37 protein-coding genes (1 of these 37 only partly in view) are annotated in these 57,671 nt (G+C 70.5%); 17 read left to right on the top strand and 20 right to left on the bottom strand.

Annotated features, from left to right (window positions below):
* Positions 1 to 35 carry the 3' portion of an aldo/keto reductase gene (locus tag ACFQGL_RS24305; protein WP_377514706.1) on the top strand. The gene continues 1,144 nt to the left of window position 1, outside the view, so only the last 35 of its 1,179 coding nucleotides appear in the window; its start codon lies beyond the left edge, outside the window; the stop codon is at positions 33 to 35.
* The gene (locus tag ACFQGL_RS24310; protein ID WP_377514707.1) at positions 32 to 763 is read left to right on the top strand and encodes a flavodoxin; all 732 of its coding nucleotides are present in this window, start codon (positions 32 to 34) and stop codon (positions 761 to 763) included. Before ACFQGL_RS24305 ends, ACFQGL_RS24310 begins: the two co-directional genes overlap by 4 nt.
* Before the next feature lie 49 nt (positions 764 to 812).
* Here ACFQGL_RS24310 and ACFQGL_RS24315 read toward each other — a convergent pair whose 3' ends face one another.
* Complete coding sequence (locus ACFQGL_RS24315) at positions 813 to 1,691, bottom strand: helix-turn-helix transcriptional regulator (protein WP_377514708.1); 879 nt, start codon at positions 1,689 to 1,691, stop codon at positions 813 to 815.
* A 137-nt stretch (positions 1,692 to 1,828) separates the two neighbouring features.
* Here ACFQGL_RS24315 and ACFQGL_RS24320 point away from each other — a divergent pair, with 137 nt between their 5' ends.
* From ACFQGL_RS24320 to ACFQGL_RS24330, 3 genes are all read left to right on the top strand, one after another.
* Positions 1,829 to 2,866 (top strand): zinc-binding dehydrogenase, encoded by a 1,038-nt coding sequence (locus ACFQGL_RS24320; RefSeq protein WP_377514709.1) that lies wholly within the window; start codon positions 1,829 to 1,831, stop codon positions 2,864 to 2,866.
* A 198-nt stretch (positions 2,867 to 3,064) separates the two neighbouring features.
* Entirely contained in the window at positions 3,065 to 3,952 is an 888-nt protein-coding gene (locus ACFQGL_RS24325; protein ID WP_377514710.1) for an aldo/keto reductase, read from the top strand.
* Positions 3,953 to 4,030: 78 nt separating this feature from the next.
* On the top strand, positions 4,031 to 5,014 hold the full coding sequence (locus ACFQGL_RS24330; RefSeq protein ID WP_377514711.1) for an aldo/keto reductase: 984 nt from the start codon (positions 4,031 to 4,033) through the stop codon (positions 5,012 to 5,014).
* A gap of 248 nt (positions 5,015 to 5,262) precedes the next feature.
* Here ACFQGL_RS24330 and ACFQGL_RS24335 read toward each other — a convergent pair whose 3' ends face one another.
* Together ACFQGL_RS24335 and ACFQGL_RS24340 are read right to left on the bottom strand one after the other, a co-directional pair.
* Positions 5,263 to 6,264: a DUF389 domain-containing protein gene (locus ACFQGL_RS24335; RefSeq protein WP_377514712.1), complete on the bottom strand. Its 1,002-nt coding sequence runs from the start codon at positions 6,262 to 6,264 to the stop codon at positions 5,263 to 5,265.
* An 82-nt stretch (positions 6,265 to 6,346) separates the two neighbouring features.
* Positions 6,347 to 8,545 (bottom strand): P-loop NTPase fold protein, encoded by a 2,199-nt coding sequence (locus ACFQGL_RS24340; protein WP_377514713.1) that lies wholly within the window; start codon positions 8,543 to 8,545, stop codon positions 6,347 to 6,349.
* Positions 8,546 to 8,956: 411 nt separating this feature from the next.
* On the opposite strand from ACFQGL_RS24340, the gene ACFQGL_RS24345 reads away from it, so the two are divergent.
* Entirely contained in the window at positions 8,957 to 9,586 is a 630-nt protein-coding gene (locus tag ACFQGL_RS24345; protein WP_377514714.1) for a VOC family protein, read from the top strand.
* Between the two features lie 127 nt (positions 9,587 to 9,713).
* A complete protein-coding gene (locus ACFQGL_RS24350; RefSeq protein WP_377514715.1) occupies positions 9,714 to 9,941 on the top strand; it encodes a hypothetical protein in 228 nt (75 codons plus the stop codon).
* Between the two features lie 63 nt (positions 9,942 to 10,004).
* Here the strand turns inward: ACFQGL_RS24350 and ACFQGL_RS24355 are convergent, their stop codons facing one another.
* From ACFQGL_RS24355 to ACFQGL_RS24390, 8 genes are read right to left on the bottom strand one after another with little or no spacing between them, the layout of a single operon-like run.
* Complete coding sequence (locus ACFQGL_RS24355) at positions 10,005 to 11,645, bottom strand: DUF4127 family protein (RefSeq protein ID WP_377514716.1); 1,641 nt, start codon at positions 11,643 to 11,645, stop codon at positions 10,005 to 10,007.
* Positions 11,642 to 12,355: an N-acetylmannosamine-6-phosphate 2-epimerase gene (locus ACFQGL_RS24360; protein WP_377514718.1), complete on the bottom strand. Its 714-nt coding sequence runs from the start codon at positions 12,353 to 12,355 to the stop codon at positions 11,642 to 11,644. The genes ACFQGL_RS24355 and ACFQGL_RS24360 overlap by 4 nt, the downstream gene beginning before the upstream one ends.
* Positions 12,352 to 13,266, bottom strand: coding sequence for an ROK family protein (locus tag ACFQGL_RS24365; protein WP_377514719.1), 915 nt, complete (start codon positions 13,264 to 13,266; stop codon positions 12,352 to 12,354). Before ACFQGL_RS24365 ends, ACFQGL_RS24360 begins: the two co-directional genes overlap by 4 nt.
* Positions 13,263 to 14,105: a carbohydrate ABC transporter permease gene (locus tag ACFQGL_RS24370; RefSeq protein WP_377514720.1), complete on the bottom strand. Its 843-nt coding sequence runs from the start codon at positions 14,103 to 14,105 to the stop codon at positions 13,263 to 13,265. The genes ACFQGL_RS24365 and ACFQGL_RS24370 overlap by 4 nt, the downstream gene beginning before the upstream one ends.
* Positions 14,095 to 15,042 (bottom strand): carbohydrate ABC transporter permease, encoded by a 948-nt coding sequence (locus ACFQGL_RS24375; RefSeq protein ID WP_377514721.1) that lies wholly within the window; start codon positions 15,040 to 15,042, stop codon positions 14,095 to 14,097. Before ACFQGL_RS24375 ends, ACFQGL_RS24370 begins: the two co-directional genes overlap by 11 nt.
* Positions 15,043 to 15,053: 11 nt before the next feature.
* Positions 15,054 to 16,337, bottom strand: coding sequence for an ABC transporter substrate-binding protein (locus ACFQGL_RS24380; protein WP_377514722.1), 1,284 nt, complete (start codon positions 16,335 to 16,337; stop codon positions 15,054 to 15,056).
* Between the two features lie 25 nt (positions 16,338 to 16,362).
* Positions 16,363 to 17,958 (bottom strand): FAD-dependent oxidoreductase, encoded by a 1,596-nt coding sequence (locus ACFQGL_RS24385; protein ID WP_377514723.1) that lies wholly within the window; start codon positions 17,956 to 17,958, stop codon positions 16,363 to 16,365.
* A gap of 40 nt (positions 17,959 to 17,998) precedes the next feature.
* Positions 17,999 to 19,045: a LacI family DNA-binding transcriptional regulator gene (locus tag ACFQGL_RS24390; RefSeq protein ID WP_377514724.1), complete on the bottom strand. Its 1,047-nt coding sequence runs from the start codon at positions 19,043 to 19,045 to the stop codon at positions 17,999 to 18,001.
* A 349-nt stretch (positions 19,046 to 19,394) separates the two neighbouring features.
* Here ACFQGL_RS24390 and ACFQGL_RS24395 point away from each other — a divergent pair, with 349 nt between their 5' ends.
* Positions 19,395 to 20,192, top strand: a complete 798-nt coding sequence (locus ACFQGL_RS24395) for a glycoside hydrolase family protein (RefSeq protein WP_377514725.1) — start codon at positions 19,395 to 19,397, stop codon at positions 20,190 to 20,192.
* Complete coding sequence (locus ACFQGL_RS24400) at positions 20,189 to 20,752, top strand: hypothetical protein (RefSeq protein WP_377514726.1); 564 nt, start codon at positions 20,189 to 20,191, stop codon at positions 20,750 to 20,752. The genes ACFQGL_RS24395 and ACFQGL_RS24400 overlap by 4 nt, the downstream gene beginning before the upstream one ends.
* Positions 20,753 to 20,803: 51 nt before the next feature.
* Here the strand turns inward: ACFQGL_RS24400 and ACFQGL_RS24405 are convergent, their stop codons facing one another.
* The 5 genes from ACFQGL_RS24405 to ACFQGL_RS24425 form a co-directional block, all read right to left on the bottom strand.
* Complete coding sequence (locus ACFQGL_RS24405) at positions 20,804 to 24,097, bottom strand: Tc toxin subunit A-related protein (protein WP_377514727.1); 3,294 nt, start codon at positions 24,095 to 24,097, stop codon at positions 20,804 to 20,806.
* Positions 24,098 to 24,106: 9 nt separating this feature from the next.
* On the bottom strand, positions 24,107 to 31,129 hold the full coding sequence (locus ACFQGL_RS24410; protein WP_377514728.1) for a neuraminidase-like domain-containing protein: 7,023 nt from the start codon (positions 31,127 to 31,129) through the stop codon (positions 24,107 to 24,109).
* Between the two features lie 11 nt (positions 31,130 to 31,140).
* Positions 31,141 to 38,670, bottom strand: coding sequence for a SpvB/TcaC N-terminal domain-containing protein (locus ACFQGL_RS24415; protein ID WP_377514729.1), 7,530 nt, complete (start codon positions 38,668 to 38,670; stop codon positions 31,141 to 31,143).
* 129 nt (positions 38,671 to 38,799) lie between these two features.
* Positions 38,800 to 40,140, bottom strand: a complete 1,341-nt coding sequence (locus tag ACFQGL_RS24420; protein ID WP_377514730.1) for a M1 family metallopeptidase — start codon at positions 40,138 to 40,140, stop codon at positions 38,800 to 38,802.
* Positions 40,137 to 44,051 carry a Pls/PosA family non-ribosomal peptide synthetase gene (locus ACFQGL_RS24425; RefSeq protein WP_377514731.1) on the bottom strand — a complete coding sequence of 1,305 codons (3,915 nt, stop codon included), beginning with the start codon at positions 44,049 to 44,051 and terminating at the stop codon, positions 40,137 to 40,139. Before ACFQGL_RS24425 ends, ACFQGL_RS24420 begins: the two co-directional genes overlap by 4 nt.
* Before the next feature lie 261 nt (positions 44,052 to 44,312).
* On the opposite strand from ACFQGL_RS24425, the gene ACFQGL_RS24430 reads away from it, so the two are divergent.
* The gene (locus ACFQGL_RS24430) at positions 44,313 to 46,349 is read left to right on the top strand and encodes a hypothetical protein (protein ID WP_377514732.1); all 2,037 of its coding nucleotides are present in this window, start codon (positions 44,313 to 44,315) and stop codon (positions 46,347 to 46,349) included.
* 72 nt (positions 46,350 to 46,421) lie between these two features.
* On the opposite strand, the gene ACFQGL_RS24435 is transcribed toward ACFQGL_RS24430, so the two are convergent.
* A complete protein-coding gene (locus tag ACFQGL_RS24435; RefSeq protein WP_377514733.1) occupies positions 46,422 to 46,838 on the bottom strand; it encodes a hypothetical protein in 417 nt (138 codons plus the stop codon).
* 179 nt (positions 46,839 to 47,017) lie between these two features.
* On the opposite strand from ACFQGL_RS24435, the gene ACFQGL_RS24440 reads away from it, so the two are divergent.
* The 5 genes from ACFQGL_RS24440 to ACFQGL_RS24460 all read left to right on the top strand — a co-directional run bounded on the left by ACFQGL_RS24440 (position 47,018) and on the right by ACFQGL_RS24460 (position 51,979).
* On the top strand, positions 47,018 to 47,986 hold the full coding sequence (locus ACFQGL_RS24440; RefSeq protein WP_377514734.1) for an NBR1-Ig-like domain-containing protein: 969 nt from the start codon (positions 47,018 to 47,020) through the stop codon (positions 47,984 to 47,986).
* Positions 47,987 to 48,209: 223 nt separating this feature from the next.
* Entirely contained in the window at positions 48,210 to 49,073 is an 864-nt protein-coding gene (locus ACFQGL_RS24445; RefSeq protein WP_377514735.1) for a peptidoglycan-binding domain-containing protein, read from the top strand.
* A 53-nt stretch (positions 49,074 to 49,126) separates the two neighbouring features.
* Complete coding sequence (locus ACFQGL_RS24450) at positions 49,127 to 49,900, top strand: peptidase inhibitor family I36 protein (RefSeq protein ID WP_377514736.1); 774 nt, start codon at positions 49,127 to 49,129, stop codon at positions 49,898 to 49,900.
* A gap of 44 nt (positions 49,901 to 49,944) precedes the next feature.
* The gene (locus ACFQGL_RS24455; protein WP_377514737.1) at positions 49,945 to 50,871 is read left to right on the top strand and encodes a peptidase inhibitor family I36 protein; all 927 of its coding nucleotides are present in this window, start codon (positions 49,945 to 49,947) and stop codon (positions 50,869 to 50,871) included.
* Positions 50,872 to 51,034: 163 nt separating this feature from the next.
* Positions 51,035 to 51,979, top strand: a complete 945-nt coding sequence (locus tag ACFQGL_RS24460) for a hypothetical protein (protein ID WP_377514738.1) — start codon at positions 51,035 to 51,037, stop codon at positions 51,977 to 51,979.
* A gap of 54 nt (positions 51,980 to 52,033) precedes the next feature.
* On the opposite strand, the gene ACFQGL_RS24465 is transcribed toward ACFQGL_RS24460, so the two are convergent.
* Entirely contained in the window at positions 52,034 to 53,353 is a 1,320-nt protein-coding gene (locus tag ACFQGL_RS24465) for a right-handed parallel beta-helix repeat-containing protein (protein ID WP_377514739.1), read from the bottom strand.
* A 244-nt stretch (positions 53,354 to 53,597) separates the two neighbouring features.
* On the opposite strand from ACFQGL_RS24465, the gene ACFQGL_RS24470 reads away from it, so the two are divergent.
* Positions 53,598 to 53,951, top strand: a complete 354-nt coding sequence (locus ACFQGL_RS24470; protein WP_377514740.1) for a cupin domain-containing protein — start codon at positions 53,598 to 53,600, stop codon at positions 53,949 to 53,951.
* Here the strand turns inward: ACFQGL_RS24470 and ACFQGL_RS24475 are convergent.
* Positions 53,945 to 54,214: a TetR family transcriptional regulator C-terminal domain-containing protein gene (locus ACFQGL_RS24475; protein ID WP_377514751.1), complete on the bottom strand. Its 270-nt coding sequence runs from the start codon at positions 54,212 to 54,214 to the stop codon at positions 53,945 to 53,947. The genes ACFQGL_RS24470 and ACFQGL_RS24475 overlap by 7 nt on opposite strands.
* Before the next feature lie 77 nt (positions 54,215 to 54,291).
* On the opposite strand from ACFQGL_RS24475, the gene ACFQGL_RS24480 reads away from it, so the two are divergent.
* Positions 54,292 to 54,402: an SDR family oxidoreductase gene (locus ACFQGL_RS24480; RefSeq protein ID WP_377514741.1), complete on the top strand. Its 111-nt coding sequence runs from the start codon at positions 54,292 to 54,294 to the stop codon at positions 54,400 to 54,402.
* A gap of 44 nt (positions 54,403 to 54,446) precedes the next feature.
* On the opposite strand, the gene ACFQGL_RS24485 is transcribed toward ACFQGL_RS24480, so the two are convergent.
* The gene (locus tag ACFQGL_RS24485; protein ID WP_377514742.1) at positions 54,447 to 57,518 is read right to left on the bottom strand and encodes a hypothetical protein; all 3,072 of its coding nucleotides are present in this window, start codon (positions 57,516 to 57,518) and stop codon (positions 54,447 to 54,449) included.
* Positions 57,519 to 57,671: the final 153 nt, after the last annotated feature.

Below are 57,671 nucleotides of genomic sequence, written 5' to 3' on the forward strand. Positions count from 1 at the left end.
TCGCGGGAACGGGCGTCGAGGCTCCCCGGCCGTGACCCAACTCCGCAACCCGCCCGATCGTGACACTGAGAGCAGTGCTGGAGCGACGAACAGGCACCCGCGCCGCGCGATTCTCCGTGCGGCGCTGCTCGGTGTCGCCGGGACGGCGGCCAGCTCGGCACTGAACGCCTGCACCGATTCCCCCACCGCTTCTCCCGATGCGCCGCCGACGTCACCCGGGGCGGGCAGCGAGTCCCGCGGCACCGTGCTGCTGGCGTACTACTCACGCGCTGGTGAGAACTACTTCAACGGCGGCCGCAAGCGTCTGACGGTCGGCAACACCGAGGTCGTGACTGGCCTGATCGGCCGGCTCATCGGCTGCGACGTGCACCGTATCGAGGCCAGCGACCCGTACCCCGACGACTACGACCCGACGGTCGCCCGCAACGTGCGCGAGCAGGAGGCGAACGCGCGGCCGGCCATCGCGAACCCGCTGAACTCGATCGAACGCTACGACACGGTGCTGCTGGGCAGCCCGATCTGGAACGTCCGGGCACCCATGATCATGACGACGTTCGTCGAGGGTCTCGACTTCGCCGGCAAGACCGTCCACCCGCTCACCACGTACGCGGTGAGCGGCCTGGGCACCACCGAGCGCGACTATGCCGCGTCCTGTAAGGGCGCGAAGCTGGGGGAGGGCCTTGCCGTACGTGGCGAGGAGGTCGCCGATGCCGAGCCCGCCGTCGAGGCCTGGCTGCGCCGCATCGGCCTGCTCGCCCGCTGAGGAGTTGACCTGTCCGCCGAGCGAAGCCGGAGACCGCCCGGGGAGCGTCTCAGTCGCCCGCCCGAGCCGTGACGCCCTTCTGCGTCGCGGCCCACGCGGCAAGCAGTTCCAGGCCGTCACCGGAGGGGGTCCTCGGCTCCGCGGAGTAGGTCACGACCGTCAGGGCCTCGTCGCCGGACAGCTCGAAGGCTTCGTAGGACAGTTCCAGCTCGCCGATGGCGGGGTGGCGGAACCGCTTGGTTCCGTGCCGGTGCACGTAGACGTCCTGGGCGGCCCACCAGCCACGGAAGGGCTCGCTGCGCATGGACAGCTCACCGATCAGGTTCATCAGCTGCTGGTCGTCCGGGTTCTGGGCGGCGGCGATGCGCAGCGCGGCGACGCCGGATCGGGCCACCTGCGCCCAGTCCGGGTAGAACGCCTGAGCGTGTGGGTTCAGGAAGGTGAACCGCATCGAGTTCACCGGCAGGGCCACGTCCGTGCCGAACATGGGCGAGTAGAGGGCCATGCCCATCTCGTTCCCGGCCAGGATGTCGAAGCGGTGGTTGCGAAGGAACGCCGGCACCCCGGTCATCGAGCCGAGCACGCGGCGGATCGCCGGCCGGATCTCGGGCGCCTTGTCGTGGCGGGTACGGGTGCGCACAGCCCGGGGGCCGGCGGCGCGGGCGAGGTGGTGCAGGTGCGCGGTCTCGGTGTCGTCGAGTTGCAGGGCGCGGGCGATCGCGTCCAGGACGCTGTCGGAGGCGCCAGCGAGGTTGCCGCGCTCCAGCCGGGTGTAGTACTCGACGCTGACCCCGGCCAGGGCGGCGACCTCACCACGACGCAGCCCGGCCACGCGGCGACTGCCGTACGCGGGGATCCCGGCCTGCTCCGGGCTCACCTTGGCCCGGCGTGAGCTGAGGAACGCGCGTACCTCGCTGCGGTTGTCCATATCCCCAGGTTAGGCACCTCCTGCGGCAGGAGGGGGTCCCTGCCGGTACCCCTCTACGCGGTGTCTCCCTGCCCGCTGCACCTGGGCGTTTCCTGGACGCGGATACCCGCCGACGTCGTTCTGAAAGGATCACCACCATGCGTGCCACTCTCTACGGCGGCCCCGGCGACATCACCGTCGGAGAGCGCCCCGACCCGCGGATCGAGAACCCGACGGACGCGGTCGTACGCGTCACGCTGGGCTGCGTCTGCGGCTCCGACCTCTGGTACTACCGAGGGGTCAATCCGCACGCGCTGGGCCCGATCGGCCACGAGTTCATCGGCGTCGTCGAGCAGGTCGGCGCCGACGTCACCACCGTGTGGCCCGGCGATCTGGTCGTGGCGCCGTTCACCTTCTGCGACGGCACCTGCGCGAACTGTGTCGCCGGCTGGACCGGCAACTGCGTCAACGGTGGCTCGTTCGGCAACCACGGCATCGACGGTGGGCAGGGCGAGTTCGTACGCGTCCCGTACGCCGACGCGACGCTGGTCACCGTGCCCGGCGGCGGCCACTCCGACGCGATCATGAAATCGCTGCTCGCCCTGTCCGACGTCATGTGCACCGGGCACCACGCCGCGTCCAGCGCTGGCGTCAAGCCCGGCGACACCGTGGCGGTCGTCGGCGACGGAGCAGTCGGCCTGTGCGCGATCATCGCCGCCAAGCGCCTCGGTGCCGAGCGGATCCTCGCGCTGAGCCGCAACCCGATCCGGCAGACCCTCGCCCGCGAGTTCGGGGCCACCGACATCATCGCCGAGCGTGGCGACGAGGCCACCAAGCTGGTGCTGGACCTGACCGGCGGAACCGGCGTCGATGCCGCCCTGGAGTGCGTCGGCACGGGCCAGTCCATGGCCACCGCGTTCGGCATCGCCCGCGTGGGTTCGGTCGTCGGCGCGGTCGGTGTGCCGCACGACTCGGTTGTGCCGATACAGACGGTCATCTTCCGCAACGTCGGCCTGCGCGGCGGGGTCGCGCCGGCCCGCCGCTACATCCCCGAGCTGCTCGGCGACGTCCTCGCCGAGCGCATCAACCCCGGCCTGGTCTTCGACTACGAGACCAGCCTGGACGACATCGACGACGCCTACACCGCCATGCTGGACCGCCGTGCCACCAAGGCGCTCGTCCGCATCAGCGCGTGACGCTCGACCTGCGCAGGGGGTTCTGTCGGTACCCCTCTCGGCAAGACCTCCCGAAAAGCGGCAAACCGATGTTTGCTGGTTCCAGGCCGGGTACGTCTGTGGAAGAGGGCGCGCCCGCCATCGTGGGCCCCGTCGTGGGGGAGCAGGCCCGCAGGGTCACCCTGCGCCTGCTGCCCCGGAATTGAAAGGACCGCCGCAATGCCCACCATCCCGCACCTGACACTGAACAACGGCGTCGAGATGCCCGCCATCGGCTTCGGCGTCTACCAGACGCCGCCGGACGAGACCCGCTCGGCCGTCGACGCCGCGCTGTCAGCCGGCTACCGGCACATCGACACCGCGGCCGCCTACGGCAACGAGAAGCAGGTCGGCGAGGCGATCGCCACGTCCGGCGTCGACCGCTCCGAGGTGTTCGTCGAAACCAAGATCTGGATCAGTGACTACGGGTACGACCAGACGCTGCACGGCTTCGAGAAGAGCGCGGCCAAGCTCGGCGTGGACCAGATCGACCTGCTGATCCTGCACCAACCCCTGCCCTCGGAGTTCGACAGGACCCTGGGTGCCTACCGTGCCCTGGAGACGCTGCTGAACGACGGCAGGGTCCGCGCCATCGGCGTCAGCAACTTCATGGTCGACCATCTCACCGCGCTGCTGGACACGGCGACTGTCGTGCCGGCGGTGAACCAGATCGAGGTGCACCCGTACTTCGCCCAACGCGAGGTGCAGGCGTTCGGCGCGCAGCACGGCATCCTGTCGCAGGCGTGGTCCCCCATCGGCGGCGTCACCTTCTACCGCGACGGTGAGCACACCAGCACCCTGCAGGACCCGGTGATCGGCGAGATCGCCGAGGCGTACGGTAAGAGCCCGGCGCAGGTGATGCTGCGCTGGCACGTCCAGCAGGGCCGCTCGGCCATCCCGAAGTCCACCAAGCCGGCACGCATCGCGGAGAACATCGACGTCTTCGATTTCGCGCTCACCGGCGAGCAGCTCGCCGCGATCGACGACCTGGACACCGGCAGGCGCGGCGGCCCCGAGCCCGCCGACATCACCCTGGCGGCCTTCGGCAAGCCGATCCCCGAAGCCTGATCGAGCCCACCCGCTGACCCGCGGCGGCTGCCATCGGCCAGCGGGATTTCCGATCCGACGACGACACGGAGGACAACAATGCGTACCGCCAAGCTGGGCGATCTGGAGGTCGCCAGGATCGGCCTGGGTGCGATGGGAATGTCGCACGGCTACAGCGGCGCCGGCAGCGACGACGCCGAATCGGTCCGCACCATCCACCGGGCCATCGAGCTGGGTGTCACGCTGATCGACACCGCGGAGATCTACGGCCCGTACGCCAATGAGGAACTTGTCGGCCGGGCGTTGCGGGACCGTCGCGATCAGGTGGTGCTGGCGACCAAGTTCGGCCTCGTCTCTCACGACGGCCGGGTGTCCGGAGGCCTGGACAGCAGCCCGGAGAACATCCGCACCGCGGTCGAGGGCTCGCTCAAGCGCCTCGGGACCGACCACATCGACCTGTACTACCAGCATCGTGTCGACCCGGGGACCCCGATCGAGGACACCATGGGGGCGCTCGCGGAGCTGGTGAACGAGGGCAAGATCCGGTACGTCGGGCTGTCCGAGGCCTGGATCGACACCATCCGGCGGGCCCACGCCGTGCACCCGGTCGCCGCCCTGCAGTCGGAGTACTCCCTGTGGACGCGTGACCAGGAGCAGATCCTGCCCCTGCTGCGGGAGCTGGGTATCGGCCTGGTGGCCTACTCGCCGCTCGGCCGTGGCTTCCTCACCGGCGCCCTGCGCACGCCGGCCGATGTCGAGCGCCTCGACGACAGCGACTTTCGCAAGAACCACCCGCGGTTCACCGGCGAGAACTTCCACCGCAACCTGCGCATCGCCGACCAGGTGCAGGCGGTGGCCGAGCAGGTGGGCGCCACCTCGGCCCAGGTCGCTCTGGCGTGGCTGCTGGCCAATGGCGACGACATCGTCCCCATTCCCGGCACCAAGCGCGTGAGCCGGGTGCAGGAGAACGTCGCGGCGGACGCCGTCACGCTCACCCCCGAGCAGATGACCACCCTCACCGCGTTGCCGGTGGCCGAGGGCGGTCACCACACCGACGAGCAGATGCGGGTGATCGAGCGCTGAGCACCGGGCGGGCCGGTCCCTTCGCGAACGGATCGGCCCCCCGGCAGGCGGCAAGGTCCAGATCCCACACGAGCGTGTCGCCGTCGACCCGGTCGGCCGGCGGCCCCAACTCCGGCGGCAGATCCCGGCGGGCACCGCTGGGTACCTCCGGATCCGGGTTCGCGCTCGGCGAGGGGGCCGCCGGGATTTGGCGTCGGCACACCAGTAACACCGCGAGGGGTGCCGTCACCACTACGAGCCGTGGCTGTTCACCGTCGTCCGGCGGTCGGAGCCGGTCTCGGGCTGGCGGCCGAGGACTGGCGCAGCCGGCGTAACCGGGAACGATGGGACCTGGTGACCCGCGACCACCACAGGCGCTGCACCAGCAACGTCAGCACCCCGGCGACCACGATCGCGGCAAGGTTGATCAGCAACTGCAGCGCCGAGCCGGCCGCCTCGTCCGGGACGTTGTACGCCATCGCGACGGCGACGTTCGCCGCGGCCGGAACCGTGGTGACCGAGATCAGCACGCCGACCAACGAGCCGGACTTGTTCGATGTCACCGAGAGCATGCCCGCCACCCCGGCCAGGAAGCCCACCACCCAGGACAGCGCGTCGGGTCGCCAGATGAAATCGGTCAGCGGACGGTCGGCGAGCAGCATCTCCCGGTCGATCAGCCCGACGGCGTTCAACACCCAGGTGCTGAGTACGGTCGCCGACATCGCGACGAGGAATCCGACCGCCAGGGCCATCGCGGAGCGTCGGATGATCGGGTGCCGCCACCGGACCAGCGCCACGCTGAGCGCGGCGAGGGGCCCGAACTCGGGGCCGACGACCATCGCGCCGACGATCAGGATCGGTTGATCCAGCAGCACCCCGATCCCGGCGATGATGGTGGCCAACGTGATCAAGAGCAGGTACGTCGCGGAGAGCCGTGTCTCCTCACCGGTCTTGCGTGCGACCTCGTCCCAGACCACGGCGTCCGTACCCAGACCCGGTGCGGCGTCGCTGGCCCGGTCGGCCGCCGCGGACAGCGTGGCGTCCACCCCGTCGACAGCGATCCCACCGTCCTTGTCCACGCCCAGCTCCCGCAGTGCGAGCAGGACGCCGTCGGCACCTTCCCGCGCGACGTCGCAGAGCACGAGGTCGCCGGGCGGGACCTTCGCGGCACCGGGCAGCACGACGACGTGGGTGACCGCAGGATCCGCCGACAGCAGGTCCACCACCGCCTGACTTCGGTCGACCGCGACGATCACCCTGAGATGCAGCATGCGCCCACCCCCCTCTCGCGATCATCTTGATCGAGCCGGAGCCGAAGAGCCAGCTCAGCCACCCCCGGGGGTGTGGACCCGATCAGGCAACCACCTCTTTGTGCCCGTTGCCGTCCAGCTGTGGGTGGGCGTTGCGGTTGCGATCGACCAACTCGCGCAGTTGCGCGCTCTTGAGCAGCATCGTCGCCTCCACCGGACGGGTGGACAGCACCCACCGTACGGTCGCGAGCGCGTGCGCAACGTCGATGACGCTCTTGGCGCTGTCCGGGTCGTGCCAGTGGCGTGGGCTCCTCGGCACGGTGAAGACAGCCCAGACATCGGTCGCCAGCAGCAGGTACGTGGGAAGAGCGCGGATCAGGGCAGGGGCCGTGGGTGTGTAGGCCACAGCCGCGATGGCCCGCAGGTGCTGAGTGACGGCCGCAGCAAGGTCGTTGGACCGGACCTGGGCCATGAGCTCGACCAGCGTCGTTCGGGTCTCGTCGTTGGCGTTGGTGGGCAGTGCCCCGTAGGCGGCCTCAAGGGTTTCGGCCACGTCGGCGCGCACGATCGAGTCGACGACGTCGATGACGGGCACCGCGAACTTCGAGGTGCGTCTCGCGTCCACCATCGCCCGAGCGGTGCGGATGAGGTCCCGGGCGTGCCCGCCGGACCAGGCGTGACAGAAGGCCGCCGCCGCGTCCGGGAAGTAGAGCACCCGCCCGTCCAGTAGCGCGCGGGACTCGGCCCAGGACAGCTGGGCGACCGGGATGACCGTGTCGAGCGAGGAGTCGAAGACATCCCGGACGGGGACGCCGCGCGCCGCGAAGCTGTGCATGGCATCCGTGGACACCGAGACGATGAAGTGCACACCTTCCACGTGGAACAGATCCTTCAGCGCGTTGACGAGGTCTACGGCCTGCTGTGCATCGGCGATCTTGTCGAGCTCGTCGACACACACGACGACCGGGCTCCCCGTGAGTTTGGCGACCTGGCCCAGGAAACGCCGTACGCCCTCGACGTTTTCCGGGTGGGAGAGCTCGCGTTGCGTGTGCGCGACCTCGCGGGACGCCTCTCCGCTGAGCCAGCCGGCCCGGCCAGTCGTCTTCGCGGTCCGTTTGACGGCTGCCTGCCATCGCAGGTCCATGAGACGGTCGTAGGCGAGCCGAGCCGCTGGTTGCGCATTGCGCAGTCGACGACCGCGTCGGGCCAGATGCCGCCACACCATCGCCGCCATGCTGGTGAAGGCAACTGTTCCCGCAATGGCCGCCAGTAACGTCGTCACGCTGACCGTCGTGGTCGGCTCGAGTGCCGTGGCATTTTCCAGGACGAGGACGATCAGGGCCGCCAGCAGCACGATTGGCCAGATCGTGCCCGCCAGGGCCGCGCGGGCTATGCGAGCGGGGTTGTCGCGTAGCAGTTTCGGGAACCCGCCGGGCTCGATGTTCGTGTCGCCGAGGACCTCCTCGGCCAAGCGCAGCTCGATCAGGCGCAGGTACTCGGCGGCCTGATAGAAGACCGGTGTTGGCAGGTAGATGCCGACACAATCGATCTCAGCGTCGCGGAGAACGCTCAGCATGGCCGTCGTCTTGCCGGCGCCCCGCGGCCCTGCCAGTCCGATGGCCGACGTCCGGTGCTCGCGGATGAACCGTGCGAGAAGCGTGTACGTCTTCGACGGTACGACGTCCCGGTAGGCGTCCAGTTCCACCAGCGTCGGCGCTCGTTCGGTGGTGAGCAGCGAACCGTGGGCTGCGGTGTCCCCCGCGCGCTCGTTGAGAACGAACCGCAGCAGCATCTCGACCTCGGCTTGCACGCGCGCGATGTGGTCACCCGTGGCCGAGACCGCGAGAGCGAAAAGCCGTTGTCGTTTGTTTCGGTTGTCGCCCCAGACGTTGAGTAGTGCGACCACCAGCACGGCTGCCCCGATGCCGATGATTGGCCAGAAATCACCCGGTTGCAGTGACCCGTAGGGCCAGTTGACGACGTCGGCGAGGACGAGCCCGACGAACGCCAGGACCACGGCGCCGGCGGCGACCAGAAAGGGCCTCGGCTCGCGTGTCCCGCGCGCCCGAACCAACGCGGCCGTGGCAGCGAGTTCTTCCGCCCGCACCTGTTCCCAGACGCTCTCCTGGCGGGCCAGCATCTCCTGGAGAATCGCCGGTTGGTCCTCCTCTGGGACCTTGAGCTCGTCATCGGCGACCAGCAGACTCCGGACAAGGTCGCGCAGGTAATTCTCGCGTCCGGATTTGGCCGCCAGCTCGTGATCGAGATCATCGAGGCTTCGTCGCCGCTCGGGGTTGGCCACCGATAGATCTTCCCCTATGTGGCTGACTGCAAGATCCGACTAGCCGTCAGGGGTACATGGCTGCCTGGTCACGGCCGGATGGTCGATCGGTTCCGCGTACCCGCACTGGCCGGACGGGTCTGGTTCATCGCATTGGCCGTTCCAGGTCGGCGAGTACCTCGGCCACCAACGTCCCGGTCAGCGTCGTCTCGGCCACCGCAGCCTCCTGCCCATCAGCGCGAGATGCAGCCTATGACGCTGGTCGGCGACGGGAACGACGCCGACGGCAGACCCGGCGGCTGATGCCCGGAAGCGGCACCCCGGCCGAGACGCCCGCAGTAGCGTGGAACGCGGGGCCGTCGCGGGACGCCGGCCGAAGATCCACGAGTACGCCGGGCAAGCGCACGCGCGCATTGAGCCAGGGAGGCCCCGATGAGCCCGAAGAGCGCCCAGGGTGACGCGAGTGGGATGTCGCGCATCGAGAGCCTTGACGTGAAGCTCGAGGTGGTCGTCGTCCCGGTCTCGGATGTCGGCCGCGCGAAGGAGTTCTACCAACGCCTCGGATGGCGGCTCGACCAGACGCCGCCCGGCATCGTCCAGCTCACGCCGCACGGCTCCGGGTGCTCGGTGCAGTTCGGCCCGGATCTCACGACGGCTGCACCCGGTTCGGCCGTGGCGTACCTGATCGTGTCCGACATCGAGGCCGCCCGTAAGACCCTGGTCGCTGCCGGTGTCGAGGTCGGCGACCTGTTCCATGTCAGCCCGGACGGCCCGGTCGACGGGCTGGACCCCGAGCGGCGCAGCTACTTCTCGCGCGCCACGTTCCACGACCCGGACGGCAACACCTGGCTGATGCAGGAGATCACCACCAGGCTTCCCGGGCGCGTCGAGGGCGGGTTGACGTCGTTCGGCTCCGCGAGCGACCTGGCCACCGCGCTGCGGCGCGCGGCCGCCGCCCACGGCGAGCACGAGGAGCGCACCGGCAAGAGGGACGACAACTGGCCCGACTGGTACGCGACGTACATGGCGAACGAGCAGTCCGGGGCCAAGCTGCCCGAGTGAACCGAGCCGGGCGCGGTCACCCCCATCCCGGATCGCCGGCCAGGTCGTCCCGGGTTCGTACGACGACTGACCGTGCCCATGTCCTCGGGCCGTTTGTGCCACCAGCGCGTTGGGCACAAGACAGGCCATGGTGAATGAACGAGTCAAGTCCGTGGGTGGCTACCTGATGCGACTTCTCGGCGGAGTGGGGGTCATCGTGGGCATCCTGGGGATCTTCGCGAGTCTGTCCCAACCCAATGTCGTCGGGGTGGTCCTCGGCGTGCTCTTCGTCGCGGGCGGGGTGGTCCTGCTCAAGCGCTCCGGCGGGGGCAGCCGTGCGGGCGGGGTGACGTCCACGCCACACAGCACGCGCTGAGCATGGTCGACCCCGGGTGGCGCGTGCGTATTCCGGGCGGAAGCCGCACGCGCCCCAATCCGGTCAGGACAGTCGCAGCCGAGGCTCGAGAATCACCTCGAAGAGCCGGTCCCACGGCAGCTCGACACGCGCCGACTCGAAGCGAGCCAGGGTCGCCGTGAACGTCCGCGCGCCTCGCCGGCCCAGAACGATGCGGTGCCCGGCGAAGTGGTCGGCGAAGTACCGCTCGGTCAGCGGCACCAGCCGCTCGCGTACCCAGCCGTCGAAGTAGCTCTTCTGCTCGGGGGTGAGCGCGAGCGGGTCCCAGCCCTGCGCCCGTGCGTGCGCGTACGCCTCGACCTGCACGACGTTCTTCCACGGGTCGTCCTTGACGAACCGGTAGAGCAGGTACTCGGCGTGCGCCTGGCCGGGCCCGCGTAGCTCGGGCACGCCGAATCCGCTGCCCGAGGAGCGGAGGTACGCCCACCGGGCGGTGCCGTGGCCGAGCGCCAGACCGAGCGCGTTGCCGCCGGTGTTCCACCCCGAGTACGACAGCAGCGCCGCGAGATCCAGGCCGCTCTCCATCCGCGCGACAAGTTCGTGGTCCGCCTTGTTCACGATGAGCGGGTCCACCACGATGACCGGGGTGCCGGCGGCCAGCAGTTCACCGATCCGCCCGACGAAGGCGTCCAGGTCGGCGGCCCGCTGCCCGGGTGCCGACGAGGGGGTGTTCACGGCGAGCACGATGTCCGCGTCGCCACTGACGACCCGTCCCCCCACGGCGGCCGCGTGCCGGCGGATGTTCTCCGCGAAGGGGATGCTCTCCAGTTGGGCGGTCCAGCTCTCGCCGGAGACGCCGGCGTACTCGGCCCGGTAGGTGGGTGCCGTGCCGGCGGCGATCACCCGGGCGACGAGCAACGCGTCGACCTCGTCGGCGCCCGGGAAGATCTCCACCCGGCCGCCGACGCCGAGTTCGGCGACGAGCGCCTCCAGCTCCACCCGCTCGGCTCGGGCCAGGCCGACCGGCGCGGTGTCGTCCTCGGAGAGCACGAGGTGGCTGATGGTGCCATCGGCCACCCACTCCACCATCAGCCGGTTGACCTGGTGGTTGCGGGACCGCGCGGCGAGATAGTCGGCGACGACCTGGTCCGGGATCTGCGCCCGGACGGCATCGAGTTGGGCCCGCAGCTGCTCCTGCCCGAGGTTGACCACCTGGTCGTAGAGCTTGGCCCAGGCGACCAGCAGGTCGCGGTACGTGTCCAGCTCGGTGCCCGTGCTGGTGATGGCGAGGCGCTGGATGGTGTCGTGCACCTCGATCACCGCGTCCGGCCGGGTCGAGCGCAGGTCCCGGATCGCGGCCAGGTTCTCCAGGGCGGCCGCCAGGGTCGGCGCGGCCGTGCGGGAGGCGATCAGGCCGCCGTAGGCGAGCATGCTGACCGAGATCACGTACCCGTCGACGCCGTCGGTGGAGCCGAGCCAGCGGGCGATGGCGGCACCGTCAGCCGGGGTGAAGAAGCGGCCCAGCAGTTCCTTCGGCGGCAGCTGCACCTGGGCACCGGCGCTCGCCGCGGTCATCTGCGGGGCGTAGGTGTTGACCGGGCGGTCGTCCAACGGGACCAGGGCCACCCTCAGGTGCCGGTTGGCGGGTCCCGCGAACGCGGGTCGGCCGAGTGCCACGGTGGTCAGCCCGGCCATGCCGGTAGCCAGCAAAGTACGTCTTCTCATGCTCGCTCTCCCATTGTCGAGGTGCCGGATGGGCGGGGGGTGACCGGCACGAGCCGGCGGGTTATCCACAGTGGTGACGTGACGGCGTTGCCCATCACCACCGCGTGCGCACCCGCCTCGAACGCCCGGCCGATCTGCTCCGTACTGCGGTACCGCCCCTCGGCGATCACCGGTACGGGCAGCAGCGCGGCGAGTCGTTCCACGAGCCCGAGGTCGGGCCCGTCCGTCGGCGGGCTGGCGGGGGTGTAGCCGGACAGTGTGGTGGCGACGGCGTCCGCGCCGGCCTTGACGGCGGCGACGCCCTCGGCCGTGGTGGAGACGTCGGCCAGGACCAGTGCGTCGGTCCGTTCGCGGATCAGGCGGACCGTGTCGGCGAAGGGGCGGCCGTCCGGTCGGGGGCGGTCGGTGGCGTCGATCGCGATGATGTCCGCCCCGGCCAGCGCCACCTCGAGCGCGTGGGCCGCGGTCGGGGTGATGAAGACGCCCTCGGTGCCGTGCTTGTACAGCCCGATCACCGGGACGTCGACGGCGGCGCGTACCGCGCGCACGTCGTCGGGTCCGTTGACCCGGACCGCCACCGCGCCGCCGCGCACCACCGCGGCCGCCACCCGGGCCTGGACGTACGGGTCCCGCATCGGGTCGTCAGGCTCGTCGGGCAGCGGTTGACAGGACACCACCAGCCCGCCGGCCAGGTCGTCAAGCAGGGTCACCCGTTGGTCCTCTCGATGTCGGGTCGGTCGATGGCGAGTCGGGCCGCGCCGACCACGACGGCGTCGGCGCCCAGCGTGGCCGGCAGCAGCGGGACATCGCCCCAGCCGGTGGGCAACTCGGCCGAGTAGGCGGCTGACGCGGCGGGCAGCAGGGTGCCGGCAGCCCCGCCGGCCACCAGGACGGCCTCCGGATCGAGCAGGGCCACCAACCCCGCCAGGGCCGCGCCGAGAGCCGTTCCGGCCCGCTGCACGACCCGCTGGGCGACCGCGTCGCCGGCCGCGGCGCGCTCCGCCACGGTCCGCCCGGTGACGCGGGTGCCGGTCTCGATGGCGTACGCGGCGGCCAGCCCGCTGCCGGAGGCGATCGCCTCCAGATGCCCGTACCGGCCGCATCCGCACCGCAGCCGCTCGGCGCCCGGGGTCGGCAGATGCCCGACCTCGCCGGTGGCACCGCGGGCGCCGGCCTCGACACGCCCGTCGCGGACGACCGCGCCGCCCAACCCGGTGCCGACGGCCACCAGCAGCACCTGAGCGCGGTCCCGCCCCGCGCCGGCCCAGCATTCGCCCAGCGCGGCGGCGTTCACGTCGTTGGTGACCCGGACGCGTCGACCCAGCCGGGCGGCCAGCGCGTCGGCGACCGGGGTGCCGGTCCAGCCGGGGAGGCTGTCGGTGGCGTACCGGATGCCGCCGGTCGCCGGGTCGACGGTGCCGGCGGTGCCCACCCCCACCGGCCCGGCGGCCGCGCCGAGCAGGTCGGTGGCCAACTGGGCCGCGGCGTCCAGCACGGCGCCGGGCCCGGACCGGGCGGGCGTGGGCACCTCGCGGCGCTCCAGCACCTGCCCGCCCCGGTCGACCAGCGCGGCGGCCGTCTTGGTGCCGCCGATGTCGATGCCGAGCACCGGCGAGGTCATCCCTTGAGGCCGGTGTGCGCGAGGCCCTCGACGAACTGCTTCTGCGCGACGACGAAGACCACCAGGACGGGCAGTGCGGTCATCGACGCCGCGGCCATCTGGACGTCCCACATCGGGCCGCCGTAGGCGTCGACGAACTGGGTGAGCGCCTGGGGCAGGGTGAACTTCTCCGGAGAGGAGAGGAACACGATCGGTTCCAGATAGAGGTTCCAGCTGTGCAGGAAGGTGAAGATGGCCACCGCGCCCAGTGCCGGCCGGGACAGCGGCAGGGCGATCCGCCGGAAGGTGGCGAAGCGGCCCAGTCCGTCGACCCGGGCGGCCTCCTCCAACTCGCCAGGCAGGCTGATGAAGAACTGCCGCATGATGAACGTCGCCAGCACGCTCGGCGCCCCGAAGATCGGCACCAGGATCAGTGGCCAGTGGGTGTTGACCAGGCCGAGCTTGAAGAACATCTGGAACAGCGGCACGATCGTCACCTCGCTGGGAATGAGCAGGCCCGCGAGGACGACCAGGAACAGCACGTTCTGGCCGCGGAAACGGATGCGCGCGAAGGCGTACCCGGCCAGCGCCGACACCGCCATCGTGCCGACCGTGACGACCAGCGCGATGTAGAGGCTGTTGAGGTACTGCTGCCCGAACGGCTGCAACTCGAACACCCGCTGGTAGGCGTCGAGCCGCGGGTTGGTCGGCAGCAGCCGCGGCGGGAAGGCGAAGATGTCCGCCACCGGCTTCAGCGACGAGGTGACCATCCACCAGGTCGGGAAGACGAACGGGATCGCCAGGACCAGCAGCACTCCGTAGAGCACCAGCTTGGTCCGCCGGGACAGGTCACGATTCATGGAAGACCCACCTCTTGCGCATCTGCCACTGCAGCACGGTGAGAGCGAGCACGATGACGAACAGCAGGATCGACAGCGTGGCGCCGTAGCCGAAGTGATGGAACTGGAAGGCCTGCTGGTACAGGTAGTAGACGAGGACCGTCGTCGACGCTCCGGGTCCGCCCTGGGTGAGCACCGCGATCTGCGCGAAGACCTGCAGTGACCCGACCACGGTGATGATCGAGGTGAGCAGGATCGTCGGGCTGATCAGCGGTACGGTGATCCGCCAGAACTGGCGCATCCGGCTCGCCCCGTCGACCTCCGCGGCCTCGTACAGCTCGGCCGGCACCCCTTGCAGGGCGGCCAGGAACAGCACCATGTTCAGGCCGACGTTCTTGAACACCTGCACGACGATCACGGACACCATCGCGGTGCCCTCGCCGCGCAGCCAGTTCGGCCCGTCCACGCCGATGGTGTCGAGCAGCCCGTTGATCCCGCCGTTGTCCTGGAGCAGGAAGCCCCAGACGATGGTCCAGGCCACCAGCGAGACCACCACGGGGGAGAAGAACAGCGTGCGGAACAGGATCGTGCCCCGCAGCCTCTGGTTGAGCAGGACGGCCAGCAACAGGGCCAGGCCGAGGTTGAGCACCACCAGACCGATCGAGAACAGCCCGGTGGCGCGCAGCACTCCGCCGAGGTTGGAATCGTCGGTGAGGGCCTTGTAGTTGTCGGTACCGACGAAGTCGAAGGTCCCGGCGAGCACGTTCCACTCGTGCAGGCTGTACCAGAACACGAGGATCAGCGGCAGGATCACGAAGACGACGCTGCCGAGCAGTTGCGGGGCGATGAACAGGTAACCGGTGAGCTGGTCCCGGCGGCGGCTGGTCCAGAACGGCCGGGCCGGGCCCGGGGTGGGCCCGGCAACAGCCGAGCCCACCCTGGTGTCCGTCTGGGTCATGATCGTTGGCCTTACTTCGCCAGCAACGGCTGGATCTTGGTGCAGACGCCGTCGAGTACGGCCTTGACGTCCGCGTTCGGCTGCCACAGCGGGTCGAGGCCGGCACGGACCTGCTGGCTCAGCTCGGCCTGCCCGGAGTGGCTGGGCTTGACCACACCGCTGGTGATGCCGTCGATGACGACCTTCTGCAACTGCTCCGGCTTGAGCTTCGGGTTCGTCTTACCGAGGGTCTCGGCGGTCAGCTGTGACTGCCGGGGCGGCGGGAAGAACTGGGCGAGCTTCGCCGAGTTCGTGGGGTTGGTGAGGAAGGCCAGGAAGTCGGCCGCCTGCTTGGCGTGCGGGCTCTTCTTCAGCACCCCGACGCCGGCCTGACCGACCACCGCGTAGTTCCCCTTCGGCCCGGCCGGAAGCGGCACCAGGTCCCACCCGAAGCCGCCGTCCTTGAGCAGCGAGGCGCGGGAGATCTGGGTGACCGTCATGGCCGAGTCGCCGGCGAAGAAGTCGGCGGTCGTACCGGGGCCGGGCAGCGCCTTCTGGGTGAAGGTGGCCTTGTGCAGGGTGGTCATCGCGTCCACCATCTCGGGGCTGTTGAAGCCGCAGGTCTTGCCGTCCTCACTCCAGGCCTGGGCACCCCACCCGGTCCAGAAGGTGGACAGGTTGTCCCAGCCCTTGTAGTCGAAGTCCCGGATGACCAGGCCGGCCTTGCCGGACTTCGTGGCCGTCGCCGCGGCGGTGGCCAGCGCGTTGTCCCAGGTCCACTGACCGGCCGCGATCAGCTCGGCGGGGGTCTTCTGCCCGGCCGCCTTGAGCTGGTCGGTATTGACGAAGACCCCGAACGGCGAGGTGGAGAAGGGGTACGCGTACAGCTTCCCGCCGTTCTGCCAGAGCTTGAGGGTGGCGGGGGAGATGTCCTCGTACTGGTAACCCTCGGCCTTCTTGAGCGTGTCGTCCAGGGGCAGCAGCGCGCCCGAGGCGACGAAGTCGGGGGCGGAGTTCTCGAACACCCACGCGAGGTCGGGCGCGTTGCCGCCCGCGATCTGGGTGGTCAGGGTCGTGGTGTACGTGTCGAACGGCAGCGGGTCGAACTTGATCTCGGCTACGTCCGGGTGGCTCTTGCGGTACTCGTCGGCGATCTCGTTGAACAGCTTGAGGTGCGCCTCGTTGGCCGACCAGATGGTCATCCGCAGCTTCGCCGGGCCGCTGTCGTCGGCCGAGCCACCGCCGCCACAGGCGCTCAGGGCGAGTGCGCCGGCCAGTGCCACGGCGACACCGCGCAGGGCCTTTCCTGCTCTCACAATCTTCTCCTCACCGGGGGTGTGTTCAGTAGCCCGCGATCCGCGGCCAGCGCTGTTCCACGCCGGCCGCGGTGAGGCGGTCCTGGAAGTCGGCCAGCAGACGGGGGTTGCTGCGGACCGCACGCGGGGACTCGCCCCGCGCCAGACAGAAGTCGGCGAGCAGGCCGGCGACCTCGCCGACGTTCCACTCGACCGGGTGCAGCCGGTAGCTGCCGTTGGTGACGTGGGTGGTGCCGATGTTCTTGCCGGCCGGCAGCAGGTTCTCCATCCGGCGTGGGATCAGCGCGCCGAGCGGGATCTCGAACGGGCAGGAGCCGACGTCGATGTAGTTGTCGCCGCCGGTCGACGGGTGCAGGTCGATCCGGTACATGCCCACGCCCACCGCGTCCGGGTAGCTGACCGCGCCGTGGTCGCCGCGGACCGCCAGGGACAGGTCCTGCTCGACCACGGTGTACTCGGCCTGGATCCGGCGGGACTCGCGGATGTACGGGGCCTGGGCCAGGCCGTCCGAACTGCCGGTCACGTCGCCGCGCAGCCGCAGACCCGGGAAGCCGACGCCGCCGTCCGGCCGGGGCGCCTCGGTCTGCAGCCAGTAGAGCACCGAGTACGACAGCTCGCGGGCCTTGGACAGGTGCCACGACGCGTTCGGCACGTCGATGACGGGACCCTCGAAGTAGTCGATCATCGGCCAGTTGACCAGCGTGATGTCGCTGTCGTACGCGCCGTCGGTGAAGTTGCGCCGCGCGGCGATCCGCCGGAACGTCCACAGGTTGCCGTCGCCGGGGTTGACGCGTTGGTCGGCGTTGACGCTCAGCGGATCGTCGTCCGGGTTGGGGGTGAAGCTGCGCTCGACGATCTCCAGCGTGCGGGGGTGTGGTGACCGCCAGGACAGCAGCCGGTCACCCCAGAAGTCGGGCTTGTAGTCGCGCCAGAAGTCGTACCCCGCCGGGCGGTCGATGGTGTGGTCGCCGTCGACGTGGTCCAGCGCGAAGCAGAAGGACACCGCCTGCATGTTCATCGGCTGGGCCTCGGCCGGGGCGCTCGGCTCACCGGTCGTCGCCTGCGACTCGAACCCGGTGACGTACTCGGTGCCGGTCAGCGGCAGCAACTCGCCGGTCTCGGTGGCGTCCAGGACGTACGGCGCGACCACGTCGATCCGCTCGTCCCGGTCGCGGTGCGCCAGCGTCACGCCGGTCACCCGATCCCCGTCGGTCTCCGCCGCGACCGGCCGGTACGGCTGGAGCACCCGCAGCCGGCCCGAACCGAGGTACGGGGCGAGCATCTGTTCGAGCACGGCGACGGCCACCCGCGGCTCGTGGCAGAGCCGGCTCACCCAACCCGCACCGGGGTTGAGGTCGGTCCAGGCCCGGGACCGTTCGGTCAGCGGGTAGTGCCGACGGTAGTAGTCGCGGATGCCGTTGCGCAGCGCCCGGTAGCTGGCGGTGGCGCCGAACTGCTCGATCCAGGAGTGTTCGTCCGGCGGGACGGCCTGGCTGGTGAGCTGCCCGCCGAGCCAGTCGAACTCCTCGGTCAGGATGACGGACCGGCCGGCCCGGACTGCGGCGAGCGCTGCGGCGACGCCGCCCAGTCCGCCCCCGACGACGAGGACGTCCGTACGCATGAGTACCACGTGCTTCCTTCCAGTTGCGCGGCCGACCTTTTCAGCGCCGGTCGACCGCCGGATCAGGGGTGCCGAGGGTGTTGCCCTCGACGAGTTCGCAGGCGAGAAGTCGTTGCTGGAGGCCGGTGGCGCTGCCGTCGATGACGCCGGTCAGCACCTCGACCGACTGCCGGCCCATCTCCTCGCGGGGGATGTGGAACCCGGTGAACGCGATGTCGGTGGGGACCGCGGTCGTCGGGTCGCCGAGGGTCACGATGGACAGGTCACCGGGCACGGTCAGGCCGCGTCGGCGGGCGGCCGACTCCAGCGCGACCGCGGTGGCGAAGTCCTCCACGAAGGCGGCCGTGGTCCCGTCGGCCAGCAGGGCGTCGATGATGGTGTCGGCCTCCCCGGCCAGCGCTGAGATCTGCTCGGCGCTCTCCGCGGTCGTGGCGGCGGTGCGGAAGCCACGGAGCCGGTCCTTGGAGGATTCCGCGGTGGTGCCGGTGGCCACGTACGTCAGGCGGCGGTGACCGCGTCGCAGCGCGACCTGGACGAGCCGGGCCACCGCCGCGGCGTAGTCCGCGCCGACGTAGGGGACCGGCCCACCGGCGTCGTCGCGCCGCCCGACGGCGACGTACGGATAACCGTCCCGGTTGAGCCGGTGCAGCTCCGCGCCGTCGATCTCGCGCCCGAGCAGGATGCATCCGTCGGCCAGCCGGAGCCGGTTGTCCTGGTGGAAGATGCCGCGCCGGCCGTCCACCACCGGTGCGCTGGTGAAGAGCAGCAGGTCGCAGCCGACCCGCTCGGCGTACTCCTCGATACCGAGCAGGAACGGGTGGAAGAAGTCCCGGCTGCCGCTGGGGAACGCGGGCTCGTAGGTGAACACGCCGATGATCCGGTTGAACCGCGAGGCGAGGCGGCGGGCCACCGGGTCGGCGGCGTACCCGGTCTCGGCGATGACCCGCAGCACGCGGTCCCGGGTCTCCGGGGCGATCCGGACGTCGGTGTCGGTCCGGTTGTTGAGCACCAGCGACACGGTCGCCTGACTGACGCCGGCCATCCGCGCGATGTCACGCTGGGTGACGCGTCTGGGGGGAGCGGTCATGTCGGGTCCTTCCGGTGCCGCTAATGCGTATTAGCGCTCAGGGTTGGAGAGGAGCTTGGCGGGTGGACCGGCGCGTGTCAAGGGGTGGCCGCAAGATTTCGGCCCGATGAACTCGCTGGAGTAATGCGCATTAGCGGTCGGCGTCGGAGTCACCATCAGCGGACCGGCGGGGCATCGGACCACCTCTTGACAGAAGAGCGGCCGGGCGCGCAACATTCGAGAAACATACCTGCTAATACGTATTAGCTTGCCGGTGCCGCACGTGTCCGCCGGTCGATGTCCCCTGTGTTCTTACTGAGTGTTACGCCGCGCCGCTCGTGCCGCCGATCCCGATCGAAGAGGAAGCCGCATGACGAGACCACCCGCCCCGTCGTCCCGACGCGCCGTTCTGGCGGCCGCCAGCACCGGCCTGCTCGTCGCCGCCCTGGCCGGCGCCGGGCCGGCAGCAGCCGAACCCGATCTCGACTTCCCGCAGTTCAGCTATCAGGGCACCGCGTTCGACAAGGGCGCCCTCGCCTACAACCCGACGAACGAGTTCATCTTCCCGAGCGTCATCCGGGCCGCCGACTACTTCCCCAACCCGCTCGGCACCTACTACCTGTACTACGCGCCGCACGAGCGTCCCGGCGGGATCTCCCTCGCGTACTCCGACTCGATCAACGGGCCGTGGACCGAGTACGTCGCCAACCCCCTGATCAGCAACACCTGGCTGCCGTACTACCCGACGGTCAGCCACATCTCGTCGCCGCACGCGGTGTGGATCGAGGGCGAGGGCAAGCTCTTCCTCTACTTCCACGGCGAGAACTCGATCACCCGGTACGCGACCTCCGACGACGGCATCCACTTCAACTACGGCGGAACGGCGGTCAGCCGGAACGACTCGACCGGTGGCGAGACCTCGTACGCCCGGGTGTTCGAGCAGTCGGTGCCCCGCCTCGGCACCCGGTACCTGATGCTCTTCATGGACAACCCGACCGCGGCAGCGCCCGGACCGACCGGGCCCGTGTCCCGGCGGATCCGCTGGGCGGTCTCCAACGACGCGCGGACCTGGGCCATGCAGCCCGAACCGATCGTGACCCCGCAGGGCGTCGAGGCCCGAACGCCTCGGGACCGTTCTTCCTGCGCTGGAACGACCGCAACCTGGTGATCTACCACGCCGCCGACGGCGACATGCACGCGGTGGACGTCGGGCAGGACTTCGACCAGGAGATCCACCTCGGCGTCGTGCACGACTCGATGTCCGCCGCGCCCGACCTCGGCCGCTCGGCCGCGCCGACGTTCTACTTCGACGGAAGCACCGCGCACATGTACTACGAGGCCGGCGGTCGGCTCACCGCGACCATCGGACACGCCACCGCCACCCTGGCGAACCCGTTGCCGGTACGGCAGCTCGACTGTGCGGCGGACCGACCGGTGCTGTGGCCGCCGAACCACAAGCTGGTGGACGTCACCGTCACCGTGGACCTGCCCGACGGCGTGCTCGGCCCGAAGGCGTTCACCCTGACCGGCGTGACCGGCGGCGACGCCGCGGACGTCAGTGGCTTCGCCGTCGGCACGCCGGACACCAGCGGCAAGCTGCGGGCCGAACGTGCCGGCAACGGGGGCGACCGGGTGTACCACCTCGCGTACGCCGGCCACGACGAGATCGGACGGCCGGTCGGCTGCACCGTCTCCGTCACCGTCCCCCACGATCGCGGCAGCCACTAGCGGATCGTCGTCGGCTCCGCAGGGCGTGAGGTCGGCTACCGTTCCCGCCTCCTACTCCAGCGTGTACCGCATGATCAGCCAGACGTCGGCACCCTCGGACCGGGTCAGCACCTGGGTCGGTCCGGGGGTGTCCGGCGGGGCCGTGAAGACGTACCCGTCGGGGGTGTTCAGGGCGGCGCTCGCCGCGTCCCACATCGCCTGGTCGCCGACGACGTGGTGCCTCGGGACCTCGCCGGCCGTGAGGCCGTAGAGCTCGAAGCCCGCCACCGTGACCGTCTTGTGCTGGGCCAGATAGGGAAGGTAGTCGGCGCGAATCGTCGCGCTGAAGTCGCCGCTGCCGCCGAGGAAGGCCGACCACTCGCTGGGGAAGTCGTGGCGGAGGCTGAGCAGCAGGCCCAGGCCGGTCTCGTCGGCGTCGGCGACCAGCTCTTTCAGGTTCTCCACCGCCGCGGTGCGCAGTGGCACGCCACCCTCGCGTGCGGTGTAGCGGAAGTGCAGGATCGCGTCACTGATCGTCGCGTAGTCGATCTGGCGGAACTCGTCGGGCAGAGCGAGAGTCCACACGCTCTCCACGCCGGCGCCCTCGAACGGCAGCAGCCGCTCGTCGCGCAGACTCGTCTCGAAAAGGCCGCTGTCGTTCTGTCCGCTGCTGGTGACGATGGACTGGGTGGCGCTGAAGTAGTCGACGAAGCGGCCGTCCTCGCCGCCCTGGCGTCGGTAGCCGTCGCCGGCCAGCGGCGCGGTACGCACCGAGCTGCGGGTCAGCGTCAGCGTGCAGCTGAGGCTGGTGTACGGCCCGGTCACGCACGGGATGGTGAGGCCGACGCTGCGGATCCGGCGCAGGTAGTGCCCCGGCGTGTCCAGGTCGAACACCCACTCGGGAACGGTCACCTGGCAGGAGCCGGTGGCCTTCAGCGCCAGCAGGGCGACCGGGGCGAGCCGGCGTAGCGAGACGTGCCGGGTCAGTTCGTACTCCCGCTTGTTGTTCTCGTGGTAGGCCAGTTCCATCCGCTTGACGTCGAGCTGCAGCGCCTCGCCGGAGAGCAGTCCGCGACGCCCGCCGTCCCAGTAGTTGAACTTCACGAAGTCCTGGGCGTCCACCTCGGGGCGCATCAGCTCCCGCTTCATCGCCTGCTCGGCCTTGCGGGCGGTGTCGACGGCGAACCGGTAGTACTCGTAGTAGAGCCGGGACACCTCGCCGTGGGTCCAGGCGTACAACTCCTCGTTGGAGAACTTCGACCGCAGGAACCGGTCGGCTTCCTGGGTGTCCGCGATCTGCTGCTTGGTGATCAGGTGGTCGTGGCGGGCGACCTGCTCGGCGAGCATCGAGGTGAGGATCTGTCGGCCGATCACGGCGAGGTCGTGCGCGGCGAGGTTGTACTGCAGCAGCCATTCGTCGGCGCGGCGCTCGTAGGACGCCGTGCGCGCCGCCATTCCGGCCTGGTCGCGTTCCCAGGTGGCGATGATTCCGGAGATGTCGCCGGCGATCCTCGCGGCGGCGACCAGTGCCGTCCCGACGTTCAGCTTGATCTTGCCGCCGATACCCCAGAAGTGGGCGTCCGCGTCCGCGTCCGGCACCGGGGCGAAGGCGGACGCCATCGCGTTGGCGATCGAGCCGTGCAGGCTGGTGTCCCGCGCTCGCGGCAGGTGGCTGTTGAGTTCGACGTCCTCGTTCGCCGAGAGGTAGAGCTTGCCGGAGCCGACGGCGCCGGACAGGATCGTCGGCGACTGTTCCTCGGCGAGTCGAAGCTGCGGGAGGTCCTGCGCGGTGATCGGCTTGTCGTACTGGGCGACGAGCTTGCCGTACGCCTCGGCGAAGTTCTCCTCGGTCAGCGAGAGCCCCTCGAAGGTCACCGCGAGCTCGTCGGCCGTGTTCGGGTCGGCGGGCAGGCCGAGCAGACGCTGGTAGTAGTGCAGGCGTTCGAGTGCCGGCCGGCGGTTGGTCAGCAGTGAGCGGGTGGCCTCCTGGGCGGACGCCCACTGCAGGAAGCGGACCTCCTGCTGCATCTGCTGGATCCGGGTCTCGTGCCCCTGCCGTAGCACCGCGAGACGTTCGCCGTCGCCCTTCTCGATCGCCACGACCAGCGCGGCGCCGAGCCCGCGTACCTCGCCGCTGAGCTCCAGTGCCATCTGGATCAGGAATGGGGCCCGCACCGGGCTGATCGGCTGGTTGGTCCCGCTGATGACCGCACCGATGTCGATCCCGGCCGCGGCGGCCTTGACCAGCATGCCGGGGTCGAGCGGTGGGTCGAAGAGGGCGAGCTGGCGCACGATCCCCTCGATGTTCATCCCGTTGCGGATCTTGAAAAGTCGGTCGGCGACGGTGTCCCAGTAGCCGAGCAGCTTCTCGTTGCGCGGGATGCAGAAGTAGAGGGTGCGACCGATGCCGAACAGCGGGCCAGCCGCGTCCGGGTCGTCCTCGCCCATCTTCGGCATCCCCGCGCTGAGCGGGAACTTGCCCTCCATCTCGACGAGGGTGTTGCCCATCGCGTCGAGCCCCTGCTTCCTCAGCTCCGCGAAGGTCTTCGGGCGGACGGTGCCGGTACGCGGGACGCGTTGCGGCCGCTGGCCGAGCAGGTTCGCCGCAAGGACGTAGAGCTGGGTGGCCTCGGTCAGAGTCTCGGACGTGTCCTGCCGGAACAGGCTGTCACCCCAGGCGATGAGGTTGTCCAGGTACTTCATCACGACGCAGTACTGGTAGGCCAGCTGGCGGGTACGGGCCACCGCGTGTGGCTGGAACGGGCGGTTCTTGATCGCCTCGTACCCCTGCAGGATCTGCTGTTTCAGAGCCAGCTCCGCCGGGGTGCACTCGGCGACCGGCTTGCTCAGGATCATCAGCTGCTCGTCGACCTGCTTCACCACGCCCGCCCTGCGGAAGGCGAGGAACTTCCAGAACCTCTGCGGTACGGGCAGCGCGGTGTCGTTGCAGGTGGGATCGAAGATGTAGTGGAACCACTTGCGGGCCTCGGCGAAACGCTGGTTCTTGCTCAGGTGCACGGCGATGGTCAGCGGCACGTGGAACAGCAGTTCCCAGTTGTAGCCCGAGTACGGGCGACCCACGCCCAGGTCGATCTCCTTGGGTTCGTGCGTGATCTTGACCAGGTCGTTGGTGAGCGCCTTGTAGAGCGAGTCGAAGAACGTGGGGTCGCTCAGGCCCTGGTGGAAGTCCGGGTCGAGCATGCCGGCCAGCGACTTGCGGTTGAGCTCTTCGATCAGCTCGCCGACGAACGGGTGGAAGAAGTTCTCGAACGAGTAGCTGAACGCGGTGTCCTGCTTGTCGATCCACCTGCCACCGAGGGTGTAGAGCACGGTGTCGGCCAGGGTCTCGTGGAAGTAGTTCGTCATCGCGGTCCCCTAGCCCATCTGCTTGATGATCGCGCCGGCCGGCCCGATCTCGGCGGCGTTGAACCGGACCGTGCCGATCGTGCCGAGGCCCTTGGTGATGTAGGCGTCCTCGGTCACGTAGGTGGCCATCGGATCCGGATCGCTGAGCCCGTTGTTGAGTCCGCTGATGATCGGGCCGATCCGGTCCGGGAGGACGTACTTCGGTGGGAGCACCAGGTCCGGGATGGTGTAGGAGGTCGCGGGCGGGGGCGTCAGCTCGCCGTAGCTCTGCCACTGTTTGACCGTGACCGGTGCCTGCGTGGTGTCGACCCAGAAGACGTGCCGGCTGTCGCTGTAGAAGAACGGGGCAGTCCATGGTTCGGTCAGGTCGTGCCTCGGCGCGGTGATCGAGGCGCCGAGTGGGTTGCGGAGCACATCGCGGCGCAGCACCGTCGGATCCGGGAAGCCCGTGTCGATGCTGGGCCGGCTGGCGTACGCGGCGTTGAGCGTCCCCTTCGTCACGCCGAGGAAGCGCCGGGGACCGTGCGGGGGGCCCAGCGTCACCGGCACGTCCTCGGCGCGTACCGGCAGGCTGTGGGTGTTGTAGAGGACGAAGAACGATCCGCCCGCGCCGTCGATGTCGATGCGCAGCGCGCCGTCGGCGACCGTCGAGGAGAGCCGTAGGGCCGACCGGTTGAAGGTGCCCGGCGCGACCGAGCCCAGATGGGTCGGTAGTTGCGGATCCGAGGTGGAGACGGGCTGCCAGACACCGTTGTAGTACTCGCTCCAGCAGAGCATCGCCCGGACCGCGATCTGCGGCAGCTCGCTCTTGACGTTGCCGGTCTTCACCTTGAGTAGGTCGGTGTCGGGCGGCACCGAGAACGGCTTGGTTCCGGCGAGGTCCGGCTCCAGCAGGATCTTGACCCAGAACAGGAAGAGCCGACTCTTCCAGAGCACCGGGATCACCGGGTTGTCCTCGATGTCGAGCTTGATCTGCTCCCACGGTGTCCAGTAGCCGTACTCGCGTCGACGCCAGTAGTAGGCACGGTTGGCGCCGGCGGTGCGCCCCACGACGTACGCGATGTCGTCGGCGGTGCCCGGGTCGTTCTCGGCGTGGTAGACGCCGGCCGGCTCCAACTTCGCGACCGTGTCCAACTTAGCCAGGTATCTGCCCATCGCACCGGCCGCCCGGTCCTCGGTGATGTCGCCCTGCAGCAGCTCGCTCATCAGCTCCTTGAAGAACGGCGACTGATCGTCGCGCAGCTCCGGCTCGAGCCAGTTCTCCGGCCAGAGGTAGACCTTGCGGTTGGCCTCCCACACCCGGTACCGCTTCATCCACTCCCACTGCGCCCCGTTGATCGCCGACGAGGCGACCCGCGGCTCGAGGTTCATCAGGCACCGCTCGACGAACAGTTGGCCGGCGGCGATCGCGTTGCGGATACGCGACGTCTGCATCACCGGTTCCATCTGCACGTCCATCAGGAAGTACTCGAAGAGCTTGTCGGGCGTGTCGAGGTGCGCCGAGGCGGGGTTCGACCGCATCTGGTGCAGCACGTACGCGACCAGCGCGTCGCGCTGCCGGCCCCGCAGCTCATCGTTGATCGGCTTGACGACGGCGAGCCAGTCGGCGGTGGCGTACCGGGCGCGCAGCGCGGCTTGCAGATCGCGGACCGTGGCGGCCGACGGGTCGTTGGTCGTCGCGGCGATCAGTGGGCCCGCCGTCACGCCGAGCACGGTCAACTGCGCGAAGGCGGCGTACACCCGGCGCAGGGCGGCGAGGTCGCGCAGGCTCACGATGGTCAGATCGAAGTGCGTGAGCAGAGCGTGGAGGGAGCCGGGTTCCCAGCGGGTCAGGGCGGTGAGCGTGTCGGTCTGCGGCTCGCGCAGCACCGCCAGGAGTTGCTCGTCGTCCGCCGCGAGGGCGGCCTTGAGCTCGGCGAACCCGAGGAGTGTGTCGAATCCGGCGAAGAGGGCCTCCTCGGCGGACGGTCCGGCGACCGGCAGCGCGCCGAGCCAGCCGTGGCCGAGGTGTGCGATCTCGGTGGCGCTCAGGCGGAGCGACCCGGCCAGCGAGGCGATCTTGAAGAGGCGGAGGTACGCCCCGCCGAGTCGCTCCCGCAGGACGTCCGAGTAGAGGTGGCGAGCCGGGATGATCTCCCAGCCCCGCCCGGTGGTGTGCCAGCGCACGCCGAGCGTGTGGCGTACCTTCTCGACGGTCAGGACGACGGCGATCGGCCTGCCCGCGGTCAGTGCGACCGGCGCCGCGGTGGTCCACCTGGTGCCGGCGGGCACCAGCTCGACGTCCGCCCCACCGATCCGGAGCCGGACCGTGGCACCGGCGTCGGCCTCGACAGCGAACTGGAACAGCTCGCCCGCTGGTGCCTCGAGGTAGCCGCTCCAGACGCCGGAGATCGGTGCACCAGCGTTCTCGGGCAACTGGTTCGCGCTGCCCGATCGGTAGTCCAGAACCGGCTCCGTGTCGGTCGTGCGATCGGGCGCTCCGCCCACGGTGTCGGCGAAGAAGTACCGCGCCGCCAGGCCGGGACGTTCGACGGCGACCAGGTCCGCGACGGCGGGCAGCACCCCGGAGGTGTCCAGGACCGTGGTGGCGAACGCCGCGTCGGTCTGCGCCGCCGTGCCGATCAGCTGCAGCGCCTGCTGCCGCTTGCGGCGTCGGCCGAGATCCGGCAGGAACGCGGCGAGCAGTGCGGTCCGCCGGACCTGCGGTGGCTCGGCGGAGGCGAGGTAGGCGTCGAACAACGGCCGCAGCTCCGGATAGCGCGCGAAGAACGTCGCGACCGCCGGCTCACCGACGGCCGGGGTGCCGCCCAACAGGCCGAAGAAGAAGTCGGTGGCGGTGTTGTCGTACACCAGCGCCATCCGGGCGCGGGCGAGCTGCCCGTCCGGATCGTCGGTCACGGCGAAGTCGGCGTCGATGGCCGCGAGACCAGCGCGTAGATCCCGCATGAACTGGTCGATCTGCCCGGCCGTCGGCCCCGCGACGCCACTCAGCTTCTCGTCCCAGATCAGGGCGAGCGCCTGCGCGGGCTTCAGCCCTGCCGAGCGCAGCCGGTCCACCAGGTCGAGCAGGGCGATCATCGTGGGCTCGGCCGGGTCGATGGCCGCGAACGGGTCGATGCCGGTGTGTTCGATCAGCCGCAGCAGCTCCACGACGCTGAGCTTGAGCTTGCGGGCCAGCCAACCACGGCGGTACACGGCGCTGACGTTCTCGACGGTCAGCGGGGTGTCCGCGTCGAAGCTCAGGGTGCGGGCGATCTCGGCCAACTCGTCGCCGCTGAGGCTCAGTGCCGCGCGCAGCGCCTCGGTGTGAGCCAGCAACTTCTCCGAGCCGTCCAGGACGGTGCCGTACCCGTCCTCGGCGAACACCGGGTCCCCGGTCGGCGACGTCGGGCCGAGGAACAACGTGCGATAGAGCGAGGCCGCGCCGTGCGTGTCCAGCGGGGCGCCGCAGGCCAGCAGCGGCAGCAGATCCTTCGGCACGTGGAGCCCGAGCCGTTCGATCACCCGCACCAGCACGCCGAGGCGCGGCACGAGCACCTGGAACCCGGCGTCCAGCTTCGCCAGTTCGTCGCCCGGCCCCGGATCAGTGGGGTAGAGCGCGCTGATCGCCTTGTCGGTCTGTTCGATCGTCCAGCCGAGGGTCTTCCAGAGCCGGACGAAGCGCAGCAGACGGACGAACTCGATCGGGCGGACCCGCTGGCCCAGCAGGTCCGGATCGGCGTAGCGGAACTCCAGCGCGTCGAAGCCGCCCGCACCGTCCCCGCCCGTCGGATCGGCGAGCACGAGCAGGCCCATGACGCGGTCGTAGTTCGCCTGGTCGCGTACCCAGGCCTTGATGTCGCCGCCGTACCGGGCCGGATCCACCTGGGGCGCGACGGCGTCGTCGAACTCCGCATCGGTGATCGTGCCGTCCTTGAGCGCCTTCAGCGTGGTCAGCGGAACACCCAGGCGCTCCAGCCGGGGGAGCAGGGTGCTGTCCGGATTGACGAACCGGGTCCGCAGCAGCTCGACCACGTCGTCGTAGTCGAGGCCGAGTCGGCGGCTGAAGTCCTTCGCGCCGGACAGCGCGGCCACGGTGTCGGCGTCGGAGGTGGTCGACGGGAGGCCGGACAACTGCTGCAGGGTCTTGGTGCGGTCGGTCAGCAGGGCGTACTCGGCCCGGGAGAGGCCCAGCTGTTCGATCCGGACGTCGACCCAGCCGTAGCTGGCTTCGTCGCCGATCAACGCCTCCATGACCACCGGCAACGAGGTCTCGAACGCGGCGAACAGGCGGCGCAACCGTTCCAGCGGCAGGTGGAACGGCAGTCCCGGTGCGGGCGGCAGCAGCGGCGCCGGCGTGCCCTTGCCGGCCAGGACGTCGTACGCGGCGTCCTGCACGAACTGCGGATTCGCCAGCAGCTCCGCCGGGGTGGCGCGGTCGTCGGTGTCGTACCCCTGAAAGCCGTCCAGGGTGAGCTTGTTGGCCACGAAATATTCGAGCGTCTCGTTGACCAGGTCGATGTAGGGCACGGGGGTATTGGTGTTCTCGCAGGTGAGCGGGAGATGCTGCAGGTCCGGCCGACGGGAGAGCAAGACCTCGAGGGGCGTCGGCGGGGTGCCGCCCGGCTGTCCCGCGTCATTCCAGGCCGCCATCGTCGGGTACGGGTACGGCGCCCCTCCGTGGTCGATGCCCCAACGTGCGCGGAACTGCTCCCAGCGGATCTCGTCCCGGTCGACGAACTGCAGCAGATCCACCAGGTACGCCGCGGGGCTGAGGATCGACCGGCACTCCTCGCAGTCGCAGTAGTCCATGTCGCCGAGCAGCTTCTCCAGCGTGGGATAGGCGATCACGTCGCCGACGTTGTCCGGGACGACCGGCGCCGGGTTCACGATCTGCGCCGGGCTGTGCACCCCGATCCCTGGGGCGTTGCTGGCCAGCACGTACGACGTGGTGATGTTCAGTACCGCGGAGTGCACCTGCTGGGCCCGCGCGTGGATCAGCGCCGCCTCGGTCGCACCGCCCACCTCGGCCGCGAAACCGGCGACGAACTCGGCGCGGTCGTAACGCGCCACCGCGTACGCCGAGTCGAGCCCCTTGGTCAGCAGGGCGTTCATCGCATCGTCGCCCGGGGTGATCTGGCGGACCCGCTGGATCCGGGCGATCTCGGACTGCACGTCCGCGTCGATCGGGACCTGCGTACGGGTGAGGTACTGCTCGACCGGTTGCAGGCCGATGTCGAACTCGTTGTGGTGGGCGCGGAGGAAGTCGTGCACCCGGCTCGCGGTGGCCGGTGCGACGGTGGTCTCGCCGCCGGCCACCATGGCGGCGACGGTCGCGGTCGGGTAGCTGAGCCGGAGCTGCGCGGCGAGCAGGTCGGCGTAGTTCGCCTGCCTGGCCTCGTCGTCCGCACCAGGGATCTCCGGTGGCACCTCGTCGATCAGCGGCATCCACTGCGCGGCCCGATGGAAGCCGCGTTCGACCAGGTCGGCGGGGTCGGTCAGTGGCGCGGCCTCGCCGGTGTGCAGGCGTTCGATCAGCGGCGCGTTGTTCAGGGTCAGGTAGGCGAGCTGGCCGTCGAGCCTGAGCCGGTCGGCCTTCGGCCGGCCGAATTCCCGGGTGACCGCGGACCAGAAGCCCGCCGGGTCGCCCTGGTGGTCGATCCGCAGGCGGGCGAACCGTTCCGGCTGCTCCTCGGTGGCGTCCGGCATCGAGACGGCCAGCAGCGCCGCGAGCGAGGACCGTCCCGCCACGGCCGGACCACTCAGGGTCTGCCGGGCGGACAGCGTCCGGAACTCCTCGATCGCGGCCGGGACGTCGGCGGCCAGGCTGGATGGCACGATGCCCTGGTCGATGCCCTGCTGCCAGATCGTCGCGACGCGGCCGGCGTCGATCCGGTAGATCGCGTCGTCGGTGGCGGGCGTCCCGGCGCGGAAGAGGGTGTAGAACAGGGCGGGCGGGATGGCCGGGGTTCCGTCGGCCACGCTGGTGCGGGCACTGAACTCGTCGGCGAGCGAGGCCATCGCCACCGCGCGGGCGTCCCAACCGGTCTTGTTCGCCAGGTAGCTGACATCCCGCCGGTCGTCGTCCTCGCGCAGGTCCCGCAGACTGCCGGCGAAGTGCGCGGCGAGATCTCCGCTGAGCGCCGCGTGCTCGGTCGCCAGCGACAGCTGGGCGCCGTCCGGGATCGCGATGTCGAGCACCTCGTCGTGGCCCGCGTCGTAGCGCACCTCGGACGCGCCGATCCGGGTGCCGTCGCTGACGACGTACACCTGAAGATCGGGCCGGTCCTTGCCGCCGGTGTAGGTGAAGGCGGCGCGATAGCCGCCGTCCGCACCGGTCGACGTCTCCGCGACCGGGCTGTCGCCGCCGACGTTGCGGTCGACCACCTGGATCGGCAACCCGCCGACGCCCGCCCGCCCGCCGGTGGACACCCGGCCGGTCACCCGGTACGCCGTGCCGTCGCTGCGCACCACCAGGTCGACCACCTCGATCGGCCGCGTGGCGTCGATGCTCGCCTCGGCGCGGTGCTGGCCGTCCGGGTCGAACGCGGCCACCCGCAGCGGCAGGCGGACGTCCGCGCGGGGCACCGGGTAGGTGACGGCGTAACGGCCCTCGGGGTCGGTGTCGTCCTCGCCCAGGCGCACCGGGCCGTCGCCGTCGCGCGCGTAGAGGATCACCCGGCCGGCGAACGGTGTCTGGTCGAAGCGCAGGACCTGGCCCGCCACCGTCCGCTCGACAGGGGCCGCCGCCGGAGTGTCGCCGAGCAGTCCGAGCCCGCGCAGCGTCTCGTTCAGCGCGGCCGCGCTCCGCTCGTCGACGACGCCGTGCACGTCGAGCCCCTGCGACTCCTGGAACATCGCCACGACCTTCTCGGTGACACCCTCGTAGATCCGCTCCGACGACTCCCGCATCAGGTCGCGAATCAGCTCGGCGCGCAGCTCGGGGTCCGCCGGGACCACCTGCTGGACGAGCAGCAGGACCAGGCCGGACTGCAGGTTGGCGACCTCGGCGCCCTGGTCACCAGGACGCAGCGGCGCGGTTATCTCATGCATGACTCACTCCGTCATCGGAAGTAGTAGCGCGCGTAGCCCTTGTCGATCTGATTCGCGAACCACTCGATCTGGGTACGGGTGGCCGACGGGAACTGCAGCCGGAACTGCCGCCACCACTCGGTGATCTCACCGTGGTAGTTGGCCCGGGCCTTGCCCGCGCCGACGGCACGCCAGCCCTTGACCCCCCGGATGTTCGACGGAGCGTCGAAGTCGAAGTCCTTGAAATCGGGGCGGTTGCGGTATTCCTGCGGAATGCGGTGGTGCGCGTCGTACTCCGCCGGCAGCGGTTTCTTGCCCTGCTGGATGCGCCCCTGGTTGTAACGGCCGCGGTAGTCGCCCTTGTCCGGTCCCGCCGGCGCCGAACCGCCGCCGTACTTCTTCATCAGCAAGGTGGCCGCGGCGCCGCTCGCCACGGCTCGCGCCTCGATCGCGTTGACTCGCACCATCGCGATATCGCCGGCCAGCGCCAACTGCGGATTCTTGCCGAGGCCACCGAACTGCCATGGCGTCGCCTCGGCCAGAGCGATCTCGGTCGCCATGGCGAGGGCGGTCGCCATGTCGAGGGTGGACGCCAGCATCAGGGCCCAGGCGGCGCCCTGTGCGAACGCGGCCTCGTCCTTCGGATCGTGGTGGGCGCCGGTGATGTCCCAGGGCATCTTCAGCATGCCGCTGATCCCGGCCTGGTGCTGTAGCCAGCCGTACGCGGCGCCGGCGGCGAAGTAGCCACTGTGACCGCCCTCGTCCGGGACGCTGTCCGGCCAGTCCGACGGGGCCGAGGGCTCCGGATCCGGTTGGTCCGTCGGGGCCCGCTGGCTGGACACCTCCTTGCCGTTGACCACCATCACCATCTTGTCGCCGCGCACGACCAGCGCCACCGGAAGCGTCTTGTCCTGGTCGACGTTGCTCACCTTGCAGTCCGGGGCGAGCGAGGCCAGATGGTTGAGGGCGTCGTCGGTGCTGGTCAACTGCGGTCTGGAGGGGGTGTAGGTGCTGGTGTGCGCGTTGCTGTCGCCCTCGGTGCCGGTCAGGTCGGTGTCGCCGACCGGGCTGCCGGAGACGTACTGGTAGAGGTTGGGGCCATCGACCAGGCCGGCCGGGTCCGTACTGATCCAACGGCCCAGCCAGGGCGCGTAGTAGCGTGCGCCGTGATAGCCGAAGCCGCTCTCGTCGTCGCGTTCCTTGGTGGTGTAGCGGTAACGCTTGAGGCTGACCTCCGCGGCGGAGCGACCGATCTGGAACGCCGTCGTGCCGTACGGGTGGTACTCCTCGTAGTCGATCAGGTTGCCGGCCTCGTCCAGCTCGACGCTCGCCGAGCCGAGGTGGTTGCCGAACTGGAAGCGCAGCCGCGGTGGAGCGGCCGGCGTGGTGGCGGTCTCGACCAACGCGATGCGCCGCTTGTCGTCGCTCACCTGGAGCGTCTCGCGCTCGTGCGACACGGCACCGGCCGCGCCGTACTCCCGGTAGATCTCGTAGTCGCCCAGGTAGGACCGTTCGCTCTTGCGGTCGCCCCCGGAGGTGTCGGTCACCTTGCGGACCCGCTGGCCCGCCGAGTCGTAGACGTAGTAGGTGATCTCCGGCAGCCCGTCGTTGACCACCTGCTGGGCCACCGCGCACAGCCGGTCCCGGTAGTCCCACCGCATCAGCGGCAGGTGCGACATGCCGGTGATGTTGCCGTGGGCGTCGTGCGGGTACGCCGCCGAATAGGTGCCGTCGGGATCGCCGGGCCGGTTGGTGGCGAGCAGCCGGTTGCTGTCCGCCGCGTACCGGTGGCGTCGTTGCCAGCGCACCGGGCCGGGCTGGTCGACGTCGCCACCGTCATGGTGCGCGACCCGCTCGATGTTGCCCACCGCGTCGTACTCGTAGCGCTCGACGTAACCGCGTAACCCTTGCAGATCGTTCGGATGGATCCGGAGGCCGGCGAACGGATGGTCCCGCAGCCCGGCGCCGTCGGCGTCGGCCGCGAAGTCGGTCTGCCCCCGGTGCTCCCGGCCGCTTGCCGCGACCAGACGGTAGAGCGCGTCGTAGGCATAGTCGCCCGAGTTGCCGGCCTGGACCGTCGTGCCGAGCGCGGCGTCCTCGATGCGGGTGATGTTGCCGACGGCGTCGTACGTGTAGCGCAGATCCTGCACCACGGCCGGGCTGACGAAGAGCGCCGACGCGGTGGCGTCCGGACCACCCGGACGGGTCGTCCGCATCCGGGTCAGGCGCAGCGTCAGCGGGTCGTACTCGTAGCTGGTGGTCGCGCCGTTGCCGTAGTCGATCCGCTGCCGTCGGCCACGCGCGTCGTGCTCGACGTTCGTCACGAACGACGTGGCCACGCCGGACAGCTCCACGTCGACCCGGTCGAGCAGGCCCGCCACATCGAAGGTCGTCCGGCGGACGCTGCCGTCCGGGGTGGTCACCACCACCGGGCGGTTCAGTGCGTCGTAGCTGATCCGGGTGGTGCGGGCCGGCCCCGGCTCCAGCAGCGGCTCGGCGGCGGCGGCCACCTGGTCGGGATCGACCAGGCCGTGCAGGACCGACCAGTCCGGTACGCCCCGGTGGTCGGCGGCGAAGCGGCGGCTGCCGGCGAGCAGGTTGCCCTTGAAGTCGTACGCCTCGTTGACCGTGGTGCCGGCGCCGTCGAAGACCCGGTGCGGGCGTCCGCGTAGGTTCGCCGCCGGGTCGGGATGCGCCTCGCCGTACAGCCGCCACTCGACCAGCACCTCCGGCCCGGGCGGCTGGTCCGGGTCCCGGTCGGTGCCGGCGAGGGTCGTGTCGCCGGACGCCCGGACGAAGACGCCGACGGGTCGGTGCAGCGCGTCGTACGTCGAGCGCGACCGGAATCCGCGACTGTTCCAGGCGAACAGCGGCTTGCCGGCGGCGTCCGGCAGCAGCCACCGCCCGCCGCCGTCCATCCCGTGTTGGAAGAGTGATTCCCCGGCGAGGTCGTAGCCGGGAGCGCCACCGGTCGGAGCGAGGTTCTCCGGGTGGTCGAGGCGGTACGGGCCGGCGGCTGACGGCGGCGTCACGTACTGCATGACCCGGTTGCCGCGCGCGTCCTGCACCCAGAGCGGTTGCCCGTCGGCCGCCAGCCTGGTGAACGTGACGTGCTTGACGTCCCCGGTGGCGGTGCGGTTGTGGTCGACGGTCAGCACGGTCCGGCCGAGGCTGTCGAGCACGCTGTGTGGCGGGGTGTCGGCATGTCCGGCCGCCATCCGCGCGGCCCGGCGCTCGGGCCCGGCCGTGGACGTGCTCATCCGGGAGTACCAGGCGTTGTCCGGTTCGAGCACGGTGTCGTTCGGGTCGTACGCCGCGACCTGCCACGGTGAGAACTCGGCGCGACTCCAGGTCCCGTCCGGGTGGTCCGTGCGGACCAGTCGGCCGACCGCGTCGTAGAAGAGCACCGGCGTGACACCCGTCTCCGGCGGGTCCTCGAAGCGGTGGCCCACCGAGGCGGGGCTGAAGTACGGCTCGTACTGCTTGACCGGCTTGCCCTTGTTGTTGAGGACCGTCCGACCGTTCCCCACCCAGCGCAGCGGCCCGCCCGCCGTGGCCGGTTCGGCCTGGACCTTCTGGACCACGGTGCCGCCGGTGCCGCCGGAATACTCGAACGCGGTCTGCACCCCACCGCCGGGCAGATCCGCGTGCTGCTCCCGCGTGATCACGGCGGCGCAGGACGGATGCTCACCCCAGACGACCTCGCCGTCCCGAACGGTCTCGCCGAGGTGGTGGAGGTAGCGAGTGGTCGCCTCACCGAGCAACGCCACGGCACGCGCCGGGTCGTAGTCGTCGGTGCCGAAGAACGCGGCCAGTTCGGCCGCATCGAGGTCGTCGTCGGCCGGGCCGAGCCGTTCGCCCTCGCCCGCCTTGCCACTCATCGCCAGCGCCGCCGGACGGCCGAGCACATCGAAGCGGACCTGGGAACGGTTGCCGTTCACGTCCTCGATCTCGTCCGGCGCCAGCACCCGGAAGTCGAAGCCGACGACCTCCGTGCGGTTGCCCAGGGCGTCCGTGCTCGCCCGCAGGTACAGGTCGTGCGGGTCGTGCTCCAGCAGGGTGACGTTTCCGAACGGGTCGGTGTAGCGCTCCGGCAGCAGGAAGTGCTGTGCCGCGGTGGCCTGGAACCCGGCCGTGCCCGAGCAGCGCCAGTGACCCGATTCCGGCTCATGGCGGTAACCGCTGGTCGCCTCGTCGTCCAGCACCACGGTGACCTCGGCGGTGAGCCGGTCGTCGAACACCGCCGTCAGCAGGCCATCGGTCAGGGCCAGCGAATAGGTCTCGTACGGCAGCGCGCGGGCGGTCACCTCACCGAGGGGCAGTGCGGCGTCCAGCGTCTCGGTGAAGAACACCGACCGGTCGTGCCCGACCAGCCGCTTCTGCGCGGTCCTCCGGTCGGGCAGCACGTGTGAGGGAATCGTCGCGGCACTGGTCACGGCGAGCAGCACCTCGTCCGGGGTGAAGTAGTCGCCCGCCGGCCAGACCCCGGTCACCTCGTACGTCCGCGTCTCACAGGGCAACCGCAGCCGGTAGTCGTCCGGGTCGGCCACCACGTCGCCGGTGTAGCCCATCCGTGCGTAGGTCACGTGCATCTCGCCCTGGACGGCCGCGATGAGCGCCGCGGCCCCGTCGGGCAGGAGTGGATCGGGTGTCGTCGGGGTCGGCGGCCGCCGCGGGTAGCCGACCGTCACGGTCTGCCGGACATTGCCGAGCTCGTCGACCTCCAGGTTGAGGCGGTGGCTGATTCGGGGGTCCGGCTGGCTCGCCGGATCGCGCAGGTCCAGTTCGTGGTGGTAGGTCACCTCCTCGCCGTCGGTGACGTGGAAGACCGCGTGCCGGTTGGGGCCCCTCGGCTGCACCAGTTCGATCCGGCAGGAGTGCGAGGTCACCGAGAAGAGCCGGACCGGCTCGGATCGACCCCGTTGCAGGGCGACGGCATCGAGTTCGTACACCTCCTGGCGCAGCACCACGCCCTTGCAGGCCCGCAGCGCCTCGCGGCGCTCATCGGTGGTGACACCCAGGTCCCGCAGGTCCGGCTCGGGCAGCACCCGTTCGCTGAACGGCCCGGGGAAACGGCGGTATTCGCTGGTCAGCTGGTGCAGGGCCCGCTCGCCGGCCGGCGCACCGGTGTGGAACCAGGTGATGGTCTTGACCGGAGGCTGGTAGAGACGGTGGTCGGCGGTCACGTACGGACTGGCCGGGTTCGCCGCGGCGAACGTGCCGTAATCCTCGACGTCGACCTGCTCGACCCGGCCGAACCCGCGGAACTCGCGCTCCGGCCCGTCGAAGTAGCCGTGGTGATAGCTGTAGGTGCTGGTGAAGCTCGTCCCGAGCCAGCGGTCGCGAACCGTGGCCCGGGAGACGACGTGTACCGGGAAGGGCAGTCGCGTGACCCAGGGTGTGCCGGCCGCCCGGTCCCGCAGGTAGTACCGGGTCGACGGCGCGTACTCGATCTCGGTTTCGGTGCCCAGGTTGTTACGCGCGCGGACCAGCAGATGCGGTTTCTGGCCGCCCATCAGGTCGAGGTAACGCACGGGTCGTCCGGCGTCGGCCGGCAGGGGAGACGACCACACCAGGCAGGCGGTGCCGTTGCCGAACAGGTCCAGCGCGTGCACCCCGGCCGGTGCGCCGACCGACGGACCGGCCGGCAGCGGCACCGCCTCGGTCCAGCCGTTGCCGGCCCGGTTCAGGTAGACCCGGATCCCGTCGGCGTGCAGATAGATGATGTCGGTCCGGCCCGAGCCGTCGACGTCGGCGAGGAGCACCCGGTGCGGATCGAAGCGGTCCTGTCGGTCGAACCGCGGCGCCCCGTCCATGGTCACCTTCGGACCGAAGCGGCCGTGGCCCAGGTTCGGCCAGTAGCAGACCTCGCCGTTGCCGATCCGGACCAAATCGCTCAGCCCGTCGCCACTCATGTCGGCCAGGGCCAGGTCCGGGCCGCGATCCACGTCTCGTACGGCCGGGATCCGTTGGCGCGGCCCGAAACCGTTCTCGCCGAGGGACTGGTGCCAGCTCATCGCCTCCGGCTCGGCGACCAGCAGGTCGGCGAGCCCGTCGCCGTCGAGGTCGGCGAGCCGCACCTCCGGATCCCCGAAGTCCACGCCCGGCAGGGACCGGAAGGCGGTGAAGGCGCCCCAGCCGTCGCCGTCGCGCTCCTGGAAGCCCGGAACCGGCCCGGTGAACCGTACGACGTCCGGACGGCCGTCCCCGGCCAGGTCGAGGAACTGCGCGCCGTCGGCCAACGCCAGCGCCGGGCGGGACGCGACGACCTCGAGCGGCCCCAGACCGGCCTCGCTGCGGTTGCGCTTGTAGAACCAGGTCCCGCCCTGCTCGGTGAGCACGCCCGGCAGCCCGTCCCCGTCCAGGTCGATCCAGCGGTACTGCGCGCCGTCGAGCCCGACCGGCAGGTTGTCCAGGCTGTCGCCGGCCAGTTCACGCCACTCTCCCTGGACCTGCGCCTCGGTGTAGCCGAACTCCACCGGTGGCAGCGACCGGGTCCGATAGCCGTCGGCGTGGCGCTGATGGCCGCGCTGGGTCACGATGGTGAGCTTGGTGAGCAGGTCGTGCGAGTAGTCGAAGTCGGTCGAGCGGACCAGGCAGCCCGCGCCGACCTCGGGTACGTCGGGGAAGTGGTGCAGCATCAGCACCCGTTGACACAGTCGGTGGTTGCGTACCTCGAAACCGGCGCGGTACACCGAGAACGGGTCCTTGCGTGCCGGCCAGACCCCGTCCTCGTCGCCGTAGTCGAAGACCAGCTCGAAGAACCACTCGTCGTCGCCGGGTAGGGCCGGCCAGGCCGCCTCCGGACCGAGTACGGGCAGGTACGGCCGGTGGTTGCCGTAGCGGACCCGCTTCAGGTACCGGTTCGCTCCGCGCGTGCGGTTCCGTTCGGACGCCAGTGTGGTGTCGACCCGCTCGTCGTTCTCCGCCCGGTATCCGTACGCGATCAGGTCACCCTTGTCGTCGTGGGTCTCGCTGATCAGCCAGCTGAAGATCCGACGTGGGTCGGCCGGGTCGGCGATACGCGACTCCGCGGTCCGGCCGTACCAGGTGGTCACGTCGTCGCGGGAGATCGACCGCCAGAAGACGTCCGCCGCATCGTCCACATTGGTCCACCGCTCGATGCGGGCGAACAGCCCCTCCACCCGGGGGCGGTAACGCCGTACCGCGTAGGTCGCCGCACCGACCCTCCGGTCTGACAGCCGCTCGGGCACCCACGAATGGTCGTCAGCCTCTTTCAGCACCGGTGTGAGGTCCTCGGCGCCGGACAGCAGATAGACGTCGGTCTCGTCGTACCGCGGAATGCCGGTGTCGGTCCTGCGGGTGATCGCGGGCAGCCCGAGGCTCCAGCCGAGACCGAACGGGCCGTCGCCGGCACCCGAGTCGTAGCCCAGCGCCAACTGCGGGCCGAAGCCGTTGCGGCCGGGGCTGGACGCGATCGGAACGGTCATCGAACCGGCCCCGGTCGCCGGATCGGCGGCGAACTTCTCGCCGATCCCCCGCGCCGCGCCGCCGCCCTTGGGCAGGGTGACGGCGGGTGGCGTGACGTCCGGACCCGGCATGCGCACCCCTTTGATCGCCCTGGGCGTGACGCTAGGCGCTCGGGTGGCCAGCCGTGTTCCCACGGCCGGGTGGGACTTGAGTCCGATTACCGACTTGGTGGATCTAGGGAGGATCCCTGGCGGCCTGGGTTAGCGGGGTAACGGGGGCAGCGCCGGGCTGTCCAGCCAGGCGGCGAACAGGCCGTCCAGGGGCTCACGGGCGAAGCGCTGGGCGTGCGACCGGAACTGCTCGGTGGTCACGGTCGCGTGCCGGTGCTCGGCAACCCACGTCCGCAGGAGCGCGAAGAACGACTCGTCGCCGACCCGCTTGCGCACGGCGTGCACGGTGAGCGCGCCACGCTTGTAGACCAGGGGGTCGAACATCCGGTCGACGCCGGGATCCGCGACGATGACATCCCGGGGTCGGTCCGCGACCCACGCGTACCACTGCGCGGCCAGGGCGTCCGTCGGCAGAGCGCCACCGACGCCGGACCACAACCATTCGGCGTACGTGGCGAAGCCCTCGTTGAGCCAGATGTGCCGCCAGTCCGCCACCGTGAGGCTGTTGCCGAACCACTGGTGGGCCAGCTCGTGCACGACGAGCCGCTCATGCGTGCGCCGCCCGTCGACGTGGTTGCGCCCGAAGACGGCCATGCCCTGCGCCTCGACGGGATCGTCGAGTTCGTCGTCGGCGACCACGACGACGTACTCCCGGAACGGGTACGGCCCGAAGAGCCGTTGCAGCGCCATCATGATCTCGCCGTGCCGGCCGAAGTCGTGGGCGACCTCCCGGCGCAGTGCGGGCGGGATCGCGGCACGCTGCACCACTCCGCCGGCAGCCAGGTCGACCAGCTCGTAGCGGCCGATCTGGACGCTCATCAGGTACGGCGAGGTGGGCTCGGGCCGCTCGTACACCCAGGTCGTGCTGCCCGCGCCGCGCCGCCGGGACACCGGATCACCGGTCACCAGGACGGTGTACGGGGAGGGGACCGTGACCGCCACCCGGAAGGTCGCCTTGGCGCCGGGCTGGTCGTCGCACGGGAACCAGGACGGTGATCCGTTCGGCTGGCTGGCCACGAGCGCCCCGTCGGTGAGCTCTTCCCACCCGAGGTCGCCCCAGCGACCGGAGATGGGCACCGGCTTGCCCGCGTACCGGATGTCCACCCGGAAGCTCTCCCCGGCGCCGATCGGCCGCTCGGGCTTGATCTGCAGCTTGTCCGGCCGGTGGGCGTACTTCGCCGGGCGTCCGTTCACCCGGACGTCCTGGACGCGGAGCCGGCCGAGATCGAGCGTGAACCGCGACAACGGCTGTACGGCCACCGCGGTGATGTCCGCCCGGCCGGCGAGCCGGTTCGACACGACCCGGTAGTCGAGGTCGAGGTCGTAGTGCACCACCCGGTATCCGCCGTTGCCGTGCTCGGGGAGGTACGAGTCGCCAGAGCGGTCGGCACCGGGCGTGGCGCCGCGTGCCGCCGACGCCTTCGGAGTCATGCCGGCCGCTCGGCCGGAGCCGGCCAGGTCGCGATCGGGTTGCCCAGCCACCGGCTGTCCGAGGGCACCGCGTCGCCCCGGGTCACCAGCGAACCGGGCCCGACAGTGGTGCGCGCGCCGATGCTCGCGCCGGGCAGGACGATGCCGTGCGGGCCCAGTGCGGCTCCCGCTCCCAGTGTCACCTCAGCCATGCTCATCACGCGATCATGGAACAGGTGGGTCTGCACCACACAACCGCGGTTCACCGTGGCACCGTCGCCCAGCCGCACCAGGTCGTACTCGGGCAGCCAGTAGGTCTCCAGCCAGACGCCCCGGCCGATCTTCGCACCGAGCGTACGCAGCCACGCCGTGAGCAGCGGCGTGCCGGTCGCGAAGCGGACCAGCCACGGCGCGGCGAGGACCTCGACGAACGTGTCGGCGAGCTCGTTGCGCCACACGAAGGAGGTCCACAGCGCACGCTCGGCGACCCGGAACCGCCCGACCAGCAGCCACTTCGCCACCGTCGCGAGGGCGGCGGCGACGATCGCCGCACCCAGCAGCACCGGCCCGGCGGCGAGCGCGGCGGCCCACCACCCGGCGGTCCGCCAGGCGAACGCGAGCACGGCCAGGACGCCGACCGCCAACGAGGCGGCACACATCACCGGGACGATCCGGCACAGCTCGATCGCGGCCCGGGCCAGCTTCAGCCGGACCGGCGGGTCGAAGGTGCGGCTGGTATCGGCCTCCTCCACGGTACGACGCAGAGGCATCGGCGGAGCGCCGAGCCACGACGAGCCCTTCTTCGCCTTGAACGGCGCCGACGACAGCACGCCGACCAGCCCCCGCTTGGGCACCGAGTGGCCGGGTGCCGCCATCCCGGAGTTGCCGAGGAACGCCTGCTTGCCGATGCGGGCCGGGGCGACGTGCATCCACCCGTGGCTCAGCTCGTAGGTGGCGACCATGGTGTCGTCGGCCAGGAAGGCCCCGTCGGCGACCGTGGTCATCGCCGGTAGCGCGAGCACCGTGGACGCCTCCACTCCGCGCCCCACGGCGGCGCCGAGCAGCCGCAGCCACACCGGCGTGAAGAGGCTGGCGTAGAGCGGGAACAGCCCGACCCGGGCCATCCCCATCAGCCGCTCGGTCGTCCACACCTGCCACGCCACCCGCCCCTGCACGGGGTGGTACCCGGCGCGCAGGCCGATGCTGAGCGCACGGACGGCCCCGAGCACCAGCAGCGCGTAGCCCACGACGTAGGCGACGGTCGCCACCGCGACGGTGGCCAGCACCGCGCCGACGGTCGCTCGGACGGCCAGCGTCCAGCCGAGCAGGGCGAGCGCAGGCACGGCGGCGACGACCGGTACCAGCCCCAGCAACTGGGCGGTCAGCCCGTACGCCATCGGCCAGAGGCGTGCCCCCGTCCGCGACCGCGGGGGTCGCTGCCCGGGCCACCCGGCCGATTCCTTGGCAGCGGGCGCGGCCGGCGAGCCGGCCCAGAGCTGGTTCGACGGTACGGCGCCGGTCACCGTCGAGCCGGCGGCGATGCGTGCGCCCTTGCCGACCCGAGCGCCGGGCATCAGGGTGCTACGGGACCCGACCCGGGCGCCCGCACCGACGCGTACCTTGCCGATGCGGACGACATCGCCGTCGACCCAGTGGCCGGACAGATCGACCTCCGGCTCGATGGCCGCGCCGCGACCGAGCTTCAGCAGGCCGGTGACCGGCGGCGCGGAGTGCAGGTCGACGTCGGCGCCGATCTGCGCGCCGAGCGCCCGGGCGTAGGTGAGCATCCAGGAGGCGCCGGCGACGCTGGTGGCGCCGGTCAGCTCGGCGAGCCGTTCGGCGGCCCACAGCCGCAGGTGGACGCTGCCCCCGCGCGGGTAGCTGCCCGGGCGTACCCCGCGCAGCAGCAGTCGCGCTCCGGCGGCGGCCAGGGCGATCCGGCCGAGCGGGCTGAACAGCACCGCCCAGCCCAGCGCCACCCACCACCAGGACACGGCCGGCGCCCAGGGTGCCGGAGCGAGCAGGGCGACGACGTTGCCGAGGGCGGCCAGGACGGTCAGCCAGCGCAGCCCGACCAGCGCGAGCATCGGCACCATCAGCACGGCCTGGACCAGCCCGGCGCGGCGCGGCGTCGGCCGGACCTCCCGGCGCGTCGCCGTCGTGGTGTCGAGCGCGTCGAGCACCGCCGCCAGCCGCGAGAGCCTCGGGTGCAGGTAGATGTCCGCCACCGAGACCTGCGGATGCCGACGCCGGATCCAGGCCACCAGCTGCGCCGCGTTGAGGCTGCCGCCGCCGTGGTTGAAGAAGTCCGCGTCCGCCTCGGTGGGGCGTACGCCCAGGATCTCCTCCCAGCCGCCAGCGAGCCAGTCCTCGGTCGCGGTCAGCTCGTCCGCAGCGTCCTGCGTGCTGGCGAGCGGCCAGGGCAGCGCGGCGCGATCCACCTTGCCGGACGTCCGGGTCGGCAGCGCATCCACCACGGCCAGCAGCGGCACGAGCGCGGCCGGCAGCTGCGCACGGATCCGCAGCGCCGCCGCCGCGGCGTCGAACGTGACGTCGTCGTGCGGGACCACGTACCCCACCAGCAGCTCGTTGCCCGCGGCGGTGCGCTGCACCGCTGCGGCCGCACCCCCGACTCCCGGCAGTGCCTGCAGCGCGGCGTCGATCTCACCCAACTCGATCCGGCGTCCACCGAGCTTGACCTGCTCATCGCCGCGGCCGAGAAACAGAAGGCCTTCGGGCTCGGCCCGGACGATGTCGCCGCTGCGGTACGCCCGCTGCCAACCGAGCGCGGGCAGTGACGCGAACTTCTCGGCGTCCTTGCCCGGGTCCAGGTAGCGGGCAAGTCCCACCCCGCCGATCACCAGCTCGCCGGTCTCGCCCATCGCGACCGGCTCGCCGGCCGGGTCGACCACCGCGAGCTCCCAGCCGGCCAGCGGCAGCCCGATGCGTACCGGCCCCTCGCCGGTCATCAACGCGGCGCAGGCAACCACGGTCGCCTCGGTCGGCCCGTAGGTGTTCCAGACCTCGCGGCCCTCGACGGCCAGGCGTTGCACGAGCTCCGGCGGACAGGCCTCCCCACCGAAGATCAGTAGCCGGACCTCCTCCAGCGCCTCGACCGGCCACAACGCGGCGAGCGTCGGCACCGTCGACACCACCGAGATGCGCTGCTCGGCCAGCCACGGGCCGAGGTCGACGCCGCTGCGCACGAGTGACCGCGCGGCCGGTACGAGGCAGGCGCCGTGCCGCCACGCCAGCCACATCTCCTCACACGACGCGTCGAACGCCACCGACAACCCGGCCAGGACCCGGTCCTGCGGGCCGATCGCCGCACTGGCCTCACCCGCGAGGAACAACCGCGCCTCGGCATCGACGAAGGCCGCCGCCGCGCCGTGGCTGACCGCGACGCCCTTCGGGGTGCCCGTCGAGCCGGAGGTGAAGATGATCCAGGCGTCGTCGTCCGGGCCGGGCCGGGCGGCGCGGCCCACGGGGGTACGGCGGAGCGCGACCGCCCGCCCGTCACCGAGCACCGCGGCGACGCCCGCCTCGGCGAACACGAGTTCGGCGCGTTCCTCGGGATCGTCCGCGTCGACCGGAACGTAGGCCGCACCCGCCGCGAGCACTCCGAGGATCGCCAGGTACAGCTCGGCCGTACCGGAGGAGATCCGGACGCCCACCCGGTCGCCGACGCCGATGCCGTGCCCGGTGAGCGACGTCCGGACGGCCTCGACCTCGTCGGCCAGTTCGCGGTACGTCAGCGCGGTGCCACCGTTGTCGAGAGCGCGGGCGTCGGGGTGCGCGCGCACGGTCTCGTCCAGGATGTCGACCAGCGTGCGGCGGGCCGGAGCCGAGCAGGAGCGGAACACCGCGGGGGCCACCGACGCGGTGGCCCTCGGCGCATGCGTGACCGGTCGCGAATCAGTCGTCACGGTCACCGGGAGTTCACCATCGTCACCTCGGGGTCGGCGTCAACCAGGCGTGCGGCATGCGGACCCGCCCTGGGCAGCCCTCAACGCTACGTCGCACCTTGCGAAAGTGGCCGCGAAGCAGCGTTTTCGTGTCCACCACCACAGCGGTCCGGCCGGGTGGCTGGAGACGGCGGTCTTGCTGAGACTCATTCACGAGCGTAGGAAGAACACCACCTCCACCCATCGTCGTCGGCCTCTGCGTCGACCCACCGTCCAGCGTCGAAGGAGATGTCCGTGACCACACCCGTACGGCTCCGTCTGGCCGTGTCCGTGCTGGTGACTGCGGGCGCGGTCCTGCTCGGGGCGGCCGCCGTCGCGGCGCCGCCGACGACTCCCGCGCCGCCGGGGGAGCGGGCCTGCGACCCGATCGACCCGACGGCGTGCCTGCTGCCGTTCCCGAACGACTTCTTCACCGTGCCGGACCGGACCAGCCCCACCGGCAAGCGGGTGCGGTTCGCGGCCTCCGCGATGCCCGCCAACGTGCAGGGGACGCCGATCGACCCGACCGAGTGGAACCGGCAGGACGGGTTCAGCCCCGGTTCGCCGATCCTGGTGCGGGTTCCCGGCCTCGACGCCACGGCGACCGGGATCGCGCCGGTCACCGACATCGGCCGCTCGCTGGCGCCGGACGCGCCGATCGTGCTGCTCAACGCCCGGACCGGCAGGCGCACGCCGTACTGGGCCGAGTTGGACGCGCACGCCGCCGGCCAGACCGACCGGCAACTGCTGATCATCCGGCCGGCGGTGGCGTTGACCGAGGGGACCCGGTACGTCGTCGGCCTGCGCGGCTTGCGTACCGGCAGCGGGGCGTTGATCCCGGCGCCGAAGACGTTCTCGGCGTACGTGAGCGGTGCCGGCCTCGGTCACCGGGACGGTCGGGTCCCGCAGATGAGGCGGATTCTCGCCGACCTGACCAGGATCGGCGTCAAGCGGCAGAGCCTCTATCTCGCCTGGGACTTCACGGTGGCCAGCCGGCAGGGTCTGACCGGGCGGATGCTGGCGGTCCGGGACGGCGCGTTCGCCGCGCTCGGTCGGGCCGCGCCGTCGTTCACCGTCACACAGGTGACCGACTACCTGCCCGAGCAGGACCCGCTGATCGCCCGGCAGGTCACCGGCACGATCGGCGTACCGTCCTATCTCACCGGTGACGGCGGCCCGGGCTCCCGGCTGCACTACGGGCCGACCGGCGGCTCGACACCACCGACGCCGAACGCCCTGCCCACGCCGTCCGGCGCGACGCTGGCGGCGGACTTCGTCTGCAACATCCCGCGCAGCGCCTCGGCCGCGAAGCCGGCGCACCTCTCGCTCTACGGCCACGGCTTGCTCGGCAGACCCACCGAGATCAACGCCGGCAACGTCAGGACGATGTCGAACACCCACAACTTCACCTTCTGCGCGACCAGCTGGATCGGCATGGCCGCCGCCGACGTCCCCTACGTGGCGGGCGCCTTCGCCGACCTCAGCGCCTTCCCCGCCGTGGCGGACCGGTTGCAGCAGAGCTTTCTGAACTTCCTCTTCCTGGGCCGCGCGATGATCCACCCGGGTGGGTTCGCCGCCCACCCGGCGTTCCGGGACGCCACCGCCCGGCCGCTGATCAACCGGGTTGGCGGGCTGCACTACGACGGCAACAGCCAGGGTGGCATCAACGGCGGCGCGCTCACCGCCATCGCCCAGGACTGGACCCGGTCGGTGCTCGGCGTACCGGCGATGAACTACTCCACGCTGCTGCAACGCAGCGTGGACTTCGCGCCGTTCCAGACGATCATGGACGGCTACTACCCGGACAAGGTCGACCAGCAGCTGATCCTCGCGCTACTGCAGATGTTGTGGGACCGGTCCGAGGCCAACGGGTACGCCCAACACCTGACCGACCGGCCGTTGCCGGGCACCCCGGCACACCAGGTGCTGATGCACGTCGCCTTCGGCGACCACCAGGTCTCGCCCGCCGCGGCGGAGGTCCAGGCGCGCACCATCGGCGCCCGCCTGCACACCCCCGCGCTCGCCGACGGCTGGTCGTTGGACGTGCGGCCGTACTGGGGGATCGCGCCGATCCGCAGCTACCCGTACACCGGCTCGGCGCTGGTGATCTGGAACAGCGGCGCGGCGTACGCGCCACCGCCGACCAACCTCGCCCCGGCCGGGCCGGAGTATGGCGACGACCCGCACGAGTTCCCGCGCGCCCAGGCCCCAGCTCAGAAGCAGAAGGCGGCGTTCCTGCTCACCGGCAGGGTCATCGACGTCTGCGCACGGAGGCCCTGCCCGTGACGCGGTGACCGGTCGCGCCGTACGGCCCGCCGGGATCGCCATCCCGGCGGGCCGTACGTCGAGTTCACCGGGTCAGCAGCGGACCTCGGTCTCCTTCTGCGCCACGTCCGAGATCCCGCCGAGGGCCCGGGTGCACACCGACAGCGTGTTGGCACCGAGTGACCAGACGTCCGGGCCGCTCGAACACTGCAGGTCGCGCAGCGTGCTGCCGGTCACGATCGAGGTGCAGACCTGGTACGAGCCGTGGGTCGCCCGGTACTGCTGCCACACGTACGTGTACGCGTAGTTCTTGCCGCACCCCTTGTACTGCTTCACCGACGCGGCGGTCTGCCCGCCGACGGTGACGTACGCCGTCGCGCCGATCTGCACCGAACCCGCGCAGCGCGGATTGGTCTCGGCGTGGGCGGGTCCGGCGAACGCCAGCACCGCGGGCATGGCCAGCCCGGCGGCCGCGAGGATGCGCACGCCACGTCGGGAAAGGCTCTTCATCGATGATCTCCTTCAATGCACCGGAGTCGTCGCGCCCCGGTGTCGTCGTCGACCACATTGATGACCGCCGAGGCCCGTTCGGTACCCTCTTACACGCTCTGACAACGCCTGACGACGGCGTCTGACATGGGGGACAGATGGAAGACCAGCGTGCTGCCGCCGGGTCGATTCCGGACCGCATGGCAGCCGAAAGGTTCGCCGAACAGTTGCGGGCGCTGCGGACATCCGTGGGCGACCCGTCATTCCGGAAGATGGCTGGGCGGTCGGGCCGGATCTCACACACGACACTGCACGAGGCTGCCGCCGGCACCAGGTTTCCCTCGTGGGAGACCACGCGCGAGTTCGTCCGGGCCTGCGAGGCCGACGAGGTCCAGTGGCGGCGTCGATGGGAGGACGCCCAGCGTGCGGTGACGGTGCACGCCATCGCCTCAGACCTTTCGGTCGGATCCGATGGGCCGGACACTGTGGACGGTGTGACGGGTGAGGTGGTGGCCGCCGAGACGCCCGACGCCGGAGGCGCCCCGGCGACCGGCGTGCCCGCCATCGCCGCGTCCTCGAACCTCGCACCCGAGGACCAGCGCGTGCTGCGGATCGCGGAGCACCCGCAGGCAGCGGAGGACGAGGTCGCCGGTGCCCGTCGGCGCCGGATGCCGTGGCTCGCCGCTGCCGGGGTGATCGTGGTGGTGGCGGTGGCCACCGCGCTGGGTGTCACCGTCCGCGACCGGTCGACCGCGGGCGGCTCCGGCACCGCGACGGCGTCGCCGTCATCGGCGGCGTTCTCGGACTCGTTGATCCCCGGGGATTCGAGCAAGTTCATCGCCGACGAGACCATCCCCGACGGTACGCAGGTGAAGGTCAACTCCCAGTTCGTGAAGGTGTGGTCGCTCCAGAACGTGGGGAAGGTCGTCTGGCACAACCGCTTCCTGGCGCGGACGAACCCCACCGCCGACGCCGACGGTTGCCAGGTGCCGGACCGGGTGGCGATCGGCGACACGCCACCGGGCGAGAAGGTGATGATCAGTGTTCCGGTCACCGCGCCTAAGCGCCCCGGGAAGTGCTGGGTCAGCTGGAAGATGGTCGACGAGAACGGGCAGGAATACTTTCCCACCCGCCGGCCGGTGTACTTCATGGTCACCGTCATCGCCTGAGCGCGTCTGGTGGCAGCGCGGGTCAGGCCCGCCGATCCGGTGTCAGGGTGCGGTCGGTCGATGTCAGTCCCGGGTTCCGGTCAAGCTGACAACACCGCATCCATCGAGGTCGGTGAGCACCTGACGGATCTGACACGACAGCGGGGGTACCGAACAGCACGCTCCTTCTCGCAGGGTGATGTCCGTTCCCAACGTGACTCACCACCTACGAGGAGGATCGACCATGCGCCGTCCCTGGTTCGCCGTCGGGCTCGCCGCGCTCTGCGTGGCCGTCGGCGTTCCGGCCCATGCGTGGGCCGCGACATCCGGCGCCACAGCACAGCGGGTCGTCACCACGGCCGCGCGGCCGGTCGTGGACATGGAGGCCACCGTCCTGGCCGCCCAGATCGACCCCCGCCGTGCCGACAACACGCTGACCCCGGGCGCGAAGAGTTCCGTGCTCGCCGTGGAGCAGGCGCTCCAGGCCAAGAACCTGCTGGACGCGCAGTGGGTCGACGGCTACTTCGGCACCGTGACCATCTCGGCGTACGCGGCCTACCAGCGCTCGCTGGGCTACACCGGCCTGGCCGCGAACGGGCTGCCCGGCACGACCTCGCTGACGAAGCTCGGGCAGAACCGGTACACCGTCGCCAACACCATCGGCCCGGGCGCGAAGGTCCAGCGTGACGGGTACGTCGTCGATGCCCGTACCCAGGCGATGCTGGCCGAGGCCCAGCGTCTGCTCGGTTACACGCTGGTGCTTGAGCAGGGCTCGTACAACCCCGGCGGCGACCCGACCTCGGCCGGTACGCACGACGGCGGGGGTGTGGTGGACATCGCGGTCACCGGCTTGACCGCGGCCAAGCGCACCGCCACCGTCCGGGTTCTGCGCCAGGTCGGTTTCGCCGCCTGGGTGCGTGACCCGAGTCAGGGTGACTGGCCGTGGCACATCCACGCCGCGGCGATCAGCGACACGGATCTGTCCAGCCAGGCGCAGCACCAGACCGGTGACTACTACCTGGGCCTCAACGGTCTGGCCAACGGTGGCCCGGACGACGGTCCCCGGATCCCGGTCAAGACCTGGGAGCAGTACCAGCGCGGGCGGTGACCCGCACCCGCACCGACCCACCAACCATCCCTCACGGTCCACGAAAGGACACCATGAACATCCGCAGGAACCTCGCCGTCGTCGGCACCGCACTCGCCATGACCACCTCGATCCTGACCGTCGCCTCACCGGCGATGGCGGCAGCCCGGGACGGGGTCTGCGACAGCGGCGAGTTCTGCTACTACTACAACAGCAACCAGGCGGGCTCGATCTCGGACTTCACCTCGTCGCTCGGCGACTACGGCACGACCCAGCCGTCCTGCTACGACTTCAAGGGCGCGGGCGCGGGTAAGGGCGTGTGCATCAAGAACAACGCCGCGTCGGTGTGGAACCGCACCAGCAAGACCGTGAAGGTCTACTTCAACAGCGACTTCGGCGGAGCGAGCCAGTCGTTCGCGGCCGGGGCGAAGGGCAACCTCAACGCCACGCTGAAGAACAACAACGCCTCGCACGAGATCGGCGGCACCACCTACCCGGCTGACCCGCGCGCCTCCGAGGCCGTCGCGTTCGCGAAGGCACGGCTCGGGCACACCGACTGGAACAACGAGTGCGAGCTGTTCGTCGAGCGGGCGTTCGGCACCAGCGGCCGGTTCCTCACGGCGCGCGCGCACTACGAGTGGCAGCGGGACAGCGGGCGCATCCACACCGGCTCGGTGCCGCCGGCCGGCACGGCGGTGTTCTTCACGTCCACCACGTCGGCCGGGCACGTCATGCTCTCGATCGGCGGCAACAGCGCCATCAGCACCGGGCCGACCGTCTACCAGACCAACACGTTCCGGGACCGGTCCGACTACCTGGGCTGGGCGTACGTCCCGAGCAGCTGGTGACCCGGCATGCGCTCACCTCTCCCACTCCTGAACGGCGGCCGCGGATGACCATCCTGAGAAGAGTTCCGAGCCTGCTGGCCGTCCTGGTGGTGGCGCTCGTCGGCGTCGCGGTGGCGCCGGGCGCGGCGTCCGCCGCCGCCCGCGACGGGGCCTGCGACAGCGGCGAGTTCTGCTACTACTACAACAGCAACCAGGCTGGCTCGATCTCCGACTTCACCGACTCGCTGGACGACTACGGTACGACCCAGCCGTCCTGCTACGAGTTCAAGGGCGCGGGCGCAGGCAAGGGTCTGTGCGTGAAGAACAACGCGGCGTCGGTCTGGAACCGTACCGGCAAGACCGTGCGGGTCTACTTCAACAGCAACTTCGCCGGTGCGAGCCAGGACTTCGCGGCCGGGGCGAAGGGCAACCTCAACGCCACGCTGAAGAACAACAACGCCTCGCACGAGCTGCTGAGCGGGCCGACGGGTTGCAGCACCGACGGCACCAACAGCAAGCTGCCGACCACCATCCTGGTCTACCGGGTGAGTCTCGGACGGGTCGACCGGGTGGACTTCAAGACGTACGTCAAGAACGTCCTCCCGAACGAGTGGATCACCAGCTGGCCGAAGGCCTCGCTGGAGGCCGGTGCCATGGCGGTCAAGAGCTACGGCTGGTACTGGGCGCTGCACTCGACCCGCAAGACGTCCGGCGGGCAGTGCTACGACGTCCGGGACGACACCGGCGACCAGGTCTACCGGCCCTCGTCGGCGCAGGCGTCGACGTCCTCCGCGGTGGACAGCACCTGGTCGGCCCGGTTGACCCGGAGCGGCAACATCCTGCAGGCGCACTACTGTGCGACCACGACCGCGTGCGGTGGCTGGGTGGACGGGGACTGGTTGTCGCAGTACGGCTCGCGTGATCTGGCCAACGCGGGCAACGGCTACCAGACGATCCTCCGTCACTACTACCGCGACGTGGCCATCTCCTGAGGTCATGCGCCACACGCGCCGCCCGCCGCAAATACGTGGCGGGCGGCGCGCTCGTGGTCGAGCTGGGCATCTCGTCCCGGACGGAGGTGGCCCGGCTGAATCTCGATCGGATCGGGTGGGTCGGGTCCGCGCGATCGGTGCGTGCGGATCTATCCTTTGCGCCGTGTCATACGCAGATCTCACCGTCGAGCAGTGGAACGAGCAGACGGACGGCGCTGCCCGCCGGTTGGCCCGGGAGATCGCCGACCGACACGGTCTGACCGCGGTGGGTCTGAAGGACACGGTGTACGCGGGGCGATCGCACCGGATTGCGCTGTTCGACCGCGACGGGATGCGGTTCGCGCTCGTCCCCGGCGGACGGCCGACGCTCGGTTACGACGGGGCCCGATTCCGCCCTACTCCCGACCAGGCTGCCAGTTACACCGAGAGCGCCGGCGACTACGAGCTCCCGCCCCTGGCCGAGCATGTCGACGCGATGACGTCGCCGGTACGCATGGTCGAGGTCCCGGCGATGCTGATCGCGGTGCAGGCGTTCGAGCCCTGCGAGACTCCGCTGGCGCCGGACGATCCTCGGGTGGTCGAACTGGTCGCGTCGGCCAGGCCCGGGATCGGCGGGATGAAGGCGGTTCTACCCGATGGCGGGGTGCGCGTCGAGTTCGACCGGGCCGGTCGCGTGACGCGGGCCCGACTGACCCGCGAGGTCTCCTACGACGAAGCGATGGCCGGGCTGACCAGCATCGGCCTGCGGACGACCACGCCGGATGAGTGGGAGTGGGCCTGTGGAGCAGGTGCGACGACCCTGTTCCGCTGGGGCGACACCAGCGCCAACGACGGCTACCCGTTCGATCACAAGGCGGGTCCACACCGCGAACAGAACCTGTGGGGTCTGGCGATCGGGCAGGACCCGTACCAGCATGAGACGACGACCGAGCGAACCATCGTGTGCGGAGGCGACGGTGGCGGTGCCGCGTGTGGCGGCGACGGTTTCTTCCTGGGCTGGCTCACCCTGGCGACCGCCTACCGCGACAAGGACTTCGGCCGTTGGCTCGCCTCCGACGACTGGTACTCCGAGGTGGTCCTGACCCGGCCCGTCATCAGCCTGAGCTGAGTCGTGTCGGGCGCTGGGCTCCAGACCTCACGGTGCGCCGGCCCCGGCGGGTGGTCAGGACTCGAAGGCGCCGGCGTCGATGGCTGAACCGCGGGTACGCCGGGTGCTGTGGCCGAGGCTGTGGACGTACTGGGCGGTGGGTGTGAGATCCGTCGGCGTGGCGGTGCCCACGTTCGCGCAGGGTGAGCCGGCGCGCAGGTGGTAGTCGTACCCGGCGGGGTTGGCGAACTTCGGGTCGGTGGCCGTGCAGTTGCCAGCCACGGTAGCGCCTGACTGGCTGATCAGGGTGGGGGTGCCGGTGACGATGTTGTTCCGTACCACTGCCTTGGCGCTCACCGACCCGCCGATCATGATCGCGGTGCCCCGGCGCAGGTCGTTGACGATGGTGTTGTTGACCACCGAGAGGCGCGAGCCCGGGTGCGGCGAACCCTCCTCGCCGTACGCGATGATGGTGGGGTTCTGGGTGTTCGGGCCCTGCTGGATCACGTTGCCGATCACGCGGGTCCGCCCGCCGTTGGGCAGGTCGATCTCGTAGCTGTCGCTGCCGCCCTGACCGGTGATCCGGTTGTAGAGGATGTCGTTGACCAGCGCCCGGGACTTCACGAGGTGACCCACCTTGGCGTCGTGCGACCAGCTGTACCGCAGGGTGAAGCTGCGCACCGCGCCGATATACATGTTGTGGGTGTAGCCGTCGCCGGCGCCGTTGTGGGCGAACTCGGTCGACTCGACGACGATGTCACTGGCCGGGTTGGCGCCGGTCAGAATGCCGTTCTGGTTGTGGTGCAGGTAGCTGCGCTTGACGGTGAGCCCGGCGCCTTCCTGGCGGATCGCGGCGCCGTTGCCGTCGGGCACCGTCGACCCGGACAGCTCCACGTTGTCCACGGTGGTGCTCCTGCCGGCGATCACCCAGGTCGCCTTGCCGCCGCTGTTCCTGCCGGCGGCGTCGATCCGTGCCCGGCCGTTGAAGCCGACGATCATCAACCCGTCGGTGCTCCAGCCGCACACGTCGCCGTTGTAGCCGCCGTTGCCCTTGGCGTCGATCTGGATCGTGTCGCCGGCCTTCGCCGCCGCGATCGCCCGGCACGGCGTCTTGTACGGGTGCCCGGGGCCGACCACCCGGACCGTGCCGCCGGGGTTGCGGGGGACCGCGGTGGTGGCCGTGGGCGGCTTCGACGGCATCGTCGACGCGCGGGCAGGAGCCGGGGTCCCGGTCGTGGTGGCCGTGGGCGTCGGGGCGGTGTCAGACGCCTCGGCGACCGGCAGGGCGCTGCCGGCAGCCCCCGAGGTGTCGGCGCCGTCGGAGCAGGCAGGCACCAGGAGCAGCAGGGACGCCGAGAGCATCGCGCTCAGGGCTCGGCGGGCGTGCACAGTCACCGTCGCACCCTAACCGCTGCTCGGCGCGGCCCGGTCCGTCGACAGGCTGCGGCAGGAAGGTTCGATGAGACCGAGCCCGTGCTGGCAGACCGCGCGAGGCCTCGGCCGACGCACGAGCGGATGACGTACTCAGGACTTCGTGGGTGGGCCGTTGTGCTGTCTGCGACGCTCAGCGGGCCGGGAGGACGGATGAGGACAGCAGCCCCGACAGAGCAGCAGCCCCGACAGAGCAGGAGAGACGCACATGTCGCAGAGACCTGATGTCGCGGAACCGCCGGCCGTCAAGCGCACCGAACTGCAGCGGCACCCGGCCTCGGTGCCGGGTCGACTGATCGTCCAGACGCTGTTCGAGATTCCGGTGGGACTGGCGTCGGGCCGACACAAGCATCCCGGTGAGGAGGTGGGGTTCCTCATCCACGGCACGGTGGCGATGGAGTTCGACGATCGGCCGACTCTGACCATCCACGCCGGGGAGCCCTTCCTGATCCCGCCCGGGGTCATTCACAACGCTCGGAACATCACCAACGACGTCACCACCATGATGCTTTCGACGTACTTCGTCGACGAGAACGAGCCGCTGGTGACGCAGTGTCACTGACCGGGGCAGCCGCTGCTCGGGTTGTCAACCCACTGTTCCAGTTGGCCGCGTGGTACGCCGGCAGCGGCGTGGACGGCGTGACCCTCGGTGACGACGCTGAGAAAGCGGGCCAGGGTGGCGGGATCGGCGTCCGGGGGGAGATCGCCCTCGTCGACCGCGCGGGCGAAACGGGCGGCCAGAGCGGCTTCGCCGCCGAGCCGGCTGGCCGCCAGGAATTCGGCGATGGCCGAGTTCTCGGTGCCGCAGGCGGTGCCGCCCTGGATGGAGAGGCACCCCGCGTCGCCGGGCTGGCCGCCAGCCCCGAAGAGGCCCCCGGCCTGCTGGAGATGCTCGCCTCCAGATGGGTCGGCCGGAGGAGATCGCCAACGCCGCCCTGTTCCTGGTCTCGGACCAGAGCAGCTTCATGACCGGCGGCGAGATCTTCGTCGACGGTGGCGCGAACCAGGTCTGACCGACGTCATTGCCGGCGCCCGGAGGCGCCGGCAATGACGTCGGTCAGCTGGCGTGGGTGAGGCGCGTGGTGATGCGCAGCCCGACCATGGTGTCGTTCATCCAGGGCACCCGCTCGCGGTGCAGCCCGGCGGTCATCTGGTCGGCCCAGACCTCGTACCGCTGGGTCAGTGCGGCGGCACGGGACCGCGCACTGGTGACCAGACAGTCGCCGAGCGGGTCACCGGGCAGGTTCGACGAGTCGACCGCGGGCTCGCAGGGCAGCTTGAGGCTGACCTGGTCGCGCAGCGGACGGCCGGGATCGAACGTGCACGGCGAGCTTCCGCACTGTGCGTAGTTGTCGCTCGCCTTGGCATAGGCGTTGCCCACCTTGGCGTCCGTCGGCATGTTCACCGGAATCTGGTACTGCCCGAACAGGTTCGCGGACAGCACGTCGTCCGAGTCCAGGGCGTTGGGCAGACCGAGCCGGGTGTACGCCTGGAGCAGCCGTGCTGTCGTGTTCATCTTCTTCAACGCGGCGGGCACCGGCCCGCTGACCTGGGTGCTCAGGTCCCGTACCCGGTCGTACATGTACTTCTGCCGGCCCTGGAGGAAGCCGCGCAGGGTCGACGTCAGCGAGGCGTCCAGCGCCGCGTTGTTCACGGCCGTGGCGGACGAGGCGAAGGTGTAGCGGCCGGACGGCCACTTCTGGGTCAGGCCCTGCTGGGGCGTGGTCTCGCTGTCGCAGTTGAACAACTCGCAGTCGATCCGGTACACCTGCTCGTCCGACCAGGTGTAGTCGGCGGTCCGCGAGTTCTGCCAGGCCGCGCTGGAGTTCAGCCGGAACCGGCTGTGAATCTGTAGCCGCAGCTTGCCGTAGAAGCGGACCACGCCGGTGCCGTAGCCCGTCGTGCGGGTGTGGACCCAGCTCGGCGTGTAGCAGTAGCCGACCTCGGGCAACTCCCGTACGCCCGCCGGCGGCTCGCCGAGACGCGGCGTGTACGCGTACTGGAGCGTCCGCACCACGTTCGACATCAGGTCGTAGCGAACGTTGCTGGGCCGGTCGATCTGCGCGCTGCCACTACACGACGGCACCATCGCGTCGTCGGCCTTCGCCGGTGCCGCGGCGAGTGGCTTGTCGGTGTCCCAGAACAGGTCGTAGCTCTTGGGTGTCTTCCACTGAACGCCATTGGCGTCCGGCTCCCAGCGGACCTGGATCTCGTTTGTCCGGAAGGCGGCCAGCGCGGTCGACAACTCGTTGGCGGCCGCGACGTACTCGTTGATCAGCCCCGTGATCAGGCTGTTGGTGTTGCCGTTGACAGGCCGACCGAAGCTGGCCGCGAGGTCGGCGATGCGTGCGCCCTCCGCCTCGATCTGTGCCGCGCGGCCCGCGTTGACCTGGCCGGCGTAGGTCGGGTTCTGCAGCATCAACATGGCGTACGCCTGCGCGCCGAGGTTCCACACCGTCGGATTGCCCACCGGTGTCGCCGGTTCGACCATCGACGGGTCACGCCCGCTGGCGATCCGCGCCAGGTAGTTGATCGACCGGGCCTCACCGAAGCTGTTCAGCACGTTGGTCGGGTCGAGCGCCGGGTTGTCGGCGTCGGTCTTGGGCACCACGAAGGCGGCACCACTGGCCAACTGCGTGGAGGTCAGATGGAACTCGTTCTCCGGACCCACGAACTCGCCGTACGTCGGGATCGGCTGGCCGAAGTTCTCCAGGTAGCCGATGTACTGGTTGATGTCGGCGCGGGCGTCGTGCAGGGTGGCGTCGCCGATCGCGGCCAGCACGGTGGCGGCGATGTCCTCCAGGCGTAGGCCGAGCTGAGCGACCTGCTGCTGGACGAGGGCGATCTGCGCGGTGTTGCCGGCGATCGCCTCGTTCAGCTTGTCGAACTGGGCCATCATGTTCGCGTACACCGTGTTGATCTGGGCCTCGACCCGCGCGAAGCTGGCGCGCATCTCGTCGCCGAGGGCCCGCACCTCGTCGCGCAGGGCCTTGACCTGGTCGAGGATCTGCTGGTCCAGCGAAGGTCCGCCGCTACCGAAGAGACCGACGACCGACATCACGGCACCGAAGATGTTGCCGGTCATCGCCAACGTCGCGGTGTTGAAGATCGAGCCGGCCAGGCCGCGGCCGGTGATCGCCGCCGCGTACTTGGAGATCGCGCTGATCGTGGTGAGGACCGCCTCACCGATCACCTTGGCCTTCTTGCCGGCGTCCGCGTCGGCGAACCCGATGATGGTGGAGACCATGCCGACCCCGGCCTTGATGTCGGAGATCGTCTCCTGCCGCGCCTTGTCCCGGTCCTCGGCGGCCTTCTTGGCCGCCGCGGTGCACTCGGCGCTCGGTGGCCCCTCCGGCGGACACTTGCTGTTGTTGCCGCCGATCTCGAGACGGATCTCCAAGCTCAGGCCGAGCAGCTGCGCGTGCAGGGAGCCGAGCTGCTGCTTGGCCGCCGCGACGTATGCCGCCGAGTCGCCCTGCAGCGCCAGGATCGCGTCCAGGTCCACGACGGACAGCCCGGGGTCTTCCTTGAGCTCCTCGTAGGTGCTGGTCACGTCCACCCCGAACGGCGCACCGAGCACGGCGTTCCAGGCGGTGGCGATCGGCGCGCTGGCTGCCCCCGCCTGTCGCACCGCCGTCCACACCGCGGTCAGGGCGTCGTCGCGGCCGCGCAGCCACTGGCCGGTGCGCAGCGCGCCGGAGGCGAGTTCCTCGCGGGTGTCCCACGGTTCGACCGCCTTGCCGATCACGGCCCCGACCAGACCGGTGATCTCCGGCGAGGTCCGGGTGTCGCCGCCGGGGACGCCGAGCAGCACGTCGACGGACTTGAGCACCAGGTCCTGCTCGGGCGTCAGCAGGTCGAACGGGGTCAGCGAGCTGTCGAGGAGCTGCTTGCGCGTCGTGAGCTGGGTCTGTGCCTGGGCGGCCGTGGCATTCGGGTGCAGCCGGTGCCACTGGACGAACTCCGCCGACAGTACGGCGGTCCTGATCCGGTCGGCGCCCTGGATATGGATCTCGGTGACCTGACCGAAGGCCCGGTCGGTGAGCGCTGCCTGGGGGATGGAAACTGGACTGGCCGACGCGGGTTCGGCGTACAGCACACTGGCCGCTGTGACTGCGAATATCGCCACCACAGCAGACCCGCGTCTGGCCCGCGAGAAACGTTTGAAGGTCATGGCGGGACCGTATTCAGCCCACTGACGCGGTCCTGAAACGGTGCTGAATCGCCAGCTCAGCTCCTGTTGAATGGTGCTTGACGCGAGCCAGCGGCGATCTTCACCTCT

Origin of the sequence: Micromonospora vulcania, from assembly GCF_042658605.1 — a bacterium.
Lineage (GTDB): Bacteria > Actinomycetota > Actinomycetes > Mycobacteriales > Micromonosporaceae > Micromonospora > Micromonospora vulcania.

Bases quoted from the DNA above. Each gene is read 5' to 3' on its own strand.
- ACFQGL_RS24315 (WP_377514708.1), bottom strand. From the start codon at position 1,691: ATGGACAACCGCAGCGAGGTACGCGCGTTCCTCAGCTCACGCCGGGCC.
- ACFQGL_RS24320 (WP_377514709.1), top strand. From the start codon at position 1,829: ATGCGTGCCACTCTCTACGGCGGCCCCGGCGACATCACCGTCGGAGAG.
- ACFQGL_RS24325 (WP_377514710.1), top strand. From the start codon at position 3,065: ATGCCCACCATCCCGCACCTGACACTGAACAACGGCGTCGAGATGCCC.
- ACFQGL_RS24330 (WP_377514711.1), top strand. From the start codon at position 4,031: ATGCGTACCGCCAAGCTGGGCGATCTGGAGGTCGCCAGGATCGGCCTG.
- ACFQGL_RS24335 (WP_377514712.1), bottom strand. From the start codon at position 6,264: ATGCTGCATCTCAGGGTGATCGTCGCGGTCGACCGAAGTCAGGCGGTG.
- ACFQGL_RS24345 (WP_377514714.1), top strand. From the start codon at position 8,957: ATGAGCCCGAAGAGCGCCCAGGGTGACGCGAGTGGGATGTCGCGCATC.
- ACFQGL_RS24350 (WP_377514715.1), top strand. From the start codon at position 9,714: ATGGTGAATGAACGAGTCAAGTCCGTGGGTGGCTACCTGATGCGACTT.
- ACFQGL_RS24355 (WP_377514716.1), bottom strand. From the start codon at position 11,645: ATGAGAAGACGTACTTTGCTGGCTACCGGCATGGCCGGGCTGACCACC.
- ACFQGL_RS24365 (WP_377514719.1), bottom strand. From the start codon at position 13,266: ATGACCTCGCCGGTGCTCGGCATCGACATCGGCGGCACCAAGACGGCC.
- ACFQGL_RS24370 (WP_377514720.1), bottom strand. From the start codon at position 14,105: ATGAATCGTGACCTGTCCCGGCGGACCAAGCTGGTGCTCTACGGAGTG.
- ACFQGL_RS24375 (WP_377514721.1), bottom strand. From the start codon at position 15,042: ATGACCCAGACGGACACCAGGGTGGGCTCGGCTGTTGCCGGGCCCACC.
- ACFQGL_RS24385 (WP_377514723.1), bottom strand. From the start codon at position 17,958: ATGCGTACGGACGTCCTCGTCGTCGGGGGCGGACTGGGCGGCGTCGCC.
- ACFQGL_RS24390 (WP_377514724.1), bottom strand. From the start codon at position 19,045: ATGACCGCTCCCCCCAGACGCGTCACCCAGCGTGACATCGCGCGGATG.
- ACFQGL_RS24395 (WP_377514725.1), top strand. From the start codon at position 19,395: ATGACGAGACCACCCGCCCCGTCGTCCCGACGCGCCGTTCTGGCGGCC.
- ACFQGL_RS24405 (WP_377514727.1), bottom strand. From the start codon at position 24,097: ATGACGAACTACTTCCACGAGACCCTGGCCGACACCGTGCTCTACACC.
- ACFQGL_RS24410 (WP_377514728.1), bottom strand. From the start codon at position 31,129: ATGCATGAGATAACCGCGCCGCTGCGTCCTGGTGACCAGGGCGCCGAG.
- ACFQGL_RS24415 (WP_377514729.1), bottom strand. From the start codon at position 38,670: ATGCCGGGTCCGGACGTCACGCCACCCGCCGTCACCCTGCCCAAGGGC.
- ACFQGL_RS24420 (WP_377514730.1), bottom strand. From the start codon at position 40,140: ATGACTCCGAAGGCGTCGGCGGCACGCGGCGCCACGCCCGGTGCCGAC.
- ACFQGL_RS24430 (WP_377514732.1), top strand. From the start codon at position 44,313: ATGTCCGTGACCACACCCGTACGGCTCCGTCTGGCCGTGTCCGTGCTG.
- ACFQGL_RS24435 (WP_377514733.1), bottom strand. From the start codon at position 46,838: ATGAAGAGCCTTTCCCGACGTGGCGTGCGCATCCTCGCGGCCGCCGGG.
- ACFQGL_RS24440 (WP_377514734.1), top strand. From the start codon at position 47,018: ATGGCAGCCGAAAGGTTCGCCGAACAGTTGCGGGCGCTGCGGACATCC.
- ACFQGL_RS24445 (WP_377514735.1), top strand. From the start codon at position 48,210: ATGCGCCGTCCCTGGTTCGCCGTCGGGCTCGCCGCGCTCTGCGTGGCC.
- ACFQGL_RS24450 (WP_377514736.1), top strand. From the start codon at position 49,127: ATGAACATCCGCAGGAACCTCGCCGTCGTCGGCACCGCACTCGCCATG.
- ACFQGL_RS24455 (WP_377514737.1), top strand. From the start codon at position 49,945: ATGACCATCCTGAGAAGAGTTCCGAGCCTGCTGGCCGTCCTGGTGGTG.
- ACFQGL_RS24470 (WP_377514740.1), top strand. From the start codon at position 53,598: ATGTCGCAGAGACCTGATGTCGCGGAACCGCCGGCCGTCAAGCGCACC.
- ACFQGL_RS24480 (WP_377514741.1), top strand. From the start codon at position 54,292: ATGGGTCGGCCGGAGGAGATCGCCAACGCCGCCCTGTTCCTGGTCTCG.